Source organism: Yinghuangia seranimata (genome assembly GCF_029953285.1).
Taxonomy (GTDB): Bacteria; Actinomycetota; Actinomycetes; order Streptomycetales; family Streptomycetaceae; genus Yinghuangia; species Yinghuangia seranimata.
Map to the genome: position 1 here is coordinate 115,344 of NZ_JASAOI010000004.1, position 57,671 is coordinate 173,014.

45 protein-coding genes (2 of these 45 cut by a window edge) are annotated in these 57,671 nt (G+C 71.3%); 18 read left to right on the top strand and 27 right to left on the bottom strand.

Annotated features, from left to right (window positions below):
* Positions 1 to 1,035 carry the 5' portion of an MFS transporter gene (locus QI554_RS02715; RefSeq protein WP_281465354.1) on the bottom strand. Its footprint begins 246 nt before the window's first position, so the window shows 1,035 of its 1,281 coding nt (coding positions 1-1,035); the start codon lies at positions 1,033 to 1,035; its stop codon lies off the left edge, out of view.
* A gap of 173 nt (positions 1,036 to 1,208) precedes the next feature.
* Here QI554_RS02715 and QI554_RS02720 point away from each other — a divergent pair, with 173 nt between their 5' ends.
* On the top strand, positions 1,209 to 3,869 hold the full coding sequence (locus tag QI554_RS02720; RefSeq protein ID WP_281465356.1) for a helix-turn-helix transcriptional regulator: 2,661 nt from the start codon (positions 1,209 to 1,211) through the stop codon (positions 3,867 to 3,869).
* On the opposite strand, the gene QI554_RS02725 is transcribed toward QI554_RS02720, so the two are convergent.
* Positions 3,831 to 4,208 carry a DUF2255 family protein gene (locus tag QI554_RS02725; RefSeq protein ID WP_281465358.1) on the bottom strand — a complete coding sequence of 126 codons (378 nt, stop codon included), beginning with the start codon at positions 4,206 to 4,208 and terminating at the stop codon, positions 3,831 to 3,833. The genes QI554_RS02720 and QI554_RS02725 overlap by 39 nt on opposite strands.
* 106 nt (positions 4,209 to 4,314) lie before the next feature.
* On the opposite strand from QI554_RS02725, the gene QI554_RS02730 reads away from it, so the two are divergent.
* Entirely contained in the window at positions 4,315 to 4,527 is a 213-nt protein-coding gene (locus QI554_RS02730) for a hypothetical protein (RefSeq protein ID WP_281465360.1), read from the top strand.
* A gap of 26 nt (positions 4,528 to 4,553) precedes the next feature.
* Here the strand turns inward: QI554_RS02730 and QI554_RS02735 are convergent, their stop codons facing one another.
* The 5 genes from QI554_RS02735 to QI554_RS02755 form a co-directional block, all read right to left on the bottom strand.
* The gene (locus tag QI554_RS02735) at positions 4,554 to 8,636 is read right to left on the bottom strand and encodes a bifunctional nitrate reductase/sulfite reductase flavoprotein subunit alpha (protein ID WP_425527902.1); all 4,083 of its coding nucleotides are present in this window, start codon (positions 8,634 to 8,636) and stop codon (positions 4,554 to 4,556) included.
* Between the two features lie 229 nt (positions 8,637 to 8,865).
* The gene (locus tag QI554_RS02740) at positions 8,866 to 9,819 is read right to left on the bottom strand and encodes a DUF389 domain-containing protein (RefSeq protein ID WP_281465364.1); all 954 of its coding nucleotides are present in this window, start codon (positions 9,817 to 9,819) and stop codon (positions 8,866 to 8,868) included.
* A gap of 133 nt (positions 9,820 to 9,952) precedes the next feature.
* Positions 9,953 to 11,329: a glucose-6-phosphate dehydrogenase gene (gene zwf / locus QI554_RS02745; RefSeq protein WP_281465366.1), complete on the bottom strand. Its 1,377-nt coding sequence runs from the start codon at positions 11,327 to 11,329 to the stop codon at positions 9,953 to 9,955.
* A gap of 25 nt (positions 11,330 to 11,354) precedes the next feature.
* The gene (locus QI554_RS02750) at positions 11,355 to 12,935 is read right to left on the bottom strand and encodes a GMC oxidoreductase (RefSeq protein ID WP_281465368.1); all 1,581 of its coding nucleotides are present in this window, start codon (positions 12,933 to 12,935) and stop codon (positions 11,355 to 11,357) included.
* 225 nt (positions 12,936 to 13,160) lie between these two features.
* Entirely contained in the window at positions 13,161 to 13,688 is a 528-nt protein-coding gene (locus QI554_RS02755; RefSeq protein WP_281465370.1) for a gluconokinase, read from the bottom strand.
* A gap of 195 nt (positions 13,689 to 13,883) precedes the next feature.
* Between QI554_RS02755 and QI554_RS02760 the strand changes: the two genes are divergently transcribed.
* Positions 13,884 to 15,266 (top strand): cytochrome ubiquinol oxidase subunit I, encoded by a 1,383-nt coding sequence (locus QI554_RS02760; RefSeq protein ID WP_281465372.1) that lies wholly within the window; start codon positions 13,884 to 13,886, stop codon positions 15,264 to 15,266.
* A gap of 9 nt (positions 15,267 to 15,275) precedes the next feature.
* On the top strand, positions 15,276 to 16,286 hold the full coding sequence (gene cydB / locus QI554_RS02765; RefSeq protein ID WP_281465374.1) for a cytochrome d ubiquinol oxidase subunit II: 1,011 nt from the start codon (positions 15,276 to 15,278) through the stop codon (positions 16,284 to 16,286).
* Here the strand turns inward: cydB and QI554_RS02770 are convergent.
* Genes QI554_RS02770 through QI554_RS02780 form a run of 3 tightly spaced genes read right to left on the bottom strand, consistent with a single transcriptional unit; the run spans position 16,264 to position 20,363 of the window.
* Positions 16,264 to 17,184: a cyclase family protein gene (locus tag QI554_RS02770; RefSeq protein ID WP_425527901.1), complete on the bottom strand. Its 921-nt coding sequence runs from the start codon at positions 17,182 to 17,184 to the stop codon at positions 16,264 to 16,266. The genes cydB and QI554_RS02770 overlap by 23 nt on opposite strands.
* 1 nt (position 17,185) lies before the next feature.
* Complete coding sequence (locus QI554_RS02775) at positions 17,186 to 19,003, bottom strand: glycoside hydrolase family 15 protein (protein ID WP_281465375.1); 1,818 nt, start codon at positions 19,001 to 19,003, stop codon at positions 17,186 to 17,188.
* Between the two features lie 37 nt (positions 19,004 to 19,040).
* Complete coding sequence (locus QI554_RS02780) at positions 19,041 to 20,363, bottom strand: NAD(P)/FAD-dependent oxidoreductase (protein WP_281465377.1); 1,323 nt, start codon at positions 20,361 to 20,363, stop codon at positions 19,041 to 19,043.
* A gap of 285 nt (positions 20,364 to 20,648) precedes the next feature.
* On the opposite strand from QI554_RS02780, the gene QI554_RS02785 reads away from it, so the two are divergent.
* The 6 genes from QI554_RS02785 (at position 20,649) to QI554_RS02810 (ending at position 28,216) form a co-directional block, all read left to right on the top strand.
* Positions 20,649 to 22,355, top strand: a complete 1,707-nt coding sequence (locus QI554_RS02785; protein WP_281465379.1) for a serine/threonine protein kinase — start codon at positions 20,649 to 20,651, stop codon at positions 22,353 to 22,355.
* A gap of 121 nt (positions 22,356 to 22,476) precedes the next feature.
* Positions 22,477 to 23,763, top strand: a complete 1,287-nt coding sequence (locus QI554_RS02790; protein ID WP_281465381.1) for a hypothetical protein — start codon at positions 22,477 to 22,479, stop codon at positions 23,761 to 23,763.
* A 109-nt stretch (positions 23,764 to 23,872) separates the two neighbouring features.
* Positions 23,873 to 24,829 carry an FkbM family methyltransferase gene (locus QI554_RS02795; RefSeq protein ID WP_281465383.1) on the top strand — a complete coding sequence of 319 codons (957 nt, stop codon included), beginning with the start codon at positions 23,873 to 23,875 and terminating at the stop codon, positions 24,827 to 24,829.
* Positions 24,826 to 25,527, top strand: coding sequence for an HAD family hydrolase (locus tag QI554_RS02800; RefSeq protein ID WP_281465385.1), 702 nt, complete (start codon positions 24,826 to 24,828; stop codon positions 25,525 to 25,527). Before QI554_RS02795 ends, QI554_RS02800 begins: the two co-directional genes overlap by 4 nt.
* 74 nt (positions 25,528 to 25,601) lie before the next feature.
* A complete protein-coding gene (locus QI554_RS02805) occupies positions 25,602 to 26,603 on the top strand; it encodes a MerR family transcriptional regulator (RefSeq protein ID WP_281465387.1) in 1,002 nt (333 codons plus the stop codon).
* 41 nt (positions 26,604 to 26,644) lie between these two features.
* Positions 26,645 to 28,216, top strand: a complete 1,572-nt coding sequence (locus QI554_RS02810; RefSeq protein WP_281465389.1) for an SDR family oxidoreductase — start codon at positions 26,645 to 26,647, stop codon at positions 28,214 to 28,216.
* A 24-nt stretch (positions 28,217 to 28,240) separates the two neighbouring features.
* Here the strand turns inward: QI554_RS02810 and QI554_RS02815 are convergent, their stop codons facing one another.
* From QI554_RS02815 to QI554_RS02825, 3 genes are all read right to left on the bottom strand, one after another.
* The gene (locus QI554_RS02815; protein ID WP_281465391.1) at positions 28,241 to 28,750 is read right to left on the bottom strand and encodes a DUF4383 domain-containing protein; all 510 of its coding nucleotides are present in this window, start codon (positions 28,748 to 28,750) and stop codon (positions 28,241 to 28,243) included.
* A gap of 177 nt (positions 28,751 to 28,927) precedes the next feature.
* Entirely contained in the window at positions 28,928 to 30,394 is a 1,467-nt protein-coding gene (locus QI554_RS02820; RefSeq protein WP_281465393.1) for an aldehyde dehydrogenase, read from the bottom strand.
* 34 nt (positions 30,395 to 30,428) lie between these two features.
* On the bottom strand, positions 30,429 to 31,628 hold the full coding sequence (locus QI554_RS02825) for a CaiB/BaiF CoA transferase family protein (RefSeq protein WP_281465395.1): 1,200 nt from the start codon (positions 31,626 to 31,628) through the stop codon (positions 30,429 to 30,431).
* 128 nt (positions 31,629 to 31,756) lie between these two features.
* Between QI554_RS02825 and QI554_RS02830 the strand changes: the two genes are divergently transcribed.
* The 3 genes from QI554_RS02830 to QI554_RS02840 all read left to right on the top strand — a co-directional run bounded on the left by QI554_RS02830 (position 31,757) and on the right by QI554_RS02840 (position 34,624).
* Complete coding sequence (locus tag QI554_RS02830; RefSeq protein ID WP_281465397.1) at positions 31,757 to 32,710, top strand: LysR family transcriptional regulator; 954 nt, start codon at positions 31,757 to 31,759, stop codon at positions 32,708 to 32,710.
* A 190-nt stretch (positions 32,711 to 32,900) separates the two neighbouring features.
* The gene (locus QI554_RS02835; RefSeq protein ID WP_281465399.1) at positions 32,901 to 33,800 is read left to right on the top strand and encodes an HTD2 family dehydratase; all 900 of its coding nucleotides are present in this window, start codon (positions 32,901 to 32,903) and stop codon (positions 33,798 to 33,800) included.
* Entirely contained in the window at positions 33,797 to 34,624 is an 828-nt protein-coding gene (locus QI554_RS02840; RefSeq protein ID WP_281465401.1) for an HpcH/HpaI aldolase/citrate lyase family protein, read from the top strand. Before QI554_RS02835 ends, QI554_RS02840 begins: the two co-directional genes overlap by 4 nt.
* Before the next feature lie 82 nt (positions 34,625 to 34,706).
* Here the strand turns inward: QI554_RS02840 and QI554_RS02845 are convergent, their stop codons facing one another.
* Together QI554_RS02845 and QI554_RS02850 are read right to left on the bottom strand one after the other, a co-directional pair.
* Entirely contained in the window at positions 34,707 to 35,858 is a 1,152-nt protein-coding gene (locus QI554_RS02845) for an acyl-CoA dehydrogenase family protein (protein ID WP_281465403.1), read from the bottom strand.
* A 96-nt stretch (positions 35,859 to 35,954) separates the two neighbouring features.
* Complete coding sequence (locus QI554_RS02850; RefSeq protein WP_281465405.1) at positions 35,955 to 37,232, bottom strand: aspartate aminotransferase family protein; 1,278 nt, start codon at positions 37,230 to 37,232, stop codon at positions 35,955 to 35,957.
* Between the two features lie 159 nt (positions 37,233 to 37,391).
* On the opposite strand from QI554_RS02850, the gene QI554_RS02855 reads away from it, so the two are divergent.
* Complete coding sequence (locus tag QI554_RS02855) at positions 37,392 to 38,093, top strand: GntR family transcriptional regulator (protein ID WP_281465407.1); 702 nt, start codon at positions 37,392 to 37,394, stop codon at positions 38,091 to 38,093.
* Positions 38,094 to 38,172: 79 nt separating this feature from the next.
* Here the strand turns inward: QI554_RS02855 and QI554_RS02860 are convergent, their stop codons facing one another.
* From QI554_RS02860 to QI554_RS02875, 4 genes are read right to left on the bottom strand one after another with little or no spacing between them, the layout of a single operon-like run.
* Positions 38,173 to 39,444, bottom strand: a complete 1,272-nt coding sequence (locus tag QI554_RS02860; protein WP_281465409.1) for a cytochrome P450 — start codon at positions 39,442 to 39,444, stop codon at positions 38,173 to 38,175.
* Positions 39,431 to 40,186 carry a gamma-glutamyl-gamma-aminobutyrate hydrolase family protein gene (locus QI554_RS02865; RefSeq protein ID WP_281465411.1) on the bottom strand — a complete coding sequence of 252 codons (756 nt, stop codon included), beginning with the start codon at positions 40,184 to 40,186 and terminating at the stop codon, positions 39,431 to 39,433. Before QI554_RS02865 ends, QI554_RS02860 begins: the two co-directional genes overlap by 14 nt.
* Positions 40,183 to 40,929 (bottom strand): type 1 glutamine amidotransferase, encoded by a 747-nt coding sequence (locus QI554_RS02870; RefSeq protein ID WP_281465413.1) that lies wholly within the window; start codon positions 40,927 to 40,929, stop codon positions 40,183 to 40,185. The genes QI554_RS02865 and QI554_RS02870 overlap by 4 nt, the downstream gene beginning before the upstream one ends.
* Positions 40,913 to 42,250, bottom strand: a complete 1,338-nt coding sequence (locus tag QI554_RS02875; protein ID WP_281465416.1) for a glutamine synthetase family protein — start codon at positions 42,248 to 42,250, stop codon at positions 40,913 to 40,915. The genes QI554_RS02870 and QI554_RS02875 overlap by 17 nt, the downstream gene beginning before the upstream one ends.
* An 87-nt stretch (positions 42,251 to 42,337) precedes the next feature.
* On the opposite strand from QI554_RS02875, the gene QI554_RS02880 reads away from it, so the two are divergent.
* Complete coding sequence (locus QI554_RS02880) at positions 42,338 to 43,306, top strand: alcohol dehydrogenase catalytic domain-containing protein (RefSeq protein WP_281465418.1); 969 nt, start codon at positions 42,338 to 42,340, stop codon at positions 43,304 to 43,306.
* Positions 43,307 to 43,372: 66 nt separating this feature from the next.
* Positions 43,373 to 44,875, top strand: coding sequence for an APC family permease (locus QI554_RS02885; protein WP_281465420.1), 1,503 nt, complete (start codon positions 43,373 to 43,375; stop codon positions 44,873 to 44,875).
* A 143-nt stretch (positions 44,876 to 45,018) separates the two neighbouring features.
* Here the strand turns inward: QI554_RS02885 and QI554_RS02890 are convergent, their stop codons facing one another.
* Both QI554_RS02890 and QI554_RS02895 read right to left on the bottom strand, forming a co-directional pair.
* The gene (locus tag QI554_RS02890; protein ID WP_281465422.1) at positions 45,019 to 46,140 is read right to left on the bottom strand and encodes an LLM class flavin-dependent oxidoreductase; all 1,122 of its coding nucleotides are present in this window, start codon (positions 46,138 to 46,140) and stop codon (positions 45,019 to 45,021) included.
* A gap of 123 nt (positions 46,141 to 46,263) precedes the next feature.
* The gene (locus tag QI554_RS02895) at positions 46,264 to 47,055 is read right to left on the bottom strand and encodes an SDR family NAD(P)-dependent oxidoreductase (RefSeq protein ID WP_281465424.1); all 792 of its coding nucleotides are present in this window, start codon (positions 47,053 to 47,055) and stop codon (positions 46,264 to 46,266) included.
* Positions 47,056 to 47,393: 338 nt separating this feature from the next.
* On the opposite strand from QI554_RS02895, the gene QI554_RS02900 reads away from it, so the two are divergent.
* On the top strand, positions 47,394 to 47,852 hold the full coding sequence (locus QI554_RS02900; protein WP_281465426.1) for a nuclear transport factor 2 family protein: 459 nt from the start codon (positions 47,394 to 47,396) through the stop codon (positions 47,850 to 47,852).
* A gap of 43 nt (positions 47,853 to 47,895) precedes the next feature.
* Positions 47,896 to 48,603 (top strand): DUF4352 domain-containing protein, encoded by a 708-nt coding sequence (locus tag QI554_RS02905; RefSeq protein WP_281465428.1) that lies wholly within the window; start codon positions 47,896 to 47,898, stop codon positions 48,601 to 48,603.
* 64 nt (positions 48,604 to 48,667) lie between these two features.
* Here QI554_RS02905 and QI554_RS02910 read toward each other — a convergent pair whose 3' ends face one another.
* The 6 genes from QI554_RS02910 to QI554_RS02935 all read right to left on the bottom strand — a co-directional run.
* A complete protein-coding gene (locus QI554_RS02910; protein WP_281465430.1) occupies positions 48,668 to 49,531 on the bottom strand; it encodes an aldo/keto reductase in 864 nt (287 codons plus the stop codon).
* A gap of 89 nt (positions 49,532 to 49,620) precedes the next feature.
* Entirely contained in the window at positions 49,621 to 50,331 is a 711-nt protein-coding gene (locus QI554_RS02915; RefSeq protein ID WP_281465432.1) for a hypothetical protein, read from the bottom strand.
* A gap of 81 nt (positions 50,332 to 50,412) precedes the next feature.
* Positions 50,413 to 51,396, bottom strand: coding sequence for a hypothetical protein (locus QI554_RS02920; protein WP_281465434.1), 984 nt, complete (start codon positions 51,394 to 51,396; stop codon positions 50,413 to 50,415).
* 59 nt (positions 51,397 to 51,455) lie between these two features.
* Positions 51,456 to 53,597 carry a UvrD-helicase domain-containing protein gene (locus QI554_RS02925; RefSeq protein WP_281465436.1) on the bottom strand — a complete coding sequence of 714 codons (2,142 nt, stop codon included), beginning with the start codon at positions 53,595 to 53,597 and terminating at the stop codon, positions 51,456 to 51,458.
* Between the two features lie 4 nt (positions 53,598 to 53,601).
* Positions 53,602 to 55,206, bottom strand: a complete 1,605-nt coding sequence (locus tag QI554_RS02930; protein WP_281465438.1) for a serine/threonine-protein kinase — start codon at positions 55,204 to 55,206, stop codon at positions 53,602 to 53,604.
* Positions 55,207 to 55,395: 189 nt separating this feature from the next.
* Positions 55,396 to 57,671 carry the 3' portion of a type I restriction endonuclease subunit R gene (locus QI554_RS02935; RefSeq protein ID WP_281465440.1) on the bottom strand. 916 nt of this gene lie beyond the right edge of the window, so 2,276 of the gene's 3,192 nt are visible here — the last part of the coding sequence; the start codon falls outside the window, past its right edge; the stop codon is at positions 55,396 to 55,398.

The window sequence follows — 57,671 nt, forward strand, 5'->3', positions numbered from 1 at the left end:
CAGGTCCACCGCGAACGTGCCGTCGGACGGGGTCCGGGCCAGCCAGGCCAGTCCGGCCGCGAGGACCAGCAGGCCCACGGGGAGCACACGGCGCCACGCGACCTTGCCGGTGACCCACGACGAGAGCGTGATCATGACGGCGAGGGGGAGTTGGGTCAGCCCCGCCTCCAACGGCGAGTAGCCGAGGACTCGTTGCTGGTAGAGCGGCAGGAAGTAGAACAGGCCGAGCCAGACCGCTCCCAGCAGTGCCATCAGCACGTTGGGCACGGCCACCACGCTCATCCGGGCCGGCAGCAGCGGTTCGGCGGCGCGGCGCTGGAGCACCACGAACACGCCGAGCAGCACCGCACCGATCACCGCGAACGGCCACGGGCCCGACAGTCCGTAGGTGAGCGCGACCAGCCCCGCGGTCACCGTCACCGCGCCCGGCGCGTCGAGGCTTCCGCCGCGCGGCGTGTCGGCCGCGACCAGCCGCCAGGTCGCCACCAGGACGCCCACGGCGAGGGGCACCATCACGACGAACACCGCGCGCCAGCCGTACCAGCTGGTGAGCAGCCCGCTCAGCAGCACGCCCGCCGCGCCGCCGGCACCGGAGACCGCGCCCCACACGCCGAGCGCGGTGCCGCGCCGCTCCTTGTCGGGATACAGCGTCAGGACGAGGGCCAGCGCCGTGGGCGCCAGCATCGCCGCGCCGACGCCCTGGACCGCCCTGCACGCGATGAGCACGGCCGCCGTGGGCGCCAGTGCCGCGCCCAGCGAGGCGAGGGCGAACAAGCCGATGCCGAGCAGGAACACGCGCCGCAGGCCGTACACGTCACCCGCGCGCCCGCCCGGCAGCAGCAGCGCGCCGAAGACCAGGACGTAGGCGTTGACCGTCCATGTCTGGCCCGTGCCCGACAGGTCGAGCCCGGCCCGGATCTGCGGGAGGGCGACGTTCACGATCGACGTGCTCAGCACGACCAGGAACTGGGCCGTGGCCAGAACCGTCAGCGGTATCCAGCCTGTCGTGGTCCGGTGCGGTGCGGTGCGGGTCATGGCTCGACACTCGCAGCGGCCGTCCACCGCTCGCGTCGGTAGTCATTACCTAGGTGACTCCCCGTGGGAGTACCTAGCCGACCGGAAGCACCCCGATATCCCACCGAAGACCATCGTGTTGGTTGATCAAGTCCCCGTTTCCCCGCGGCTCGTGACCGCGTAGGTTCCCGGACATGCCCGAGAACAACACTGATGCGCTGATCGGCCGTCGGGACGAGATACGCCGGCTCGACGCCCTGCTGCAAGCGGCACGTCAGGGGCGGGGCGGCGCCCTGGTCCTGCGCGGTGAACCGGGCATCGGCAAGAGCGCGCTGCTGCGGCGTCTGGACGAGGCCGCCACCGGATTCCTCGTCATGCAGGCGTCCGGTGCGGAGTTCGAGATGGAGCTGCCGTTCGCCGCGCTGCACCAGTTGCTCGCGCCCGTGACCGGCCTGATGCCGGCGCTGTCGGCGCCGCACCGCAAGGCGCTGGAGGTCGCCTTCGGCCTCGACACCGGAACACCCGACCCGTTCCTGGTCGGCGTCGCCGCGCTGAGCCTGCTGGTGGAGACCGTCCAGGAACGCCCGCTCCTGTGCGTCGTGGACGACGCGCACTGGCTGGACCAGGCGTCGGCCAAGGCGCTGACCTTCCTGGCCCGCCGGGTCTCGGCCGAGCGGATCGCCCTCGTGTTCGCCGCGCGTGAGCCCAGCCGGCTGCCCGGGCTGGACGAACTGCCCGGCCTCCCGCTCCAGGGCCTCGGCGAGGCCGACGCCCGCGCGCTGCTGGCCGCGGCCGTCCGCGCCCCGCTGGACGAGCGGGTACGCGACCGCATCCTGGCGGAGGCGCGCGGCAACCCCCTCGCGCTGGTGGAGCTCCCCAGGACCGCCGGACTCGCCGGGATGGCGGGCGGGTTCGCCCAGCCCGACTCCGTCCCCAGCGTGATCGAGCAGAGCTTCAGGTCCCGCCTCGACCTCCTGCCGCCGCCGGCCCGGCTGCTCGTGACCGTCGCCGCCGCCGATCAGATCGGCGACCCCGACCTGCTGTGGCGTGCGGCCGGAGTCCTCGGTATCTGCAAGTCCGCCGTCGCGGAGTCCCTCCCGCTCGTCGAGTTCGGCACCCGGATCCGGTTCAGCCACCCCCTCGCGCGCTCGGCCGCCTACCACGCGGCGACCCCGGAGGACCGGCGCAGGGCGCACGAGGCGTTGGCCGCCGTGACCGACCCGGTCGCCGACCCCGACCGGCGGGCCTGGCACCGCGCCCAGGCCGGCGCGGGCCCGGACGAGCAGGTCGCCGCCGAGCTCGAAGCCTCCGCCACCCGCGCCCAGGAACGCGGCGGCGTCGCGGCGGCGGCGGCCTTCCTCGAACGCTCGGCCGCGCTCACGATCAACCCGGTCCGCCGCACCGAGCGGGTCCTCGCCGCCGTCCAGGCCAAGCTCTCGGTGGGCGACTTCGACACGGCGGCCGACCTGCTCGGCACCGTCCGGACCGACGATCCGGGCCAGGCCGCCAGGGCCGACCTGCTCCGCGGCAGGCTGTCGTTCGTCCGACGCCGCGGCGACGAAGGCCCCACCGAGCACGTCCTGCGCGCCGCCGCCCGGCTCGCGGCCACCGACCCCGCCCGGTCGCGGGAGTGCTATCTGGACGCCGTCGAGATGGGCCTCCTGCTCGGCGACCTCGACGAGGTGGTGCAGGCCGCCGTGAAGGCCTCGCTGCCGGACGAGCCGACCTCCGGCGTCGCGGCGGTCCTGGCCGGCCTGATCAGCCTGGTCGGCGACGGGCACGCGGCGGCGGGGGAGATCCTCAAGCCCGTCGTCGCCGACGCCGAAGCGGAGGTGTGGGCCAGGCGGCCGTCTCTCGGCTTCATGCTGGCCTCCGAGCTGTGGGACTTCGCCGCCCTGCGCGGCTTCGCCACCCGCGCCGTCGCGGCCGGCCGCGAGACGGGCTCCTTCCACGCGCTGCCCATCGGACTGGCCATGCAGGCCACCGCGTCCGTGCACGCGGGCGACTTCGGCACCGCGATGGAGCTGATCTCCGAGGAGGAGGCGATCGCCGGCGCCACCGGCGCGGCACCGCTGGTCTACCCGCGCCTCCACCTGGCCGCGATGCGCGGGCGGCGCGAAGAGGTCGCCGAACTCGCGTCCGTGGACCACAAGATGAGCCTGAGCGAGCAGTGGGCCGCGGCCGTGGTCGGCAACGGCCTGGCCGACTACCCGGCCGCGCTCGAAGCCGCGACACGGGCGGTCGAGTACGGCGCCAGCGTCACCGCGGGGCTCGCCCTGCCCGAACTGGTCGAGGCGGCCGTACGCTGCGGTGAGACCGAGGTCGCCGCGGCGGCCCTGGCGTCCCTCCAGGAGCGCACGCGGGCGGGCCGGCACGCGTGGGGTCTCGGCGTCGAGGCCTACGCACGGGCCCTGGTGACCGAGGACGAGTCCGCCTATCAGGAGGCGGTCGACCTGCTCGACGACGGCGCGATGGTCGTCTACCGCGCCCGGGCGCATCTGCTGTACGGGGAGTGGCTGCGCCGCCAGGGCCGACGGCGTGACGCCCGGACCGCGCTGCGGGCCGCGCACGAGGCGATGTCGGACCTCGGCCTCGAGGCGTTCGCCGAACGCGCCGCGGGCGAGCTGCGCGCCACGGGCGAGCAGGCCCGCAGCCGCACGTCGAAGGCGTCCGACCAACTGACCATGCAGGAAGTGCACATCGCCCGCCTGGTCGCCGACGGCGCCACCTCCAAGGAGGTCGCGGCGAAGCTGTTCCTCAGCCCGCGGACGGTCGACGCGCACCTGCGCAACATCTTCCGCAAGCTCGGCCTCACCTCACGCCGGCAGCTGCGGGACCTGCCCGACATCCGTTAGCAGCCGCATGGTGGTGGCCGCGGCCTCGTGCCCGTTCATCGACTCCACCGGTCCGGGCCAACCCAACCCGTACTTGGCCCGATACGCGCCGGACACGCGCTGGACGAGCTCGGGGTCGTCCACCGGCTGGACGGTCGCGGTCAGCCGTACCCCGGCCACCTCCACCTCCGCCTCCGCGTGCCGCAGGAGCCGGCGGTACCAGGCGCTGCGCCGCCCGAACGCCGAGCGGACGTAGGCCTCTTCGTCGACCACCACCACCCAGACCGTCCGGGCCGACCACCGGCCGTCCGCGTGCCGTACCCGAATGACGATCTCCGCGCGATCCATCGCCGTGTTCATGGAACGACCTTCGCCGCACGGGCACTACCTACGCGTCGGTGGTCATCACCTACATAGGCGGACATCGCCGACGCGAGCGGAGTGCCCCCGCGACGACGCTGAAGCCATGACGAACATCGACATGAACCTCGAAGCGGCGAACGACACCGACGCCAAGAAGAGCAAGAGCACGAAGAAGAACAAGAACAAGACCCGGCGCCGCGTCGCCAAGGCACTCGCGTACTTCGCCCTGGTCTTCACCGGCCTCCTGGTCCTGGCCGAGCCGTGGCTGCTGGTCGCGGTGGCCGCCCTGCTCCTGGCGATCTCCCTCTGGGACTGACCCGCGCCGCGGTGCGTGTCGCGTGCTCAGTACACGTCACGGACGTAGCGCTTGTCGGCGGCGAGGCGCTTGACGTACGCGCTCGCCGCCTCGTCGGTCAGGCCGCCGTGGGTGGCGACCAGTGTGCGGAGGGCGGCGTCCACGTCTTTGGCCATGCGGGAGGCATCGCCGCAGACGTAGAAGTGGGCGCCGTCCTCCAGCCATTCCCACAGCCGGCGGCCGTGTTCGTGCATGCGGTCCTGGACGTAGACCTTGCTGCGCTGGTCGCGGGAGAACGCGGTGTCGAGGCGGGCGAGGACGCCGTCGGAGCGCAGCTCGGCGAGCTCGTCCTGGTAGTAGAAGTCGGTCGCCCGGTGCTGTTCGCCGAAGAAGAGCCAGTTGGGGGCGGTGTGGCCCTGGGCGCGGCGGTCGTCGAGGAAGCCGAGGAACGGGGCGACGCCGGTGCCGGGCCCGACCATGATCATCGGGGTGCGGGGGTCGGCGGGCGGCCGGAAGTGCGGTGCGGGCTGGATGCGGACCGGTATCGGCGTGCCCGGCGCGGTGTCCGCGAGGAACGCGGAGCAGACCCCGTGCCGGGCGTGTCCCGCCGCGTTGTCGTAGCGGACGACGGAGACGGTGACGGAGACCTTGGCGGGGTCGGTGCGGGGGCTCGACGAGATGGAGTAGAGGCGGTTCCGGAGGGGCTTGAGGACGTCGGCCCATTCCTGGGCCGTCGCGCGCACGGGGTGTTCGGCGAGGGCGTCGGCGGCCTGGCGCCCCCAGGACCACTGGGCGAGTTCGCCGTGGTTGTCGGGGCGGAGCAGTTTGCGCAGGTGGCGGTCGCCGGTCCGGTCGGCGAGGAACCGCAGCAAATCGGGGGTGACCTTCGCGATGTCGAGGTGCCGGTGGAGCGCCTCGCCCAGGGCGACCCCTCCGGGGCCTTCGAGTTCGACCGGCGTGTGGGGGTCCAGGCCGGTGAGCGCGAGCCATTCGGCGACCAGCTCAGGGCTGTTGGTCGGGCGGACGCTGAGCGCGTCGCCCGCCTGGTAGGTCAGGCCGGCGCCGGCGAGGTCGAACGTGAACTGCCGGACCTCCTTGGCGGCTCCGGGCAGGCTGAGGAGCCGGTTGCCGACCAGCGGCGCCGGAACCGCCGTGGATGTACGGGAGTTCGGGGCGGGCGCCGGTGGGACGGTCGGACGCGGGCTTGCCGCGGGCGCCGCCGTAGCGGTGTCGCCGGCAAGCGACACGATGACCTGGTCGAGCCAGCTGTCGGCGGCGGTGGCGAAGTCCGGTTCGCAGTCGATGCGTTCGGCGAGGCGTGTGGCGCCGAGTTCCGCCAGGCGCCGGTCGAGGCGGCGGCCGTGTCCGCAGAAGTCGTCGTAGGAGGAGTCGCCGAGCGCGAGGACGGAGTAGCGCAGGTTCTCGAACGTCGCCGTGGTGGCGTTGAGGGTGTCCCAGAAGCCGCTGCCGTTGTCGGGGGCGTCGCCGTCGCCGAAGGTGCTGGTGATGAGCAGCGCGTCCGTGGCGGGGAGGGCCGCGGGGTCGGCGTCGTCCATGCCGAGCAGGGTGACGTCGTGCCCGGCGGCGGTGAGCCGCGCGGCGACGGTGGCGGCGAAGTCCTCGGCGTTGCCGGTCTGCGAGGCCCACAGCACCGCGACCGGGCGCCCGGCCGACGCGACCGGCGCGGGCTCGGCCGCGAGGCCGGTGCCCACGGCCACGCCGGGCAGCGGGGCGCGGGAGAAGGCGCCCGCGAGCATGCCGTCGACCCACAGCGCGTGGTCGGGGCGCAGCGGGGCGGTCGCCGGCAGGACGGGGATCCCCGGTGCTCCGGTGTGGACACCGGCGAGGAAGCCCGCGAGGTAGAGCTGTTCGCGTTCGTCGAAGGAGGGCCTGACCAGGTCGCGGATGCCCAGCAGGTCGGCGAGGGCCGCGACGGCGGCGTCCTGCGCCGCCGGGGCGTCCGCTGTCTCGGCGGCGGACGTCGGGCTGTCGGCAGAGCTGTCGGCAGAGCTGTCGGCAGTGCGGGTCGGCGCGACCACAACCGGCGCCGTGCTCTTCGCGAGGGCGACCGCGCAGACCTTCAACTCCGGTTGGAAGGACAGCGGGTCGACGGCGTCGTTCGTGACGGCGTTGACGCTCAGATACTCGCCGAACAGGTCGTTCCAGTGGAACGGGGCGAAGCAGCAGCCGGGCAGGACCCGGTCGGTGACGACAGCGGGCAGGACGGCCTTGCCCCGGCGGGAGGCGACCTCGACGGAGTCGCCGTCCGTCAGACCGAGGGTGCGGGCGTCGTCGGGGTGGATCTCGACGAACGGGCCCGGGTTGAGCTTGTTCAGCTTGTCGACCCGGCCGGTCTTGGTGAGGGTGTGCCACTGGTGTTGCAGGCGCCCGGTGTTGAGGACGAACGGGTAGTCGTCGTCCGGCATTTCCTTGGCGGGCATGTGCGGGCGGGGGAAGAACACCGCCCGCCCGGTGGCCGTGGGGAAGGTCGGCCCTGTGCCCGCTCCCAGCGCTTCGAGGTAGCGGATCGGGTTGCGGTCGGGGCCGCCCGGGGCGGCGGGCCACTGGACCGGCGTGGCGCGCAGCCGGTCGTAGGTGACGCCGCGCAGGTCGTACCCGGTCTTCGGATTGTGGGCGCGCTTGATCTCCTCGAAGACGTCCTCGGCCGTCTCGTACGCGAACGCCTCGGCGTAGCCCATGGCCTGGGCGACGCGGGCGATGATCTTCCAGTCCGCCGCGGCCTCGCCGGGCGGGTCGGCGGCGGGCCGGGCGAGCGTGAGGTTCCGCTCGCTGTTGATCAGGACGCCCTCGGTCTCGGTCCACAGCGCGCCGGGCAGCACGACGTCGGCGTAGCCGTTGGTCTCGGTGTCGGCGAACACGTCCTGCGTGACCACGAATTCGGCGGCTTCGAGGCCTTTGATGACCGTCTTGCGGTTGGCGACCGAGGCGACGGGGTTGGTGCAGATGATCCAGCAGGCCTTGATGCGGCCGTCCGCCATCTGCTCGAACATCTCGACGGTGCCCTTGCCGACGCCGTCCTCGCGGAGCGTCCCGGGCGGCAGGCCCCACAGGTCCTCGGTGAACGCGCGGTCCTCGGCGACCAGGACCGAGCGCTGGCCGGGCAGACCCGGGCCCATGTAGCCCATCTCGCGGCCGCCCATGGCGTTGGGCTGACCGGTGAGCGAGAACGGGCCGCTGCCGGGGCGGCAGATCGCGCCGGTGGCCAGGTGCAGGTTCACCAGCGCGTTGGTGTTCCACGTGCCGTGGGTGCTCTGGTTGAGTCCCATCGTCCAGCACGACATCCACTCCCCGGCCTCGCCGATCCAGCGTGCGGCGGTGCGGATGTCGGCCTCGGGTATGCCGGTCAGCGCTGCCACCGCGGCGGGCGGGTAGTCGGCGAGGAACTCCGGTATCGCCTCCCATCCTTCGGTGTGCGCGGCGATGAACTCCGGGTCGGTGTCGCCGTTCTCGACGAGCAGGTGCAGCAGGCCGTTGAGCAGCGCCAGGTCGGCACCGGGGCTGATCTGCAGGAACAGGTCGGCCTTCTCCGCCGTCGCGGTGCGCCGCGGGTCGACGACGATCAGCTTCGCCCCGGCCTTCACCCGCTCCATCATGCGCAGGAACAGGATCGGATGGCAGTCGGCCATGTTCGAGCCGATCACCAGGAAGACGTCGGCCTTCTCGAAGTCCTCGTACGAGCCGGGCGGGCCGTCCGCGCCGAGGGACAGCTTGTAGCCGGTGCCCGCGCCGGCCATGCACAGCCGCGAGTTGGACTCGATCCGGTTCGTGCGGACGAAGCCCTTGGCGAGCTTGTTGGCCAGGTACTGGGCCTCCAGGCTCATCTGGCCGGAGACGTAGAGCGCGAACGCGTCGGGCCCGTGCTCGTCGACGACGGCGCGGAAGCGGCGCGCGGTCTCGGCGATCGCGTCGTCCAGCGTGGTGGCGACCGGCTCGCTGCCCCGCTCGGCGCGCGTCAGCGCGGTCGCGAGGCGACCCGGGGCCGCGAGCATGTCCGCGGTCGTGGCGCCCTTGGTGCACAGCCGTCCGAAGTTCGCCGGGTGCGCCTTGTCGCCGGACGCCTTGCGGACGGTCCGCCGCCCGTCCGGTCCGACCGTGATGTCGAGGACCATGCCGCAGCCGACACCGCAGTACGAGCACACGGTACGGACCTTGGACTGTCCTGCCTGCCCCTCCTCGTCCGGCACGGCGCGCTCCCTCCCAGTGGCTCCCCGCCGAACGTACGAAACCGCGATGACGCGCAGGTCACGCCCGGCGGCGCGCGATGTTTCGTCTCGCCGCACGGGCGACGGGCGGCGCTGTGAGCACCGGTCCGCGTGGCGCGGCTCGCGCGGCCGCGCGCTAGTGACCGGCCGCGGCGCTCGCCCGGCGGGTCATGTAGCCCCAGATGCGCCGCTGCCCCCGCAGGGCGAGGAAGCCGACGACCACCAACACGACCACGTTGAGCAGGAGTTGCAGCAGGGATCCCCACGCCTCGTCCCACTGGCCGAAGGCGATGGAGACGGCGATGTCCGACGCCGCGGGGATCGTGGTCACCGAGATGAAGACGCCGAGGAGGGCGCTGCCGCGCGCCTCGGTGAGCGACACGATGCCGACGACACCGGCGAGGGTGGCGACGACGACGGAGAAGAAGTCGGGTGTGTCGATGAGGTTGGAGACGGGCCGCAGCCCGAGCTCGAAGGCCCGGGACTCCAGGTCCGCGGCGCGGGCGATCGCCGCGAAGGCCAGTGTGACGGCGATGGCGAGCAGGAAGCCGAACGTCAGCGCGGCCGCGCCCGCGCGGATCCGGCGGCGGTCGCGTCGGTCAAGGCCCAGGGCGATGCTGCTGATCGCGCCGTACTCGGGTCCGACCACCATGGCGGCGACGATGAGGATCTGGGAGTTGGTCATGATGCCGACCGAGCCGATCACGCCGGCGATGGCCAGAAGCAGGTAGAAACTCGGCAGGTAGGTGCCCGAGGCGCGGATGCCGGCCTCGACCGCGGCCCACAGCGGTACGTGGACGAGCGCCGGCGGCTGGGCGGCCTCGATCTCGGCGGCGCGCCGGGAGAACAGCACCTCGACGTCGTCGACCGCGATCGACCCCGCGTCGTCGACGCCCAGCGCGCGCAGCCCGTGCAGCAGATTGTTCGCGGCACCCTTGAGCACGTCGCACTCGAGCGCGTCGTCGCCCGGGCCGAGCGCCGACGCGCTCGTGACCACGAGGTTGAGGACCTGCGGGTCGCCGGTCAGCAGCTCCAGCGTCCGCTCGGTGAGCGCGGGCGGCAGCACGATCCGGATGTGGACCACGTCCATCCGAGTCTCCCGTCGTGCCCGCCCGGCGGTTCCGCGTCGACCAGGCTAACGAGCGGACGGGCAGAGGCGGTGCCGTCGGCGCCGCGGCGGCCGCGGCGTTCATCCGATCGGCGGCGCGGGGTCCGGGGAGCGCTCAGGCGACCGGGTCGTACCAGGTGTCGCCGTTCGACAGCAGCGCGTCGGCCTCCTTGGGGCCCCAGGTGGCCCGGGCGTAGGGGTGCACCGGGACGACGTTCCCGAGGATCGGATCGACGACGCGCCAGGCCGCCTCGACGGTGTCCTCGCGGGCGAAGAGCCAGTGGTCGCCGTCGAGCGCGGCGCCGATGAGCCGGTCGTACGGCCGCATGTCGGAGCCCGGGGGCTCGCTGAAGGACAGGTCCTGCTGCTGGGCCCGCCAGCCGCCGCCGGGCGCCTTGCCGGCGAGGGTGAGGCCCACCTGCGCCTCGGGCCAGATGCGGAAGCGCAGCGCGTTGGTCGCGGGCGTCGGGCGCAGCCCGAACACGTCGTGCGGGGCCGCGCGGAAGCGCAGCGTGATCTCGGTGGCGGTCACGGGGAGGCACTTCCCCGCGCGGATGAGGATCGGTACGTCGGCCCAGCGCCACGAGTCCGACGCGAGGCGGACCGCGGCGAACGTCTCGACGGTGGAGCCGGGGGCCACGCCGTCCACGTCGAGATAGCCCTCGTACTGGCCGCGCACGATGTGGTCGGGGGTGAGCGGGCGCAGCGAGGAGATGGCGGTGGACTTCGAGGACCGCCAGCTCTGCAACCCCTGTCCGGAGGGCGGGTCGGCGAGCACGGTGGCCAGGACCTGCAGCATGTGGTTCTGGACGACGTCGCGTACGGCTCCGGCGCGGTCGTAGAACCGGCCCCGGTCGGAGACGTCGAAGGCCTCCGCCATGGTGATCTGGATCGACTCGACGTAGGTGCGGTTCAGCAGCGGTTCGAGGATCGAGTTCGCGAAGCGCGCGAACAGGACGTTCTCGACCGGGTCGAGCCCGAGCCAGTGGTCGACGCGGTAGATGGCGTCCTCGTCGAAGTACGTGTGCATCGTGTCGTTGAGCTTGCGCGCGCTGTCCAGGTCGTCGCCGAAGGGCTTCTCGACCATGATGCGGGCGTTCTCCGCCCGGCCGGCGGTCGCGATGCCCTGCGCGATGCGGCCGAACAGCGGGGGAGGGACCTCCAGGTAGTACAGGGCGTGTGCGCCGCTGCCCATCGCGTCGGACATGGCCGTGTAGGTGGCGTCGTCGTCCAGGTCGCCGTCGACGTAGCGCAGCAGGCCCAGGAGCTTGACCGCCGCCGGGGATGCGGGGTCGAGCTTGTTGAGCGTCAGCGAGGCCTCGGCGTACGCGCGGAACTGCTCCAGACCCCAGCCGGTCTTGGCCACCCCGACCACCGGGACGTCGAGGACGCCGCGCTCGACGAGCCCCACCAGCGCGGGGAACGTCTCCAGCTTGGCCAGGTCGCCGGTGGCGCCGAAGATGACCAGCGCGTCGATCTGTGGTGTCGTCATGTCGGGCTCTCCTATGCGCGCCGGGTCAGCGCAGCCTCGCGACGAGGTGGTCGCCGACCCGCAGGGCGTTGGCGATGGCCGTCAGCGACGGGTTCACCGCGCCGATGCTCGGGAAGAAGCTGGTATCCACGACGTAGAGGTTGTCCAGGTCGTGGGCCTTGCAGTTGACGTCGAGTGCGGACGTCCGGGGGTCGGTGCCGAAGCGCACGGTGCCGGCCTGGTGGGCCGTGGCGCCGATCGGCATGCCCTTGTGCAGGTACAGGGTGTGCGGCAGCAGGTGGTGCTCGTGCATCCCCAACTTGCCGAGCATGCCCTGGAGTTTGTGGCGCAGCCGCTTGAGCCCGGCGATGTTGTTCTTCTCGTCGAGCGCGAGGTGGACGTTGCCGTCGCCGTCGAGCGTCACCCGGTTCTCGGGGGTCGGCAGGTCCTCGCCGCAGAGCCAGAAGTCGACCGCGTGGTGCGCGATGACCTCGAACGGCATGTCGGGGGACACGGCTCCGGCCCAGCGCGGCGCCTCGCCGTGGATCTGCGCGGCGTCGGACTTGCCGAGCATCTGGATGCCGCCGAGCGGGAAGTCCCAGTCGTCCGCGCCCAGGTACCAGTCGTGCAGCGCCAGGGTCTTCTGGAACGCGGTGGGGTTCGGCTCCTTCGACACGGCCATCAGGGCCAGGTTGTTGTGCCGCATGTAGTTGCGGCCCACGACGTCGGAGGCGTTGGCCAGCCCGTTCGGATGCCGGTCGTTCGCCGAACGCAGCAGCAGGAGCGCGGAGTTGACCGCGCCGCAGGCGACCACGACGATGTCGGCCGCCAGGGTCTCGGTGCTGCCGTCGGCGAGTTCGACGACCACGCCGGTGACGGTCCGGCCGCCCGGATCGGTCTCCAGTCGGCGCACGTTCGCGTGGGTGAGCATCGTGACGTTGTCGTGCTCAAGCGCCGGGTCGACGCAGATCACCTGCGCGTCGGACTTCGCGCCCAGCAGGCAGGGGAAACCGTCCACCCGGTCGCAGCGGATGCACGCGCTGCCGTGTGCGGCCCGGCCGTCCCCGTCCTGGGTGAGGTTCACCCCGATCGGCAGGTGGAACGGGTGCAGGCCGTGCTTCTCCAGGTCGTCGCTCAGCTGCTGGATGCGCGGCTCGTGCTCGACCGGCGGGAAGGGGTACGGGGCGCTCGCCGGGCCCGCGGTCGGGTCCTCGCCGTGGCGGCCGTGCACCAGGTACAGCTGCTCCGCCTGGGTGTAGTACGGCTCCAGGTCCTGGTAGTCGAGCGGCCAGGCGGGGGAGACCCCGTCGTGGTGGCGGAGTTCGCCGAAGTCCTCGGGGCGCAGCCGGAACAGCGCGGCGCCGTAGAACTTGGTGTTGCCGCCGACGTAGTAGTTCACCTCGGGCGGGAAGGCGTTGCCGTCCTTGTCGTACCAGTACTCCGGCGCACGGTACTTGGCCTTGACGAAGACGGCGGAGGAGTCCCAGTTGTCGCGTTCGCGCGGCAGGTAGCCGCCGCGCTCGAGCAGGAGGACGCGTGTTCCGGTCGACGCCAGCCGGTGGGCCAGCGTGCCGCCGCCCGCGCCGGTGCCGATGACGATGACGTCGTAGTGCTGATCGCCAGCCATGGGGCTTCCCATCGGAGTCGATGCATGCCCTGGGGTGTCTGTCCGCTCATCGGCCGCGGCGTGAAGCCGACCCGGCCATATGAGGCCCGCTGCTTCGGGGCCCGACACCCGGCGACGGGGGCGTCCGTCAGAACGTCGGCGCGCCCGTGCGCGGCATGTCCTGTCTCTTGCAAGCTATACCGGGGGCGGCGGGGCTGCACCTCAGGTCGGTGCCGCCGGGGGTGGCTACCGGGCCTGCTCCGGCAGCGAGCGGATCGCCGCCTCCACCGTGTCGGGCATGGTCCCGGACGCGTCGACGACGGCGCCGGGCTCGTCGTCCTGGAGGGGCTCGAGGTCCTCGAACTGCGAGTCGAGCAGTTGCGGCGGCATGAAGTGCCCGAGCCGGTGGGCGATGCGCCCGGCGGCCGTGGCGCGGTCGAGGTCGAGCTGGACGAACCACACGCCCGCCCCCGCCGTGCGGAACTGGTCCCGGTACCCGCGTTTGAGCGCGGAGCAGGCGATGACGCCGCCCCGGTGGCCGGCCGTGAGTGACCGGATCCGCTCGGTGACCGCCGCCAGCCAGGGGCGCCGGTCGGACTCGTCGAGGCGGTGCCCGGAAGCCATCTTGGCGCGGTTCTCGGGCGGGTGGAGGTCGTCCGCGTCCAGGTACGGCAGGCCGAGCCGTTCCGCGAGCCGTGAGGCGACGTGGGTCTTCCCGGCCCCGGACACGCCCATCACGATCACGACCGGGGGACCGCCGGCGGAGGAGGGCATCGCTGCGCGGCCCTTTCTGGGGAGCCCACGGGCAGGGCGTACATCTGCTGGTCCCCGGATTATCGCGCGATCCGGGGCGACCGGCCCGCGCTGCTCCGGACGGCCCGCGCTCGGCCGGGTTAAACCCCGCGCGCCGAACGGTTCCGCCCGGTGTCGGCGTGTTTGTCTGATCCCGGGCCTGCCGAGAGGAGCGACATGAGCCAGCTGGACCTCGCCAGGCTGCAGTTCGCCATGACGTCGGTGTACCACTTCCTCTTCGTGCCGGTGACCATCGGGCTGAGCCTGCTCACCGCGCTCCTGCAGACCGGCTGGCATCGCACGGGACGTCCCGAACTGCTGCGGCTGACCCGGTTCTTCGGCGTCCTGCTGGTGATCAACATCGCGGTCGGCGTGGTGACCGGCCTCGTGCAGGAGTTCCAGTTCGGCATGGACTGGTCGGCGTACTCGCGCACGGTCGGGGACGTGTTCGGCGCGCCGCTGGCCATGGAGGGCCTGGCCGCGTTCTTCCTGGAGTCGACGTTCCTGGGGCTGTGGCTGTTCGGCTGGGGCCGGCTTCCCAAGCGGGTCCACCTGGCCACGATCTGGCTGGTGGCCCTCGGGGGCATGCTGTCCGCGGCGTTCATCATGGCGGCGAACTCCTGGATGCAGCACCCGGTCGGCTACACGGTCGACCAGACCACGGGCAATCCGCAGCTCAACGACGTGTGGAAGCTGTTCACCAACCCGGTCTTCCTGCGCGCGTACCTGCACGTGATCCTGGCCTCGCTGGTCACCGGCTCGGTCATCATGCTGGCCGTGTCCGCCTGGCAGCTGCGCAAGGGCTCGAACCGGCTCGCCTTCCACGCCTCCGCCAGGCTGTCCCTGGTCGTCCTGGTGCCGACGCTCCTGCTCGCGATGCTCGTCGGCAGCGAACTCGGCGTCACCGAGGGCAAGTACCAGCCGATGAAGATCGCGGGCGCGGAGGCCCAGTGGACCACGTGCCAGCCCTGCTCGTTCTCGGTCTTCCAGATCGGCGGCGGCAAGGCCGACCACACGCCCACGAAGATCATCGAGATTCCGCACCTGCTGTCGCTGCTGGCCACGAACCACTGGAACGGCCAGGTGCTCGGGCTCGACACCGTCCAGGCCCAGTACCAGCAGCAGTTCGGGCCCGGCGGCTACGTGCCGAACATCTTCATCCAGTACTGGTCCATGCGGGTCATGGCCTACCTCGCCGTCGTGGTCCTGCTGGTCGGCCTCTGGGGCCTGTGGCTGCTGTGGCGCAAAAAACTCAGCACCTCGCGGTGGTTCCTACGCATCGCGGTCTGGACCGCCGTCCTGCCGTTCCTGATGAACACCGCGGGCTGGCTCCTGACCGAGAACGGGCGCCAGCCGTGGATCGTGCAGGGCATCCAGCTCACCCGCGAAGGCGTCTCGCCGTCGGTGACCACGGCGACCGTCGCCACCAGCATCATCGTCTTCTTCCTGCTCTACGCGGCCCTGGCGGTGGTGGATTTCGTTCTCATGTCCCGCTACGCCCGCCGTGAACTGGAACCACCGGCCGTCGCGGACGCGGCGCTCACGCCGACGAGTTACTGAGGATGCCCCATGGCGTTCGCCACGTTCTGGTTCATCGTCACGACCGTCCTGTGGACGGGCTTCTTCGTCCTGGAGGGCTTCGACCTCGGCGTCGGCATGCTGCACGCCGTGGTCGCCCGCGACGAGGCGGGGAGACGGGCGGCGATCAACACGATCGGGCCGCTGTGGGACGGCAACGAGGTCTGGCTGATCGTCGCCGCCGCGGCCATGTTCGCCGCGTTCCCGCCGTGGTACGCGACCACGTTCTCCGGCTTCTACGCGGTCATGGTCCTGCTGCTGGCCGGGCTGATCGTGCGCGGGGTCTCGTTCGAGTTCCGCAACAAGGTCGACAGCGTCCGCTGGCGGCGCACGTGGGACACCCTGCTCACCGTCGGCAGCCTGCTGGTGCCGCTCCTCGTCGGGTTCACCCTGGGCGGCCTGCTGCACGGGGTGCCGATCGACCAGCAGCACGAATACACCGGCAACGTCGGCGACCTGTTCTCCGGCTACGCCGTCTTCGCGGGCATCACGCTGGTCCTGCTCTGCCTCCTGCACGGCGCCACGTTCATGACGCTCAAGACCACCGGCACACTGGAGCGCCGGTCCGCCACCCTGGCCCGCCGGATCGCGCCGGTTACGGCCCTGGCCGTGCTCGCCTTCCTGCCGTGGACGCACGCGACGGCCGGCAAGGGCGTCCTGCCCAGCGTCGTCGAACTCATCGCCGTCATCGCCGTCATCGCCGCGGCGTGGCTGGTGGTCGGACGTTCGGAGGGCTGGGCCTTCTTCGCCACCACGATCGCGATCGCGACGACCATCGTGTCGATGTTCACCGACCTGTACCCGCGGCTCATGGTCTCCAGCACCAGCCATGCCTTCAACCTGACCGTGCAGAACAGCGCTTCCGGTGACTACGCGCTCAAGGTGATGACGGTCATCGCGGCGGTCTTCCTCCCGCTCGTGCTGCTGTACCAGGGCTGGACGTACCACGTCTTCCGGCGCCGGGTCTCGGCGGAGGAGTTCACAGGACCGCGATCGGATTGACGGGGGACCCCGTGGCGGCCGGGAATCGCAGCGGGGCGATCACGCAGAAGAACGACCAGCGGCCCTGCTCCTCGCAGACCGGGACCAGGTCCTCGAACCGCAGGTAGTCCAGGAGGTGGATCCCCATCGCGTGTATCGCCAGCACGTGCACGGGGAAGGCCACGCCCTCCGTGGTGCTGGGCGCCGCGTCGTTGTTGCCGTCGCTGCCGAGCACCGCCACCTGGCGTTCCGCCACGAACTCCATGGCGTACGGGTGCAGTCCGGCCCGCGCCTCCGCCGCGTTCCACGCACCCAGCCGCGTCCGGCGGGCGCGGTGGCCGACCCGGACGAACAGCAGGTCGCCCGCACCGACGCGGACGTCCTGAGCCTCCTCGGCCGCCGCCAGTTCGTCGGCGGTCACCTGGTCGCCCGGCTCCAACCAGGGGGAGTCGCGCAGCCGCGGGATGTCGAGGAGGACGCCGCGGCCGACGATGCCGTCCCGGGCCAGTGCGACCGACAGCGCCTGCGCGCCGGCGGCCGTCACGGTGGCCGCGTCCACGCCGCCGAACAGGGTGCCGTCGTAGATCACATGGCAGAGCGCGTCCAGGTGGCTGTACGCGTCGCCGTGCACGTTCATCCCGATGCGGTCCCTGGCGAAGTCCAGGCCCCCTCCGCCGGTGTCGCTCGCGACGCCTCCGGTCATGCGGTGGACGGCGGGCTCGGGGTTGTCGGGACCGGACGTCGTCTCCACCGGGGCCTCCAGGCTCACGTGGACCCCGGCGCGGACCTCGCGGGCCGCCGCGACCACGGTGTCCGGCGTGATGCGGTCCAGCGCGCCGCGGAGCGCCCCGTCGGCCGGGACCGTGCCGCGGCAGCGTTCGTACAGCGCGCGGAACTCCGCCGCGCTCACGCCGGCCATGTCAGCGGCGCTCCAACTCGTCCAGGGCCTCGTCCAGCGTGGTGGCCGCCATGATCAGGGACAGATGCGTGAACGCCTGGGGGAAGTTCCCCAGTTGCTCGCCCGTCGGGCCGATCTCCTCGGCGAACAGCCCGACATGGTTCGAGTAGGTGAGCATCTTCTCGAAGGCGTACCGCGCTTGGCGCAGCCGCCCGGCGCGGGCCAGAGCGTCGACGTACAGGAACGTGCAGAGGCTGAACGTTCCCTCGGAGCCGCGCAGGCCGTCGGGCGACGCGGCCGGGTCGTACCGGTAGACCAGGCTGTCGGACACGAGCTTGCGGTCCATCGCGTCGAGCGTGGACAGCCAGGCCGGATCCTGGGGCGCGAGCATGCCGACCCGCGGAATGACCAGCAGCGAGGCGTCGAGGACGTCACCGCCGTAGTGCTGGACCAGGGCCTGCTCCTTGTCGCTCCACCCCTGGCTCATGATCTGCTCCAGGACCGCGTCGCGGGTCTCGCGCCAGTACACGATGTCCCCCGGCCGGCTGTACTCCTGCGCCAGGGAGATGGCGCGGTCGAAGGCCACCCAGGTCATCACCCGGCTGAACGTGAAGTCCTTCCGCCCGCCGCGCGTCTCCCAGATGCCCTCGTCCGGCCGGTCCCAGTTCTCCGCCAGCCAGTCGAGGGTCGACGTCACGGTCTTCCAGCCGGCGTAGCCGCTGCGGAGCCCGATCTGCCGCCCCTCGTGCATCGCGTAGAGCGCCTCGCCGTAGATGTCGAGCTGGAGCTGGTCCATCGCCGCGTTGCCCGCGCGGACCGGGTAGGAGCCGCGATAGCCCTCGAAGTGCTCCAGGATCTCCTCGGACAAATGCGGGTCCCCGTCGACCCGGTACATGATCTGCAGCCGGTCGCCCGGCAGGTCCGCGCGTTCCTGAAGCCGCGCGCCGAGCCAGTGGGCGAACGCGCCGGCCTCCTCGGTGAAGCCCAGGTCGAGCAGGGCTCTCATGGACAGCGAGGCGTCCCGGACCCACGTGAAGCGGTAGTCCCAGTTGCGCTCGCCGCCGACCTGCTCCGGCAGGCCCATGGTCGCGGCCGCGATCGGCGCGCCGGTCGGCGCGTACGTCAGCAGCTTGATCGTGATCGCGGAGCGGCGCACCATGCTGGGCCAGCGGCCGCGGTAGTTCGAGGTGCGCACCCACGTCTGCCAGAAGTCCACCGTGGACCACAGCTCCTCCCAGAGCTGCTCCTTGGTCGGCCTCGCGGGCGCGGGTGAGTCCGCCGCGCACACCGTGAGCACCACCGCGGCCACCTCGCCCGCCTTGAGGGTCAGGTGGCCGCGCACGTCGTCGCCCGACCGCTCGATCGGGAAGCTGCTGTGCAGGTACAGCGCGGTGCCGGGGCCGCGGAAGACCGCGTGGTCCGTGTCGACCTCGAGGTCGTGCCGCCCGCGCCCGTAGTCGAAGCGCGGCTTGCACTCGAGGCTGAGGTCGATGGTGCCGCGCACCGCGCGCACCCCTCGGATGATCGTGTGGCGGTCGGTCGCCTGGCCGGTCAGCGGCGGCATCCAGTCCATCAGCTCGCCGACGCCGTCGGGGGACATGAACCGGGTGACCAGCACCGCGGTGTCCGGGTAGTACAGCTGCTGGTAGGTCACGTCGGTCGCGTCCGGCGCGATCCGGAAGTGGCCGCCGTGGTCGTGGTCGAGCAGGGCGGCGAAGACGCTCGGGGAGTCGAAGCGGGGCGTGGCGAACCAGTCCATCACGCCCTTGTTGGAGACGAGAGCCACGGTCTGCAGGTCTCCCACCAGGCCGTGGTCGGCGATCAGCGGATAGCGGTCCATCGACGAACTCCCAGCTGGCACGTGCCGGAACGGCACTTCACGGATCGATCGAGGCGTACGGGTCGCGGTGCACGTCGATTCCGGACGTGAGGAACGCCCTTTCGCGGCGCACGTCGCGGCTGAAGGCCGTGGCCCAGGTCAGAATCGCGCCCGCACGGTTGCGGTAACCGGTGAGGAAGGCGATGTGGATGAACAACCAGGTCAGCCAGCCCATCAGTCCGCCGAAGCGGAGGGGCCCCACGCTGACCACGGCGTTGCCGCGCGAGATGTACGCGGCCGAGCCCAGGTCGCGGTAGCGGAACGGCTTGGCCTTCGTGTCGCCGGCGATCTCGCGCTTGATGCGGTGTGCGGCGTACAGCCCGCCCTGCATGGCGACTTCCGCGACACCCGGCAGTTTGTCGAGGCTCATCAGGTCGCCGATGACCGTGATCTCGGGGTGCCCGGGAACGGTCAGGTCGGGTGCGACGCAGATACGCCCGGCCCGGTCGCTGGGGGCGCCGGTGGCCTCCGCCAAGGTCTTGGCGAGTGCGGGGGCCTGGACGCCGGCGGTCCACAGGACCGTACCGGCGTCGTGGCGGGTCTCCGTGCCCTCCTTGTCGCGGGCCACCAGGCCGTCGGCGTCGATCTGGGTGACCACCGTGTGCATGTACAGCTCGACCCCCAGCTTTGCCAGGGTGCGTGCCGCCGTGGCGCCCAGTTTGGGCCCGAAGGCCGCGAGCGGCGCCTCGCCTCCGTCGAACAGCAGGACGCGCGCGTCCTCGGGCTTGATCTCGCGGAACTCGGACCTGAGTGTGTGCGTCGCCAGTTCGCGTAGCTGGCCGGCGAGTTCGACGCCGGTCGGCCCCGCGCCGACCAGGGCGAACGTGAGCAGGCGCCGGCGTTCGTCCGGATCCCGTGCCGTCTCGGCCACTTCGAACGCCCCGTAGACGCGCCGACGGATGGCGAGCGCGTCGGACAGGCTCTTCATGCCGGGTGCGAAGCGGGCGAACTCGTCGTGGCCGAAATAGGATTGGTGCACCCCGGCGGCGACGATCAGGTGGTCGTAGGGCAGTTCGATGCGCTCACCGCCGGGGCGGCGGGCCGACACGGTGCGTCCCGCGACGTCGAAGTCGAAGACCTCGGCCAGGATCACCTCGGTGTTGCGGTGGTGCTTGAACAGCGCGCGCAGCGGCACCGCGATCTGTCCCTCGGACAGGATCCCGGTGGCGCACTGGTACAGCAAAGGCTGGAACAGATGGTGACCGGCACGGTCCACGACCGTCACGTCCACCGGGCTGTGACGCAGAGCGCGTGCGGCGAACAGGCCCCCGAAGCCTCCTCCGATGATCACGACCTTGGGCCGCGCGGACGTGCTGTCCATATCAGCGTTCCCATCGTGTGCTGCCATTGCGGGCGATCGCCGGGGGAGTCCTCAGCCGGCGGCGGGGGCCGTTCACAGCGCGTTCCACGCAAAGGCCGGCCACGGAAACCGTCACCAAGCGCCCAAATCGAGCCTACGGCGGCCCCGCCGGGTCGGCGACCCGGCCTTCGCGAGGCGCCCGGCGCGTGAGGCGAGGGGCCGGGCGTCCGCAGCCGGGGCCTTGCCGCGCCGCGGCCCGCGCGGCCTGGGAGACTCGTGTCTTTGCCGGATCACGGGAGCGGGAAAGTGCAGGGAGCGGTTCTCAACGGGCGGTACCGGCTGACCCGGCGGCTCGGCGGCGGGTCGATGGGCGACGTCTGGGCCGGTGAGGACGCCGTGCTCGGCCGCGCCGTCGCGGTCAAGGTCCTCAAGGCCCAGCTGCTCGGCGACCCCGCGTTCGCCGCCCGGTTCCGCACCGAGGCCCGCACACTGGCCCGGCTCAGCCACCGCGGCGTGGTCGCGGTGTTCGACTACGGCCAGGCCCCGTACGCGGGCGGCGACATCGCCTACCTCGTGATGGAACTGGTCGACGGCGAGGCCCTCGGCGCCGTGCTGGCCGAACGCCGTACGCTGCCCGCCCGCACCGTCCTGCACCTCGCCGCCCAGATCCTCGACGCGCTCGCCGCCGCGCACCGCGAGGGCATCGTGCACCGGGACCTCAAGCCCGCCAACCTCATCGTCCGCGGCGACACCGCCGGGCCCGGCGCGGCGCCCGAGGTCGTGCTGGCCGACTTCGGCATCGCGGCCCCGGGGTTCGACCCGCGCCTGACCGAGTCCGGCATCGTGCTCGGCACCGCGCACTACCAGGCCCCGGAGGCCGCCGCGCGCGGCGAGACGACGGCCGCCGTGGACCTCTACTCGCTGGGCGTCGTGCTGTACGAATGCCTGGCCGGGCAGGTCCCGTTCGACGGCGACACCGCCTTCGAGGTCGTCTACAAACACCTCAGCGAACCGCCGCCGCCCCTGCCCGGCGACGTGCCCGAAGGACTCCGGGCACTGGTCGCACGGGCCCTGGCCAAGTCCCCGGCGGCCCGGTGGCCGGACGCCGAGACGATGGCGGACGCCGTACGGGCGCTGCTCGCGGAAGGCGGCGTGCCGGGGGAGGCGAGCGGTCAGGGGCCGGCTGCGGCGGACCCCGCCGCCGCGGCCCCGACGGAATCCGCGTCGGCCGCCGCACCCGGCCCCGGCGACGGCAGGGCGGCGCGTTTCGTCCACCGACGTCGCAGGATCCTCATACCGGCCGCCACCGCGCTGCTGCTCACCGGCACGGCGGCCACCGTCGCGGTCACCCTGTCCGACCGAGGGCATCCGCAGCGCCCTCAGGCCGAGGGCCGGCAGCGCCCGGACCCGGTCGGCGCGACCGGATCCCCCGGCACCGCCCCGCCGGCGACGCCACCGCCCGCGTCCAAGGCGCCCACCGGCCCGCTGACGAACCCGCCGCCCGCCGCCCCCGGCGGTGCCACGGCCGTCGCGCCCGGCACCACGTCCCCGCCCTCCGGCACCACTGCGGACGACACCTACCGCGATGCTGTGCCCAACCAACTCCCGACCGGCACCTACACCTTGGTGACGCGCGACGGCGTGGCCCTCGACCTGTTCGGCGGCGGGACCTCCGACGGCACCCCTGTGGTCGGCGGCGTCCCCAGCGCCGCCGACGCGGAGCGCTGGTACATGTGGGCGCCGCCCGAACTGAACGAGCCCGGCTGGCTGTTGATGAACGTCGGCACGGACCGTAAGCGCTGGCTCGACCTCGACGTCCCCACCCGGGACGTCCAGGTCCGCGGCGACACCTGGGCGATCCAGCAGGTCTGGAAGTTCGAACCCGTTCCGGGCGGCTACCAGGTGGTCAACGTCAAGAACGCCTCGTGCCTCACCGCGGTCGGCCTCGGCAAGCGCGTGACCGCACAGACGTGCACGACCGGCCTCCACGCCCAGATCTGGATCCCCACCTGATCCGGCGCGGTCGACGACGACTCCGCCGACGGATCGCGGCCCCGGCACCCCGAACGCGTGACCGAGAGGCTCCATCGAGCGTTGATCCCGCAGAACCACCGCCCACCAGCGAAGGAACCGCGTGATCCCCGCCCTCAACGCCTGGACGCTGGACGCCCTGCCCCGACTGAACAACGCCGTGCTGGCAGGCGACAGCCCGTGCGAGTCGCTCACCGACGCCCTCAGCGACGGCGTCCTGCCCCGGCTCCCGGCGGACGTCGGCGCACTGCCCGCCGCCGACGCCCGGCGGCTCACGGTCCTGCTCGGCATGTGGGGCTCCGCCTGCGTGCGGCACTTCGTCCAGAGCGGCCGCGTGACGCAGACCGGTACCGGTGCCGTCTTCGCGCGGCTCGACGTCCACGGCCGCGGCTTCCGCGACTACCTCGGCGAAGTCGCCGCCCGCACCGGCGCGGGCCACCCCGACCGCGACACATACGTGTCGTACTTCCACTGGAACCCGCCGACCGTCCGGGTCGACTACGTCGGGCAACACTGGTGCGCGCCAGGTGTGTTCGAAGACGGCCTGCTGCGGACTCACACCGGCGACGACCGCGAACGCGAGCTGCTGCTGTTCGTCAAGTCCGCCGAGGCCGTCGAGCTTGCCGCCAACGACCTGATCGAGCCGCTGCTCACCGAGGACCTCCCGCCCGCGGACCGGATCGAACGTATGACCGCGGCCGCGGTGCTGCTCGGCGCCGTCCACCGGATCTTCGCCGCCTTCACCCGCCTGCCCGCCGAACGGCGCATGACCCCGGAGTTCTTCACGGACACCTGGCGCCAGTACACGAACCACTGGGAGCCCGGCGACTACCCGCCCTCGGGCGCCGCCGACGCCGAGTTCATCGCCCGCGACCTGATCCTCGGCGTGGACGTGCCCGACTACCTCTCCTATGTGCGGCGCCTGTTCCCGGCTCTGCTACCTGACGGCCGGGCACGCCTCACCCGCCTCATGGGCGCGACGCCGCTGCCCGCCCTCGTCCTCGCCCGCACCGGCGTGACCCCGGACGACCTGCACGGCGCGGCCCCCGACAAGCTCCTGGCGATCGCCGAACAGCACCCGGAACTCGCCGCCTGCTACCTCCTGCTCGCCGAGAACGTCCGCGTCGCCACCGCACACCTCAACTTCGCCCGCCGCTTCGTCTTCGACCTCCGCCGCACCCGCGACGCCGACGGAACGCCCGACACGGTCGTCATGAGCAGCCGTATCGGCTCGACCGGCATCCGCGAGAGCTTCATGGACGAGCTCAAGAACGGCCGCCGACGCCACCCGCTGACCGCCTTCGAACGAGTCCCACGCGCCCGACTCGCCACCCTCGTCGGCGCCGGGCGCCCGGCGGGGCCCGATCCGGTCGTCTCCGTCGGAGCCTGACGCTGCGTGCGCCGAACGGGTGGGGTCGGGTGGTGGCGTGGGCGCGTCCGGCCCGTCCATGAAGAGGTAACTGGTTGGTTTCATCTCGACCAGCTCTCCAGGGAAGGACATGTCGGTGCCGCTCGCCTACCTGCGCTCCGACGCGGACCGTGCGTACGGGGTCGGCTGGCCTGCCGTCCTGGTCCGCGAAACGGCCGGCGTGCTGCGCGACATGGGTGCCGCGGCGCGGCGCGGGTCCGGGAGTAGTCGAGTGCGCGCGCCGTACTGGATGGCCCGGCGGTTGCTGGGTGCCGCGGGGCGGCCGCTCGACGGGGACGAGCTCGTCACGCTGGACTTCGCGACGCCGACCCGGCCGGTGCGGGTCTGCGTCCGGAAGAACCAGAGCGACCTGCTGATCCTGTGGCAGATCTTCCTCGGGCGCTTCTACGAGCTGGGCGCCGTCTACCGGCTCGACCGCGACATCGACACCCTCGGCACCATCGTTGATTTGGGCGGCAACACGGGACTCGCCGCCGCCTACTTGACCGCCAGGTATCGGCCACACACCCTGCTGACCGTCGAACCGATCGCGGAGAGCCGCGCCGTCTTGGAGCGCAATGCCGGACTGTCCGGCCTGGAGTGGCGGATCGATTCGCGGGCGGTGTCCGGCGAGGAAGGCGAACTCGACTTCGTGGTCAGCGGGTTCTGGGACACCTGTACGGCGGTGCCGGCCGTCCACGAGCTGCGCCGGACCCGGCCGTACCGGCTCGAGAACGTGCTCGCCCGCCCGCCGCGCACGTTGCCGGCGACGACCGTGGACCGGCTGCTGCGGGACCACGGCATCGACCACGTGGACCTGCTCAAGGTCGACGTCGAAGGCACCGAAGCGGATGTCTTCGCCGAGCCTCGGCCGTGGATGGACCGGGTCGACCGGATCGTGCTGGAGGTCCACGACAAGTACATCGACGGCCACGCGGTCCGGACCACGCTGCGCAAGGCCGGCTTCCGGGAGGTTCCGCCGCGGCGGCCGCAGCCGCGGGGGTTCAATCCCGTCGAGCTGTACGTGCGTGCGGACGGTGTCGCGTGAACCGGACGAGCGGTTTCGCCGCGGTGGTGTTCGACTGCGACGGGACGCTCATGGACACCGACGCGTGCGTGGAGGCGGCCCTCGACGCCGTGTTCGCGCGGCGCGGTCTGGTGTGTGACGCCTCGACGCGTGCCGCCGTGGCCGGTCATGCCGTCGGCTGGCAGGCCGGGTTCCTGGGAGACCTCCTCGGCGAACCGGCCGCGGATCTTGCGAGGGAGTTCGCGTGCGCCCTCGTCGAGGCGGTTCCCCGCTCCGCGAAGCCCATGCCGGGCGCGGTCGACGTCGTGGCCGCGACGGCTGCCAGGGGCCCGGTCGCCGTCGCCAGCAATTCGTTCCGCGAGCTGCTCAGCGCCACGCTGGCCTACGGCAGGCTGGACCGGCTCGTCGACGTTTCCGTCGCGGCCGACGAGGTGGCGGCCCCCAAGCCCGCACCGGACCTGTACCTGGCGGCCTGCGCCCGGCTCGGCGTCGCGCCGGAGCGGGCCCTTGCGGTCGAGGACTCCCGGACGGGGATCGAGGCGGCCCGCGCCGCCGGGCTGACCGTCCTGGGGGTCGGTGCCCGCGCCCGGGAGGGGCGGGTGGACCAGTGGATGCCGTGTCTCGACGGGGCGTTCGTGCGGCTGGTGGAGGGGGAGCCGTCCGCCGCGTTGTCGCAGGCGTTTCGTTCCGGCCGTCCGGCGTCCGGCGGGGTAAGATAAGTACCAGTTGCATAGGAAATGCACTGATTCTCGGGTGGTGGTGCAGCTCCTTGCCGATCTGCCGGAAGGCCGCCATGGACGAGCGTTCGTCGCCGACGTCGCGGGTCGAAGCCTCTGTGTCGGGGCCCGCGCTCGGGATCGGGGCGGTTGCGCAGCGCCTCGGGATCGCGGTGGCGACGCTGAGGAGCTGGGAGCGCCGCTACGGCATCGGCGCCGACGGGCACAGCCCCGGAGGGCACCGCCGGTACACGTCCGAGGACATGGCGCGCCTGGAGTACATGTGCCGGCTCGCCGGTGAGGGGACGCCTCCCGCCGAGGCGGCCGCGCTCGCGTTGAGCGGTGGACGTGGATCTGATGCGGATGCGCCGCGGCCTGCTGCCCGCGCGGGCGGGGGCGGCACGCTCCCCGTGGGGCGGGGCGCCGCGCGGCGGAGCGGTCAGGGGCTGGCGAAGGCCGCGATGCGGCTGGACCCGGCGGCGGTCGCGGGCGTGCTGGACGACGCGTTCGCGACCGGGGGTGTCGTCGACACCTGGGACGAACTGGTCGTTCCGGTCCTGTTCGGCATGGGCCGCAAATGGGCCGAGTCCAGCGCGGCCCTGGGGCAGGGCGCCCACGGCAGCCGGTATGTGGAAGTCGAGCACCTGCTTACGTACGGCGTGTCCGCCGCGCTCCACCGGGCCGTCGCCCAGGCGGCGTCCGAGGTGGGAGAAGTCGCCGCGTCGGCACGGTCGCGCGGCGTCGTGCTCGCCTGCACGGAGGGCGAACTGCACACGCTCGCGCTGGAGGCGTTGGCCGCGGCGCTCGCCGAACGCGGCCTCCCCGTCCGGATGTTCGGGGCGGGGCTGCCGCGTGCGGCGCTGGTCCAGGCGGTGCGCCGCACCGGCCCGGCGGCCGTGGTCCTGTGGTCGCAGACCGCGCCGACCTGCGATCTGCAGGCGTTGGCCATGCTCCGCGACGCGCCGAGGACCACGGTGGTCCCCGCCGGACCGGGCTGGCGTGCCGGTGCGCGTGACGTCCCGCTGCCCACACCCGCGAACCTGCGCGACGCCGTCCGCATGCTCGCCGGCGAACCCTGACAACCGCAGGCTGTCCGATCACGTCATGGGATGAGGCCGACATGAACCGCAACAGCGATCACCGGGACGGCAACCGCCCGGCCCGGGAGACGGCGCCGAAACACGCGACGCCTCGGGCCGCGGACCCCGGCCCGCTGTGCCTGGTCACCGGCGCCACCGGCTACATCGGCGGCCGTCTGGTGCCCGAACTGCTGGCCGCCGGGTACCGGGTGCGATGCCTGGCCCGTGATCCGGGCCGGCTCAGGGACCTGCCCTGGCGCGAGCGTGTCGAGGTGGTCCCCGGCGACGTCACCCGTTCCGGGACGCTCGCGGCGGCCCTGGACGGCGTCGACGTCGCCTACTACCTCGTCCACGCGCTCGGCACCGGGGCGGACTTCGAGGCGACCGACCGGAGTTCGGCGGAAGGGTTCGCGGCGGCGGCCAGAACCGCCGGTGTGGGCCGGTTGGTGTACCTCGGCGGGCTGACCCCTCGTGGAGTCGACGCGAAGGACCTTTCTCCGCACCTGCGTTCGCGTGCCGAGGTGGGGGAGATCCTGCTGGCGAGCGGGGTCCCGACGGCGTATCTGCGCGCCGCGGTGATCATCGGATCGGGTTCCGCGTCCTTCGAGATGCTGCGCTACCTCACCGAACGGCTTCCCGTCATGGTGACGCCGACGTGGGTGCACACCCGGGTCCAGCCGATCGCCGTGCGGGACGTGCTGCGCTACCTCGTGGCCTCCGCGGCCCTTCCGGCGCACGTGAGCCGCGCGTTCGACATCGGCGGGCCGGACGTCCTGACCTACCGCGCGATGATGGAACGCTACGCCGAGGTCGCCCGCCTGCCGCGCCGCCTGGTGCTCCCGGTGCCGGTGCTCTCGCCGTCGCTGTCCAGCCTCTGGGTCGGCCTGGTGACCCCTGTCCCGGCCGGGATCGCCCGGCCGCTCGTGGAGTCCCTGCGCAACGAGGTGACGTGCTCCGACCGGGACATCGCGGCCTACGTCCCCGACCCCGTCCAGGGGCTCATCGGTTTCGACGACGCCGTGCGCCTCGCCCTGCGCCGCGTCCGCGACGCCGACGTGTCGACGCACTGGTCTTCCGCGACGTTGCCCGGCGCCCCCAGCGACCCGCTGCCGTCGGACCCGAACTGGTCCGGCGGGACCGTCTACCAGGACCGCCGGGCACGCCGCGTCGCGGCACCGGCGCAGGCGTTGTGGCAGGTCGTCGAAGGGGTCGGCGGTACGAACGGCTGGTACTCGTTCCGGCTCGGCTGGATCGTCCGAGGGGCGGTGGACCGGCTCTCCGGCGGGGTCGGGCTGCGCCGGGGCCGCCGTGACCCGCACCGGCTGAGGGTCGGCGACGCGCTCGACTTCTGGCGGGTCGAGGACGTCGCGCAGGGCGAGATGCTGCGACTGCGGGCCGAGATGCGGCTCCCCGGCGTCGCCTGGCTCGAACTGCGGTGCGACGCGGCGGGGGACGGGCGTTCGGTCTACCGGCAGCGGGCGATCTTCCGCCCGCACGGACTGCTCGGCCACCTGTACTGGTGGGGCGTCTCGCCGTTCCACAGCCTGGTGTTCGGCTCGATGGCCCGCAACATCGCGCGCCGCGCCGAGCAGTCCGCGGCCGGGCCCGGATGACCGGGCCCGGCCGAGTGAACCGCGTCAGTGCCGTTGCACGGCTCCCGCGATGCGGGTGGACTCCGCGGCGGCCTGCTCGGGGTGCCGGGCGCGCCAATAGGGGTTGTCGTGCGGGAGATTGCCGCTGACGCGGCCGTAGAGGCCGAAGGTGAGGACCATCAGGCCGACGAGGAAGCTGAAGATCACGTTCGGCATGCGGAACGCCAGGACGTTCGCGTCCTTGTCGAGCAGGAACAGGTTGACGAATCCGCTCGCGATGAAGAGGATCCCGACCGTCGCGTTCACCGTCGACGCGACGTTGCCGCCGACGACCGCTCCGGCGATCAGGACGGCACCGGTGACCACCGAGACCGTGCTGAGCGCGCCGTTGGTGCTCAGACCCGCGATGTTGCTGCCGTTGGTGTCGAAGTAGGCGAGCTGGTCGGCGAATCCGAGGCAGCCGAAGACGACGAGCAGCAGCCCGGTCAGTCCTCCGCCGAACCGGTACACCTGGCTGAGCCTGTGGTCCGCGGGGAGTTCGTCGGAGAGCTTCATGACCGTCCTCCACGTTGCGTGCGGCCCGCAGGGGCTGCCGGCCGGGGATTGGGATTTCGGACGGCGCCGCGACCGCGCCGCCCGTACTCCCAGCGTCCGCACTCCGCGGCCGATGTGCAAGTTGCACAGTAATTGCACAGGTTTGCCCCTACATCCCCTTGCCCCCGGGCGCCGCGCTCAGCGCAGCACGAAGGGGTTCCCGGTCGCCGCGCCCGTGTTGATCCAGACGCACTTGTCGTCGAGGTAGGCGTTGATCGCCGCGATGCCGTTCTCGCGGCCGACCCCGGAGTCCTTGAAGCCGCCGAAGGGCGCGAGGTAGCTGACCGCCCGGTACGTGTTGACCCAGACCGTGCCGGACCGGATGCGGTCGGCCATGCGGAAGGCGCGGCCGATGTCGGCGGTCCACACGCCCGCGCCGAGTCCGTAGCGGCTGTCGTTCGCGATCGCGACCGCCTCGTCCTCGTCCTCGAACGGGATGACCGCGAGAACCGGGCCGAACACCTCCTCCTGGGCGATACGCATGCTGTTGCGCACGCCCGTGAAGACCGTCGGTTCGACGAACCAGCCGCCCCGGTCCGCGGCCTTGCCGCCGAGGACGAGCCCCGCGCCCTCCTCCCGCGCGACGTCGATGTAGTCGAGGACCTTGGCGTACTGGGCGGGCGTGGTGATCGGCCCGACCTGGGTGTCCGCGTCCATCGGGTCGCCCATGCGGGCCGTCGACGCGAGGGCGACCAGCCGGTCGACGACGTCGTCGTGGACGCCGGCCTGCACGAGGAGGCGCGAACCCGCGATGCAGGTCTGGCCGGTGGCCGCGAAGATCCCGGACACCGCGCCGTTGACCGCGGCGTCGAGGTCGGCGTCGGCGAACACGATGTTGGGCGACTTGCCGCCGAGTTCGAGGCCGACGTGCTTGAAGTCGGCGGCCGCCGCCCGGTTGATGTGCCGGCCGGTGGCGTCCGACCCGGTGAAGCTGATCTTCCTGACGAGCGGATGCTCGACCAGCGCGGCGCCGACGTCCTGCCCGAACCCCGTGACGACGTTGAAGACACCGGGCGGCAGCCCCGCCTCGTGGAAGAGCCGGGCCAGTTCGAGGGTGGACGCGGAGGTGAACTCCGACGGCTTCACCACGACCGTGCACCCCGCGGCCAGCGCCGGCGCGATCTTCCAGGCGAGCAGCAGCAGCGGGGAGTTCCACGGCGTGATGACCGCGACGACCCCGACGGGCTCCTTCTTCGTGAACGCGAAGTAGCCCTTCTTGTCGAGCGGGGGAACCGTGCCCTCGATCTTGTCGGCGAGACCGCCGTAGTAGTGGAACCACTCGGGGATGTAGCTCACTTGGCCGTGCATCTCGGTGAACAGCTTGCCGTTGTCCCGGACTTCGAGCTCGGCGAGACGGCGCGCGTCGGCGGCGATGGCGTCGCCGAGCCGACGAACCAGGGCGCCGCGTGCGCTGGCGGTCAGTTCCGCCCAAGCGCCCGTGTGCAGCGCCCGGTCGGCGGCTCGGACGGCGTCGTCGACGTCCTGCTCCGTACCCTTGGCGATCTCCGCCCACGGGGTGCCGAGGTAGGGGTTGTCGGTGGGGAACCACTCGTTCCCGGCCGCCGCGCGGCACTCGCCGTCGATGAACAACTCGTAGCGCTGCATCAGGTATCCCGCCGTTTCAGGTGGTGTTCAGGGGTCAGATGACGTGCGAGGCGCGCAGGTCGGCGATCTCGGCCGGGGCGTATCCGAGCGAGGCCAGGACACGGTCGGTGTGCTCGCCCGCGGCGGGCACGGGGTCCATGCGGGGGGCGAGGCCGGCGAGGTCCGCCGGGGGCACCAGCGCGGGCACCACGGCTCCGCCGGGGATCGCGACGTCCCGCCACCGCCCGCGTGCCTCCAGCACCGGGTGCGCCAGGAAGTCCTCGACGTCGTTCACGCCCGCGTTGGCGATGCCGATACGGTTCAGCAGATCCATCGCCTCCGCACTGTCCACCTCGGCGAAGCGGGCGGCCAGGATGACGTTCAACGCTCCACGGTGCGCCACGCGGTCCGACGTGGTGGCGAAGCGCGCGTCGTCGACGAGTTCGGGACGCTTGAGGAACCGCTCGCACAGGGCGGCCCATTCGCGTTCGTTCTGGACGGTGAGCAGCACGTCCTTGCCGTCGGCCGCCGAGTAGGCGCCGTACGGGGCGATGGTGGCGTGCTGCGTGCCGATGCGCGGCGGCTGCGCGCCTCCGTACCGCGTGTAGTACGCGGGTTGGCTCATCCACTCGGCCAGCGCCTCGAACAACGACACCTCGACCGCCCGCGCGACGCCCGTGGTCGCCCGCGTGAGCAGGGCGGTGAGGACGCCCGAGTACGCGTACATCCCCGCCGCGATGTCGGCGATCGACACCCCGACGCGGGCCGGCCCGTGCTCGTTGCCGGTCAGCGACACCAGACCGGCCTGGCACTGCACGAGCAGGTCGTACGCCTTCCGGTCGGACCACGGGCCCCCGGAGCCGTACCCGGAGACGGAGCACGGGATCAGCGACGGAAAGCGCTCGGCCAGCGCCTCGGCGCCCAGGCCCATCCGGGCGGCGGCGCCCGGCGCCAGGTTCTGCACGAAGACGTCGGCGTCCGCGAGCAGGGCCTCCAGGACCGCGAGGCCGGCGTCCGCCTTGAGGTCGAGCGTCACCGACTCCTTGGAGCGGTTGAGCCAGACGAAGTAGCTCGACTCGCCGTGCACGGTGGTGTCGTAGCGGCGGGCGAAGTCGCCCCCGCCGGGACGCTCCACCTTGATCACCCGGGCCCCGAGGTCGGCGAGCTGCCGCGTGGCGAACGGGGCCGCCACCGCCTGCTCGATGCTGACCACGGTGACGCCCGCCAGCGGGAGGTCTCCTGCGCGGTCGTTCATGGGGCCTCCGTCGGGTCGGGGTCGCGCTCCGGCCCGTCCATCATGATGAAGAATGACCCTGTCGTTGAAATAGCATTTCGTGATGCCCCCATGCGGGCACCGGATAGCCGCTGAGGGGAGGGCGCACCTTGGACATCAGGCAGCTCAGGGCCGTCGTGACGGTGGCGGAGGCGGGCAGCGTGACCCGGGCCGCCGAACTGCTCCACCTCGTGCAGCCGGCGGTCACCCGGCAGATCCGCACGCTGGAGAAAGAGCTCGGCGTCCCGCTCTTCGAGCGCACCGGGCAGGGCATGCGGCCCACCAAGGCCGGAGCGGTCATGGTCGACCGCGCCCGGCGCGCGCTCAACGAACTGGAGCGCGCCCGCGCGGAAGTGCAGCCGCCCCCGGGCGCGGTGTCCGGCATCGTCACCGTCGGCCTGCTGGAGAGCACCAGCGACCTGCTGGCCGAACCGCTGGTGTCGGCGATCGGCCGCGACCACCCCGGCGTGGACCTGCAGCTCATGACCGCCTACTCGGGGCACCTCGAGCGGTGGCTCGCCGACGGGGACCTCGACCTGTCGCTGCTGTACAACCTGGACAGCACGCCCGCGCTCAACGCCAGGCCGCTGGTGCGCGAGCGCCTGTGGGCCGTCGCCCCACCCGACGCGGGCCTGCGCGCCGACGTCGCGGTGCCGTTCGCGGAGGCGGCCCGGCACCCGCTCGTCATGCCCGCGTCCGGACACGCGCTGCGCGGGCTGATCGACGCGGCGGCCGCGCGGGCGCACACCGAGCTGGACGTCGCCGTGCAGACGAACTCGATGCGCGTGCAGAAGCGGCTCGTCCTCGCGGGCCACGGCTGGACGATCCTGCCGGGGCTGGGCATCGCCGAGGACGTCGCCGAAGGCCGGGTGAGCGCCGCGCCCCTGAGCGAGCCGGAGGTGCTGCGCTCGATCGTCCTCGCGACGCCGAGGTTCGGCCGCACGCCGCCCGCCGTGGAGGTCGTCGCGCACGAACTGGTCCGCCAGGTGAACGCGGCGGTGGCGCGGGGACGCTGGCCGTCCGCCGAACCCCAGGGGGCCGACGGGCCGCTGGACGGGGACTGAGGCCCTTCCGCCCGTTCGCGCCGCGCGGGCGCGCCGGACGACGGAGCCCGGCCGCCCGCCATGCGCGGTCATCATGCAGACATCACGCCTTTCTATTGTTCAAACCGGCTCGTCGGCGCCCATGATCACGGGTGGGTGGTCCACCACCCCTCGCGCTGCACGAATCCGTACCTCGCCGCCGGAGGCGCCGATGCCCCCCGCTCCCGACGCCGGCTCCGACGCCGGGTCCGAAGCCGTTCCGCTCGGCTCGTACGTGGAGTCGTGGAACCCCGGACCGGTCACGGACCACGACCCGCTGCACGCCGAACCGGTGGCGGCGCTGTCGGCCGTCCTGGACCTGCCGGACACCGTCGCGGACGTCGGCGACCCGCTGCCGCCGCTGTGGCACTGGCTGCACTTCCTGAACTGGCCGGCGCAACGCGACCTCGGCGCCGACGGCCACCCGCGGAACGGGCACTTCCTGCCGCCCGTCCCGGACCGGCAGCGGATGTTCGCCGGCGGGCGCTGCGAGATCGCCGAACCGCTCCGCCTCGGCGAACCCGCCGAACGCACCAGCACCTTGGTGTCGGTGACCGCGAAGCACGGACGCACCGGCGAGCTGCTGTTCGTCACCGAGCGCCGTACGTTCCGGCAGCGCGGCCGCATCCGCCTCGTCGAGGAGCAGGACGTCGTCTACCGGTCGGGACGTGGCGCGGCACGGCACCCGAGCGGACTCGACGGGTCCGCCGCCCCCGAATCCGGCGACCCGTGGCGGCTGCCGCTGCGCCCGGACCCGGCGCTCCTGTTCCGCGTCAGCGCGCTGACCGCGAACGCGCACCGCATCCACTACGACGCCCCCTACTGCCGCGAGGAAGAGGGGTACCCGGGCCCGGTCGTCCACGGGCCGCTGCTCGCACTGCTCATGTACGAGCTGCCGCGCCGCCACGCCCCCGCGCGGCGGGTGCGCGGCCTGTCCTACCGGCTCCGGACGCCCGTGTTCGCCGGTGAGCGGCTGGTCGCCTGCGGCACACCGTCCGACGGGCGTGCCACGATGCGCGTCGCCACCCACCGTGACGGCGAACACGCCACGGCAGAGGCGACGTTCGCATGACCGCCGCCCGCGACCGTGTCGCCGCCGCCAGAAGCCTGCTCTTCGTGCCCGGCGACCGGCCCGACCGCTTCGACAAGGCGGCGTCCTCCGGCGCCGACCTGGTCGTCGTCGACCTCGAGGACGCCGTGGCCGCCGCCGACAAGGACGCGGCCCGCGACCACGCCGCAGCCTGGCTCGCCCACGGCAACCGGGCGATCGTACGGATCAACGCGCCCGGAACGCCGTGGTCCGATGCCGACCTGGCCATGGCGGCCGGGTACGGCTGCCCGGTGATGGTGCCCAAGGCCGAGGACCCCGCCGTGCTCGCGGACCTCGCCGCCCGTACGGCCGGCCGGTTCGACCTCGTCCCGCTCGTGGAAACGGCGCTCGGCGTCGAACGCGCCTACGAGGTGTGCTCCACGCCGGGCGCCGTCCGCGCGGCGTTCGGCAACGTCGACCTTTCGGCGCAGCTCGGCATCGCGCACGACGACCACACGGCGCTCGCGTATGCGCGCTCGCGCCTGGTCGCCGCGTCCGCCGCGGCCGGCATCGCCTCACCGGTCGACGGCGTCACCACCGCGGTACGCGACGCCGACGCGCTGCGCGCGGACGTCGCCCACGCCCGGCGGCTGGGCTTCACCGGCAAGTTGTGCATCCACCCGGCCCAACTGGCCGGCGTCGCGACGGGGTTCATACCGTCGGCGGAGGAAGTGCGGTGGGCGGAACGCGTCCTCGCGGCGGGGGAGTCCGTCACGGCCGTCGACGGCCAGATGGTCGACAAGCCCGTGCTGGAACGCGCCCGACGCGTCCTCGCGGCGGCGGGGGAGCGGCGCGCCGGGCGCTGACGGCGGGGAAACCCGTACCCGGGACACGACGAAGGGGCCTCCCGCGCGGGAGGCCCCTTCGTACGCCGTCAACCGTGCCGGTTCACCGCGAGACGCGGTTGCGCGCGACGAGCTGCTTGGCGATGACGTTGCGCTGGATCTCATTGGTGCCCTCGCCCACGATCATGAGCGGGGCGTCGCGGAAGTAGCGCTCGACGTCGAACTCCGACGAGTACCCGTAACCGCCGTGGATACGCACGGCGTTGAGCGCGATCTCCATGGCCGTCTCGGACGCGAACAGCTTGGCCATGCCGGCCTCCATGTCCACGCGGTCGCCTTCGTCGTACCGCTGGGCCGCGAACAGCGTGAGCTGCCGGGCGGCTTCGAGCTTGGTGGCCATGTCGGCGAGGTAGTTGCCGATCGACTGGTGCTTCCAGATCGGCTGCCCGAAGGACTCCCGTTCCTGGGCGTAGCGCAGCGAGTCCTCCAGCGCGGCCCGCCCGACGCCGAGCGCGCGGGCGGCCACCTGGAGCCGGCCGACCTCGAGCCCGCGCATCATCTGCGGGAAGCCCTCGCCCTCCTTGGTCCCGAGCAGGGCGTCCGCGGGGACGCGCATGTCCTCGAAGACGAGCTCCGACGTCTCGACGCCCTTGTAGCCGAGCTTGTGGAGGTCCCGGGAGACCGTCAGGCCCTCGCCCTTCTCGACGAGCAGGATGGACACGCCCTTGTGGGGCGGTTCCGCGGTCGGGTCCGTCTTGCAGAGCAGTGCGACGAGACCGGAACGCCGCGCGTTCGAGATCCACATCTTGGAGCCGTTGACGACGTAGGTGTCGCCCTCGGCCCGCGCGACCGTGCGCATGGCCTGGAGGTCCGATCCGCCGCCGGGTTCGGTCAGGGCCATCGTGGCGCGCAGTTCGCCCGTGGCGAGGCGCGGCAGGTACCGGTCCTTCTGCTCCTCGGTGCCGAAGTCGTGGATCAGCTTGCAGACCACGGTGTGGCCGCCCATCGCGCCGGCCAGGCTCATCCAGCCGCGCGCCAGCTCCTCGGTGACCAGCACGTAGCAGGCCGCGCTGACCCGCCCGAAGCCCCACGGCTCGGGGACGGCCAGTCCGTAGATCCCGAGTTCCTTCATGTCCTCGACGAGCTTCTCGGGGTAGACGTCGCCCGCCTCGAGGTCGTGGACCACCGGTTTGACCGCGGTGTCCACGAACCGCCGGACCACGCTGACGATTTCGCGCTCCTCTTTCGAAAGCACGGACCTTCGCTCCCCTCGACTGGCCACCCGAACTGCTCGATACTTTATCATTGATAAAATCAGGAGCCGCCTCTGGGGCTCCCCGCCAGGGCCGCCTCAGCCCGCGAGCACCGACGCGACGACCTCGCGGAAGACGGCGACGGCCTGGTCGAGCTCCGCGCGGGAGACGACGAGCGGCGGCATCCAGCGGACCGCGGCGCCCCGTGCGCCCGCCGTGGTCAGGATGAGGTTCCGTTCCAGGCAGCCCCCGACGATGCGCTGGGTGACCGCCGGGTCGGCGAACTCGATCGCCAGCATCAGGCCGAGGCCGCGCACGTCGACGACCGCGTCGGGGTGGGCTGAGCCGACCTCCAGGAGCGCTTCGCGCAGCGCCTCGGCCAGCGCGCGGACGTGTTCGAGCGCGCCCGGCCCGGTCAGCACGTCGATCGTGGCCAGCGCCGCCGCGCAGGCGACCGCGTTCCCGCCGTACGTGCCGCCGTGCGAGCCCGGCACCCACGACTCCATGACCGACGCCCGCGCGCCCACCGCGCTCAGCGGCATGCCGGAGGCGATGCCCTTGGCGAGCACCATGACGTCGGGCTCGACGCCGTAGTGCTCGATCGCGAACATCGCGCCCGTGCGGCCGAAGCCCGTCTGCACCTCGTCGACGACCAGCAGGATCCCGTGTTCGTCGCAGATCTCCCGGAGCCCGCGCAGGAACGCCGCCGGCACCGGCCGGTAGCCGCCCTCGCCCTGCACGGGCTCGATCACGAACGCCGCGACGTCGGACGGGTGGCACGTCGAGTCGAGCAGCTCGCGCACGCCGGCGAGGCACCGCTCGACCTCCGCGTCGGCGTCCCGGTCGCCGACCGGGGCGGGGAACGGCGCGACGAAGACGCCGGACGGCAGGGGCTGCGCGTGCAGCCGGTAGACGGCCTTCGACGTGGTCATCGCGGCGGTGAGGTGCGTGCGGCCGTGGAACGACCCCTGGAAGACCACGACTCCGGTGCGCCCGGTGGCCTGCTTCGCCAGCTTGACGGCGGCCTCGACCGCCTCGGCGCCGGAGTTGCTGAAGAAGAACCGCTCGATCGACCCGGGCGTCAGCTCGACCAGCCGGTCGGCCAGCGGCTCGAGCAGGTCGTGCTGGTAGCAGTTGACCTGCGCGTGCATGATCCGCCCGGCCTGCCGCCGCACCGCCTCGACGACGTGCGGGTGGGAGTGGCCCGTGGAGCAGACGGCTATGCCTGCCGTGAAGTCCAGGTAGCGCTGTCCGTCGGAGGTCTCCACCCAGGCGCCGGACCCGGAGACGACGTCGAGCCGCGTGATCCGGCTCCAGACCCCGGCGAGCGACGAAACGGGCGACACAGGCGGCACGAGGCTGGGCGTGGCGGACATTCGGCGGCTCCCGTCGGAAGGGGGAAAGATCGGCTGCACGTTTTATAAACGATAAACTATCAGAGTGATCGCGCGAGTAACATGTCAGCGACCGGAGCCGATCCGGTCTGGGGGCGCGGACGTCGCGGCCCTCAGTGCGGCCGACGAGATTGCGGAGTCATGAGCGGACATTTCTCTCCCAGGACACGAGTCCCGGCCCGCAGGGTGCTGCGCGAGGATGTCGCCGACGTGATCCGCAACAGCATCATGGTCGGCGAACTCCGCCGCGGCAGCCGCCTGGACGTGTCCGGCCTGGCCGCCGAGCTCGACGTCAGCCAACTCCCGGTCCGCGAGGCGCTCATCGCGCTCGCCGCGGAGGGTCTGGTGCGCGCCGAGCCGCGCCGCGGCTACTACGTCGAGGAACTCGCCCCCGTCGACGTCCTGGACCACTACGAGATCTACGGGAAGATCTCGGGCATCGCCGTCGCGCGCGCCTCCAAGCTGATGACCGACCAGGACATCGACGACCTGCAGGCACTCAACGACCGCATGCGCGCGGCCGAGGACCCGCAGGAGCAGGAGGCGCTGAACAACGAGATCCACGGCCGGATCAACCGGGTCGGCGCGTCCCGCCGGCTGCGCTCGGTGCTGCTGCCGCTGTCACACGGGATGGACGTGCGCTTCGGCGTGATCATCCCCGGATGGCAGCGCAACGCCGCGAACGAGCACGACGCGATCATCGCCGCCCTGCGCGTCCGCGACGAGGACACCGCGCGGGCGGCCATGGAGCACCACCTCGTGGTCAACGGCCAGCGGGCCGTCGACGCGCTCACCGAGGCGGGCTTCTTCCAGACCGGCGACGAGCCGGCCGCCACCCGCTGACCCGGGTACGGTTCCGGATTCGGATCCGCGTCGGGCCGACGCACGCGGCGGTCCGCGTACGTCGGCCCGCCGCGCGGGCTCAGCGCGCGCCGGCCGGCCGGTAGGCCGGGTCGAAGTGCACGCGCACCGGCATCTTCTTGATGCCGTGCACCAGGTTCGAGCGCACCATGCTGGGCTCGCCCAGCAGTTCGATGCGCTCCAAGCGCTCGAGCAGCGCGGTGATCACGATCTTGATCTCCAGGCGGGCCAGCGCGTTGCCGAGGCAGAAGTGCGGGCTGCCCTTGCCGAACGAGACGTGCTCGACGTTCTTGCGGTGCACGTCGAACACGTGCGGGTTCTCGAACTTGCGCTCGTCGAAGTTCGCGGAGCCGAACCACATCACCACCTTGTCGCCCTCGCGGATCGTCTGCCCGTGCAGCTCGACGTCGCGGGTCGCGGTGCGGCGGAAGTGCCCGATCGGGGTGGCCCAGCGGAGGAACTCCTCGACCGCGTTCTGCACCAGCGACGGGTCGGCCTTGAGGTCGGCCCACGCCTGCGGGTTCGAGGCGAGCGCCCGGACGGTGTGCGAAATGGTGTGCCGGGTGGTCTCGTTGCCCGCGATGATCAGCAGCGAGAAGTAGTTCTGGTAGTCCAGGTCGGACAGCGGGACGCCGTCCTCCGGGGTGGTGTTGACCAGTTTGGACACCAGGTCGGTCCCCGTCCCGCCCTTGCGCTGCGCGGCGAGCCGGAACCCGTACTCGAAGACCTCGAGGGCGGCGGGGGAGCGGAACGGCAGGTTGCGGTACTGCTCGGACTCCGGGCTGCCGGCCAGCACGTCCGTGTAGTCGGGGTCCGAGTTCGCGATCATCTGGTTGCCCCAGTCGATCAGCTTGTCGGTGTCCTCGACCGGTACGTCGAGCATCCGCGCCAGCAGGCGGATCGGGATGTCGGCGCTGATCTGCTCGACGAAGTCGAACTCGCCCAGCGCCAGGGCGCGGTCGAGCGTGACGCCGGTCAGCTCCGTGAGGAAGTCGCCGTACAGCGCCACCGCGCGGGGGCTGAACTCCCGTACGAGCAGCTTGCGCAGCGCCCAGTGCCGGGCTCCGTCGGTGTCGATCATCGACTTGCGGACGAGGAGCTGCTCCTCGTCGAGCTCCTCCAGCGTGACCTGCTGCTCGGACGAGAACGTCGCGGCGTCCTTGTCCACCGCGGCGACGTCGTCGTACCGGGTCACGGACCAGAAGCCCTTGTTCCCGTCGGACTCGTCGTTCCAGAACAGCGGCGCCCGGTCGCGCAGCGCGCGGAACGTCTCGTGCGGGGTTCCGCCGCCGAAGAGGTCGAGGTCGGTGAGGTCGATGTCAGCAAGGTCCATGACGTTCCTTCGTCGGCTGGGCTCGTGCGGCGCGGTCCCCCGCCGCGGCCACGAAGCGGGTGAACAGGAGCCGCTGGTGCGGGTCGGTGGCCGCGGTGTCCTCCGGGTGCCACTGCACGCCGAACACCCAGCCGGGGGCCGAGCGGTGGCGCACCGCCTCGACGGTGCCGTCGTCCGCGTAGGCGGACGGCTCGAGCGCGTCGGCCAGGACGTCGATGCGCTGGCGGTGGTAGCAGCTCACCGGAAAGGGGGCCGGTCCGAGGGGGTCCGGTCCGAGGAGGACCGGCTCGACAGGCGTGACCTTGTGGACCATGTGGACGTGCCCGGGGGACATGTCCTGCTCCAGGGTGCCGCCGAGGAGGACGTTGAGGAGCTGGGTCCCGCGGCAGACGGTGAGCACCGGCACCGCGTGGTCGACGGCGTGCCGGAGGACCGCCATGTCGAAAGCGTCCTGGAGGTCGTCGGGCGGGTCGGTGCCCGGAGACGCGACGGCCCCGTACAGTGCCGGGTTGACGTCCGCGCCGCCCGGGAGCAGGACGCCGTCGTAGCCGTCGAGCCGCGCCGCCGTCTTCTTGGGGGAGGTCGCGTCGGCGGGCAGCAGGGTGACGGGGTCGCCGCCCGCGGCCCACACCGCGTCGAGCAGCGCCTGCGCGTTCACGAGGGCGCGGAAGCGCAGCGCCGACGCCGAATGGCTGAACCGGCCGGGGATCGCGATGCGCGGCCGCCGTGTGCACGTGCTCATCCCCGGTCCCCGATCACCCGGTCGAGGAACGTGCCGAGGTTCGCCTGCGCGGTCTCGACGTCGGCCGCCACCTCGGCGCGCAGCCGGTCCGCTCCGTAGACCGCGTCGAGTCCGGCCTCGTCGGTGCGGATCCAGGACTCGACGAGCTCGCGGGTGACCTCGGGGTGGAACTGGACGCCGATCGCCCGGTCGCGGGCGAAGATCTGCGGCCCGAAGTCGCTGCGCGCCAGGAGCTCGGCGTCCGGCGGGAGCACCACGCGGTCGCTGTGCCAGGAGAACCAGGGCCCGCCCGGCACCGGGCAGCCCGGCACCGTGGGGAACGTCAGCATGCCGATCTCGGACCCGTCGCCCGGCTCGACCGTGCCGCCCCAGGCCGCGGCCAGGAGCTGGCCGCCGAAGCAGATGCCTATATAGGGGATGCCCAGGTCCAGGACGCCCCGGACCCAGGCGACCTCGGCCGCGACCCAGTCCTTGTGCCGGGGCTCCCAGGCGTGCGCGAACGAGCCGAAGACCACGACCAGGTCGGCGCCTTCGGGGTCGGGCAGCGGATGCCGCGGACGGTAGTCCCGGCCGTCCGGGAACACCGAGTGGTGGGTCACCTCGAAGCCGCGCTCCAGCAGAAACCGGCGGACCACACCGGTGTCGTCGGCACCGAAGGCCTCGTGCGTGACGAGGACCGCGCGCCGGGGCCTCCGGGTCGGTTCCGCGGGGGCCGGCGCGGAGGCGTCAGAAGACATCGGCATAACGGGCGAACTCCCAGTCGGTGATGTGCGCGCCGAAGGCGGCGAGTTCGTTGCGCTGGATGACGGTCAGGGTGTCGACGAACATGTCGCCGTAGACACGGCGCGCGAACTCGCTGCCGTGGAAGGCCTCGACGGCCTTGTCCAGGCTCGGTGCGACGCGCGCGAGCGTGGTGTCGGTGTGCGGGTCGCCGGTCGAGACCGGCTGCAACGGCGCGTTGTCGCGCATTCCTTCGAGGCCGGCCTGCAGGTAGCCGTGCGAGAGCAGGTACGGGTTGGCGTCCGCGGCCCCCCACCGGACCTCGACGCGGGTGCCCGGGGCGTCGGGGGTCAGGCAGCGAACCCCGACGAGCCGGTTGTCCATGCCCCAGCAGACCTGGGTCGGCGAGAACGAGTAGTCCTCGGCCCGCCGGTACGCGGTGACCGTCGGCATGGCCAGCACCTGGAGGTCCAGTTGCCGGCGCAGCAGCCCGGCGACGTACCCCTGCATGGCCTTGGACGGCAGCGGGTGGCCGGGGCTGTCGGCGACGGCGAAGACGTTGCGGCCGTCGGCGTCCACCAGGCTCTGGTGGATGTGCATGCCGGAGCCGGCGCCGCCGTTGATGGGCTTGACCATGAAGGTCGCGTTGTAGCCGTGGCGGCGCGCGACGGCGCGGGTGATGAGCCGGAACAGGATCGTCTCGTCGATGGCCGTCGTGCCCGGCGAGTAGCGCAGGTTGATCTCGACCTGGGACTGGCCGTACTCGACGTTGCCCGCCTCGCACTCGATGCCGGTCCGCAGCAGGGCCTCGCGGATGGCGCCGAGGACCGGCTCGAGTTCGTCGGCGCGGTCGATCGAGTAGCACAGCGTCTTGTCGGAGATCGGCCGCCAGTGCGCGTCGAAGAGGTGGAACTCCAGCTCCGGGGCCTGGTTGACGGTCAGTCCGAGGTCGGCGTACTCGCGCAGCGTGCGCTTGAGCATCGAGCGCGAGTCCAGCGCGGTCGGCAGGCCGGTCTCCAGGTCCACCGTGTCGCAGATGACGACCGCCGTGCCCTCGGTCCATCCGGCGATCCGGAAGGTGTCGAGGTCGGCGACGACCGCCATGTCCTTGAACTCGCTGTCCATCTGCGCCCAGGGCGTGGGCTTGATGTCGGAACGCGGGTCCCACGACAGGGCCACGGCCGCGGTGGTGAAGCGCCCGCCCCGCAGGAACTGGCGGATCGGGAGGTACTTCCCGCGCGGCACCCCCCATGTGTCGGTGAAGAGGCAGACGACGGAATGTACGCCGCCGGCCTCGGCTATGCGTGCGCACTCGTCAAGGTTTCTGCCCGGCTCGATCGCCACGGCCCCTCCAGTAGATAAATTATCGTCTATCAATTAGCGTACCGGCGATCCGCCAAGAGCGGCAAGGCACCGTAGAGAGGCCGGCCGATGCGCACGATGACCCTGCAAGCCCCTGGAGAACCGCTCGTGGAGCGCGAGGTCGCCGACCCGGTGGCCACCGGCCCGCACGAAGCGGTGATCGACGTCCTCGGCTGCGGGGTGTGCCATTCGGACCTCCACGTGGCCGACGGCCACATCGGGCGGACACCGATCGTTCTCGGCCACGAGGTGGTCGGCACGGACGCCCGGCTCGGGCCGGTGATGGTCTACGCCCCGTGGGGCTGTCGGCGCCCGGAGTGCCTGCAGTGCGCCGCGGGCGACGAGATGATCTGCGCCGACAGCCACGAGGCCGGGATCTGGGACGACGGCGGCTACGCCTCGAAGATGCTGGTGCCGAGGCGCGAGTACCTGATCCCGTTGGACGGCCTCGACCCCCTCGAGGTCGCCCCTCTCGCATGCGGCGGACTGACCGCGTTCCGCGCGGTGCGGCGGGCCACGTCCCGCTTCGAACCGGGCCGCCCCGCGCGGGTCCTCGTGATCGGCGCCGGCGGACTCGGGCAGTACGCCGTACAGTTCCTCGCCCGCACCCCCGGGGCGCACGTGACCGTCGTCGACACGCTCCCGGCCAGGCTCGCCGTCGCCCGCGAACTCGGCGCCGACGTCACGCTGTCGCCCGACGAACTCGACGGGCCGCCGTACGACGCGGTCGTCGACTTCGTCGGCGCCGAGCCGACGCTGCGGTCCGCCGTGGCGTTCGTGCGACGCGGCGGCGCGGTGGTCCTGGTGGGCATGTTCGGCGGCACGGTGCCCTTCGGCCTCGGCCGCCTGCCCAGTGAGGCGTGGCTGACCACCAGCATCTGGGGCAGTCCCGCCGACCTGAGGGCCGTGCTCGACCTGACCCGCCGCGAGCCGCTGCGCCATGTCGTCGAGTACCTCCCGCTCGAAGAGGCGAACCGCGCCCACGGGCTCCTGCGGTCGGGCGGATCGCGGGGACGCGTCGTCCTCACCGTCTCCTGACCTCGTGTGCGCCACGTCGGGTGCGCCGAGAAACGCACGTCCCGACCGACTCTTTGGGAGGAATCCGTGAAAACCGAGGCCGTAACGCCGGTATCCGCCGAGGGCGCCGCCGGCTCGCTCACCAAGGACGCCATCGGCGTCTTCGGCATCTGCTTCTTCGTCATCGCCGCCGCCGCGCCGATCGCGGGCATGACGGGGCTGGTGCCCAGCATCCTCGTCATCGGCAACGGAGCCGCCGCCCCCGGGACGTTCCTCGTCGCGGGACTGGTCTTCCTGCTGTTCTCCGTGGGCTACGCCGCGATGAGCCACCACGTGGTGCACACCGGCGCCTTCTTCGCCTACATAGGACGCGGCCTGGGCGTGCCCTGGGGAGTGGCGTCCGCCTTCGTGACGGTGATGTCGTACTGCCTCGTGCAGGCCGCCGTCTACGGCTACCTGGGCGCGACCGTGGTCGGGACGCTGCCGGACCTGGGCGTCCCGTGGTGGGTGTGGTCCCTGATCGCGGTGGCGCTGGTCCAGGTGCTCGGCCTGATGAACGTCGAGTTCGGCGCGAAGCTGCTCGGTCTGCTGCTCGTCCTCGAGGTCGGCTCCATGGTCCTGACCGCGATCGCGGTCTTCGCCGACGGCGGCGGCCCGGACGGCATCGGCTTCGGGGCGTCGTTCGGGCCGTCGGCCATCATGGACGGCGCGCCCGGCATCGCGTTCGCGTTCGCCTTCGCCGGGTTCATCGGGTTCGAGGCGACCGCCATCTACGGCGAGGAGTCGCGGAACCCGCGGCGCACCGTCCCGCTGGCGACGTACCTCTCCGTCGGGATCATCACCGCCGTCTTCGCGGTCGTCTCGTTCGGCGTCGTCAGCGGCGTGGGCCACGAGCACATCGCGGACGAGACCGTGCGGCTCACCACGGTCGGCGACGTCCCGCTCGCCGACCCCGCGCAGGTGCTGTTCCACGTCGCCGACCAGTACGTCGGCTCGTGGCTCGCGGAGATGATGAAGTGGCTGCTGATCAGCAGTGCCTTCGCGTGCGTCCTCGCGTTCCACAACTCGGCCACCCGCTACTTCTTCGCGATGGGCCGCTCCGGGCTGCTGCCACGGGCGTTCAACCGGACGAGTACGCGCGGCGTGCCGGCCAACGCGTCGTTCCTGCAGACCGCGATCGCCGGCCTCGTCGTGGCCGCGTTCGCGCTCTTCCACCGCGACCCGGTGGTGGACCTCTTCTACTGGTTCGCGATCACCGCGATCGTGGCGCTCACGTTCGTGCAGGCGCTCGTGAGCGTCTCCGTCATCGTCTACTTCAGACGGACCGGCGCGGACTCCCGGGCCTGGAACGTGCTCGTCGCCCCCGCGCTGAGCCTGGTCGCCATGGTCGGCATCCTCTACCTGCTCCTGGCCCGGTTCGGCCTCATCAGCGGCACGGCCGGGGCGAGCATGGAGGCATGGCACATGTCGACCACGGGATGGGTGCTGGCGCTGTGCCCGTTCGTGGTGTTCGGCTGCGCGATGGCGTTCGGCGTCGCCACCGCGCGGCGGCGGCAAGGGAACGCGGTGCTCCGCGACTTCGTGAGCTGACGCGCCGTCACGCCGAAACGCGGAAGGGGGGGGGGGGGGGGGCGGCCCCGCCGGGGGGTGGGGGGGGGGGGGGGGGGCGGGGGGGGGGGGGGCCGGCCCCCCCCCCCCCCCCCCCCCCCCCCCCCGCCGCAGGTCAGGCCAGGTCAGCCCGCCGCGTTCCGGAACCGCGTCGTGCTGTGCTCCGGGTCCGTGTCGATCTTCGGGATGATGTGCTCGCCGAACAGCCGGATCGTGCGCAGCGTGTTCTCCGGCGTGTCCGCGCCGAGCCCCAGCGTGAGCTGGTCGACGCCCGCCGCCTCGAACGCCTTGACGGCCTTCAGCGCGGTGTCCGGGTCGCCGACGATCATCCCGCCCGCCTCGGCCGCGAACTGGACCACCTCGTACGTCAGGTCCGGGATCGTCTCGGGCCAGAACGGGATGCCCTCGGGGTGCGGGAACGTGTCGTGGTAGCGGAAGACGTTGCTGGTCAGGTACATCAGCCGCGAGTCGACCGCCGCCTGGTACGCCTCCTCCTTCGTCTCCGCGACGAAGCCCGTCGAGCACACCATCACGTTGTTGTTGACGAACGCGCCGATCGGCTCCGCGTCGACGATCTGCCGCTTGTAGTCGGCCACCGCCTTCTCGGCCTGCTCCACGTCCCCGATCGAGAAGCCGAGCACGCCCAGGCCCATCTTGGCGGCCATGGCGTACGAGGACGGGGAGCCCGCGGCGTACCACATCGCGGGGTGGCCCTTGCCGTAAGGCTTGGGGAGGATCCGGCGCGGCGGGAGCGACCAGAAGCGGCCCTCGTAGCCCTCGTACTCGTCCTGGAGGAACATCTTCGGGAACTCGCGGATGACGTCTTCCCAGATGTCCTTCGTCTGGTTCATGTCCTCGATCCCCGGCAGGAAGCCGAGGATCTCGTGGCTGCCCGCGCCGCGCCCCGTCCCGAACTCGAAACGGCCGCCCGAGAGGTGGTCGAGCATCGCGACCCGCTCGGCGACCTTGGCCGGGTGGTTGACCTGGGGGAGCGGGTTGAAGATGCCCGAGCCGATGTGGATGCGCTCGGTGGCGTGCGCGAGGTAGCCCAGCATCACGTCGTTCGCGCTCAGGTGCGAGTACTCGTCGAGGAAGTGGTGCTCGCTGAGCCATACGTACTTGAAGCCGGCCTTGTCGGCGGCGATCGCGTACGACATGTCGTTCATCAGGGCCTCGTGCTCGGCGTTCGGATTGCCCTCGCGCCGGAACTTGGGGTTGTAGCCCTGAACGAAGATGCCGAATTCCATGAGGCTCCCTTGCACGTGTCGTGGGTGGGGCTGAGCGGTGGAACGGGCAGAACAGGCGAAGCAGTGAGGCCACCGGGACCGGGGCGGACGGCTGTGAACGGTGTTTTCAGGCGGCGGCCCGACTCACGGCGTCCAGGTGCCGTCCGCGCGCCGGGTCCAGCCGGACGCCGCGTGCGTCCCGCCGTCGACGTGCAGCGTCGTGCCGGTCATGTACCGGGACATCTCGCTCGCCAGGAACACGATCGGCGCGGCGCAGTCGTCCGGCACCCCGAGCCCGAACGGCACCTTGGCGCCGTAGTCGAGGCCGCCGACCGCCTCCGCCAGGCCGTCGTCGCCGGGGGTGGGGATGGCGTCCGGCGCGACGCAGTTGACCCGGATGCGCCGAGGCGACAGCTCCAGCGCGAGAGACTTCGTCAACTGCTCGACGGCGGCCTTCATCGCCGCATAGACGGCGAACCCGGGAGCCGCGCGGTGCGCCTCCACACTGGTCACGTTCACGATCGACCCGCCGTCGTTCATCAACGGCACGCCCGCGCGCACCACATGGGTCACACTCGTGAAGTTCTCGTCGACGAGCGCCGCCTGGCCCTTCCCCCGCACGTCCAGGAACGGCGACCAAAATCCGCCGCCGGCATTGTTGACCAGCACGTCGAACCGACCCAGCTCGGCGTGCGCGGCCTGCAGGAACGCGGCGACCTTGTCCCCGTCCCGCACGTCCAACGTCCCGACGTACACCTTCCGCCCGGCCGCCTCGACGGCCTTCGCCGTCTCGCCCTGGTCCTCCCGGTCGCAGATCGCGACATCGGCACCGAAGCGCGCGAGCGCCACTGCCGTCGCGGCCCCGATCCCACGCGCGGCACCGGTGACCACGGCGACCTTGCCGGACAACGAGACAGCAGAAGGATCGAGCACCACGGGCGTACCTCACACTCTCTTGCGTCTTCACCAGCGCGTTTCGGCATGGCGAAAGCGACCGTGCGACGTCGACGGCGCTCCGCTCACCATGCCATCTGACGCGACGTCACTAAAGAGCGATCCGGCGCGATTTCGCTCGCACTCACACTGGCCATGGGGCACGAGGCGCCCCTACTGTGACGCCGACCCGTACACACCTGCGCCCGCGCCGCACCGCCCGCACCGCACCGCCCGCCGCCCAGCCAGCCGCCCAAGCCGCCTGCAAGCCCCTCCCGGGCCCGCCGCGCAAACCGCCCCCTCACAACCCGCCGCCTCGTCCCCGTCCCGCGAGGAGTCCCGTGTCCCCTGAACGCCAGCCCGGCCACATCGCCGTCCCGAACCTCATCGCCCTCTACGCCGAGGCCATCGACGCCGGCGACTTCGAAGCCGTCGCCGACCTCCTCGCCGACTGCACGATCACCACCGAGGGCACCGACACCCAGGTCACCGGCCGCGACGCCGTCCTCGCCCTCTACGAAACCTGGACCCGCCGCTACGACGACGGCACCCCGCGCACCAAGCACGTCACCACGAACCTGATCCTCGACATCGACGACTACTCAGGCGAGGCCTCCGCCCGCTCCTACTTCACCGTCCTCCAGTCCACCCCGGACCTCCCCCTCCAACCGATCATCACCGGCCGCTACCGCGACACCTTCACCCGCAACCCAGACGGCGCCTGGCGCTTCACCACCCGCCACATGACCACCGAACACACCGGCGACCTAACCCACCACCTCAACCTCCCGCTGAGCTGACAATCAGGTAAAGGCCCTCCCTGCGTGCCCGTGGTTTGGCATCATGATCGCCCCAACCGATCTGTGGGGGGATCCAATGCGCACTCGCGCGTTCACGTGTGCCGCAACCGCCTTCGTCCTGGCCGGTACCTTGGCCGCCTGCAGCAGTGGCTCGGCGAACAAGATCAATGACCGTGCCGACACGCCCGATGTCGCCGCCATGAAGTGCGACGACCCGAAGATTCCTATGGGCGAGTGGCGCAAACGCTGCGACACCGCCGCGCCGAACGGCGGTGCGACGGGCGCGGGCAGGCCGTCGGTGTCCGGCGCCGCCTCGCCGTCGGCCTCCGCGTCGTCGGCCAGGGCCGGTGTGGGGGACACGATTTCGATGCGAGGCGACGAGAGCGAGAAATTCGACGCGACGCTGGTGAAGCTCGTCGACCCGGCGACGCCGAAGAACGAGTTCTCCAAGCCCGAGAGCGGCAGCCGGCTGATCGCCATCCAATGGAGGATCACCAACACCGGCACAACGCCGGTCAACTCCAATCCGCTCTTCAAGACGACCGTGGTCGACGACCAGGGCCAGCAGTTCAAGCTCTCGCTCTCGGGGGAGAGCGGCGCCGGAGTCGCGTTCGACAGCGATGTGACCATTCCACCGGGCGAAAGCCGCCTCGGCTTTGTCACGTATGAGCTGCCCGAGGGCGCCAAGGCCGCCACGGTTCAGTACCGAGGCGGCTACGACAAGCCCGTCGGCCAGTGGAAGCTCTCCTGAGCCGACCGAACGGCGCGTCACGGACGCGGTACCCGTGCCCGTGACGCGGGTTCGTCGTCGTGTGTCAGGCGGCGGCGTTCAGATCGGCGAGTTCCTCGGAAGTGAGTTCGAGGTCGGCGGCGGCTGCCGAGTTCGTGATGCTCTCGGGGCGGGAGGCGCCCGGGATCGGGATGACGGTGTCTGAGAGCGACAACTCCCAAGCCAGGCAGACTTGTTGGGGGCTGACGCCGCGGGATTCGGCGATGCGGGCGAAGGCGGTGTGGTGGTCGCCTAGGGTGCCGGCGCGGGACATGCCGCCTAGGGGGCTGTAGGGGAGGAAGGCCAGGCCGAGTTCGGCGCACAGGTGGAGTTGGGGCTCGCTGCCGCGGACGGCGGGGGAGAAGTTGTTCTGCACGGAGACGAGGCGGTGGCCCAGGATGGCGTGGGCTTCGCGGAGTTGGTCGGAGTTGACGTTGGAGATGCCCGCCGCGCGGATCTTGCCCTCGTCGTACAGGTCGCGGAGTACGCCCACGGAGTCGGCGTAGGGGATGTTCGGGTCGGGGACGTGGAGTTGGTACAGCCCGATGGCGTCCACGCCGAGGCGCTTGAGTGAACCCTCGGCGGCCGCGCGTAGCGTCGCCGGGTCGGCCTGGAAGAGCCAGGTGCCGTCCGCGTCGCGGGCCGCGCCGCCCTTGGTGGCGACGAGGACGTGCGAGGTGTCGCCGCCGTACGCCGCCAGGGCGCGGGCGATCAGAGCCTCGTTGTGTCCGGCCTCGGAGGCGTTCAGGCAGTAGGAGACGGCCGTGTCGATCAGCGACACGCCGGCGTCGAGTGCGGCGTGGATGGTCGCGAACGCCCGTGCCTCGTCCGGCCGTCCCTCGATCGACAGCGGCATCGCGCCGAGCCCGATCGCGCTTACGGTGACGTCGCCGATCTTGCGTGTCCGCATTGTTCCCCGTTTCGTCGCTGTGAGCGTGCGGCTTGATCGTAGTCGGGAGGAGTGCTGGGGAGACGATCACAAGTGCCGGGACCGCACGGTCAGTTGCGTTTGCGGGGGCGGCGTAGTGGCTTCGGTGGGCGGCGGCCGGGGTTGCGGGATTTCTTGGACGGACGGTTCGCGGGGATCGGCAACGGCTGGGCGGCGTAGCGGGCGGAGACGACGGCTGCGGCGGATAGCACGCTCGTTGCGGACAGCACCAACAGCGGCCCTGACCACGGGTCGAGGCCGCCTTTCGTGGTCAACGCGGGGCGGAAGACGCCGGACGGGTCGTACACCATACGGACGCTGGTGAAGTCCCGTCCGGGGCAGTGCCCGTGGGCGCGCGTGTCGCGCACCTCGCCGTCGGGCTGGGTGACCGTGCACTGGTAGACGTGGCCGCTGCGCGCCGATTCCGAGCGCTCCTCGTAGACCATGCCGACGCCTTCGCGGCCGAACGTGTAGAGGTACCAGTCGGAGGCGCGGGTGGCCGAGGCGACGAAGAGCGCTGCGGACAGCAGCACGAGGCCTTTGACGAGACGCTCGCGCGGGTCGCCGCGGTAGAGGAAGTACGTGTAGCCGAACCGGTAGGCGAGTGCGAGCGTCAGCGCGTACACGACGAGGCCGAGGCCGAGGTCTGCGAGCCACGCGAACCACGTCCAGGCGGCGAACAGCACGAGCATGGCGCAGCCGAACAGCACCCAGCGGGTGATGAACGCGCCGCGCGGCAGCGTCCGCACGCGGTCCGCGCGCAGCTCGCTCTTCCGGCTCATGCTCCGCCCGCCTCTCCCGGCCGATGGCGATGATAGGCGCGCGCTCGGCCGGGAAAGGGGACGGATTCGTTCAAAAGTAGGTCAGGCGGAGCCGTCGACCTGGTCCATGGAGGTCGTGCCGTCGCCAAGCGCCGCTGGCTCGGGGGCTGCGCCGTCGGACGCGCCGTCCAGCGGATCGCTCTGACGCTCCGACCAGGGAGCACCGCCGGAAAGGATCTCGAAGCTCGCTCGGAGTAGCCGTTGGACCGCGGGTTTGCCGAGATCGGGTTCACGCAGCCGCAGTGAAACCGGGTTGGCTCCGGCGTTGTAGCTCGGGGTCCAACTCGGCGCGAGGCCCACCCGGGTGAGTTCGTTCCGGAAGTAGTCGTAGGCGGGTGACTCTTCGTCCTTGGAACCGTCCGGGTCCGGCAGATGCAGAGTCGCTCCGTCCGCATTGGGCCATATCGGTGCCCACACGCGGCGGCCCCGGCGCACCCCGATATAGGACTTGACCGCGTAACTCACCTGTACGTCACCAAGGTTGGCCTTCACCCACGACAGAAAAGCCTCGTGGAACTGCCACGCCGAAGGGTGTTGTACGCGCCAGTCCTCCGGCGTCCGGTCTGCGGCGGTCAGTGCGCCTGCGGGAGCGTCCCCGAGATCAAGGCTCTCATTCTTGACGACCACCTCCGGGACGAGGACGACCTCATGCTGCGCCCGCCACGCACGCAGCTCAATGACGATGAGTGGTGTGTACTCGGCCAGCGCCTCCAGCGCTATGCGGAAGCGTCCCGAGGCGCTCTCCGCGACCAACACGGCGATATGCGTCTTGCCGGGCTGCCGCTTTCGATTGCGGGCCCAGTAGTCGTAGACGCGGAAGCCGTGCGACGCGTCAACCTCGCCGAGTTGGACTTCAATGCTGAAGTAGATATCGCCGCTCGTTGCCAGGATGTCCAGGCTTCCGCCGCCTGACTGGGTCTGCTCCTGTTCGACCAGCTTGACGTCGCCCAGCCCCAGTCGTCGCGGGTCGGCGGCAAGCCAGTCCTGGAGCCAGTGCTCGTTGAGGTCGAGGTCGCGCAGCCGCACGGGCGTGCCCGAGTGCACACGTCGGCCGGCTGTGGTCCCGGGTTGGCCGGCACCGTTGTTCATACAGCACCCGCTTCGGTGAGGAATCGACTGGGCTTCCCTGACCATGAGACGTAGAGCCCGTCCCGCGCCCGAGTGCATGCTACGAACAGTAGGCAGCGCTCCGCGGCGAGATCGGCCTCGTGCTGGAGTTGGTCGACCTCGACAGGGGTGACGGCACGCGGGAACGGAAGGGCACCGTCGTGCGCGCCGATGACCGCCACACACCGGAACTCCAAGCCCTTGAACGAGTGCATGGTCCCGACCTGGACGGCATCGGTGGCACCCGACCCGTCGGCGTTGAGCCGTACAGCGGGGATTCCGACCGACTTCAACTGGGCGACCGCCATGTCACCGGTGTTGTTGAACCTGCTGGTGACACCGATCTCGCCGGGCAGCACGCCAGCCTCCATCCACGCCCGAACTCTGGTGACCAAGGCCGCCAGCTCGACCGTGTCCGACACAGCATGGTGGAGCTCGGGGCCGTCCCCATGGAGGGCGGACCGGTACCCAAGCAGGGTCTCGCTGCGGTTTTCGTCCTCGAGCTGTGCGATCGGACGACCCACCAGCAGGGAGGTGGACCACCGCAGGATTTCGTGCGTACTGCGGTAGTTCTTCCTCATCTTCGCCGACCGCCCGGCCACCGAGATGCCCAACGCCTTGAGTGAGACGCGTGAGTCGTAGATGCGCTGGTGGGGATCCCCTGCGATGAACAGGTCGTCGGGACGTACCGCGGCCGCCGCTCGTAGGAGCCGCCACTGCGCGGGGTGCAGATCCTGCGCTTCGTCGACCACGATGTGCCGGTACATCGGCCCCCGGGACGCCAGGATGCGGGCGGCCTCGTCGCAGGTCTGCAAGTACGTCCGTTGCCCGCCCTCGCGCAGACGGCGGTGGAACTCGTGGACAGCAGCCCACACTTGGGGCCTGAGTGACTGGGGGATCTTGGTCCCGCGGCCTGCGCGGTCGGCTGCGGCATACGCCTCGAGGCTGGTGAGGTCCTGAGCCAGGATCACATGCTTGTACTCCTGCGCCAGGAACTGCGGCGTTCCGGGAAACCCAGTGGTCTTTGCGGCCTCGGCCCAGTGGGTGTCTTCATCCCTGCCGCTGACGGGTCGCCGACCCTCGCCGCGGGCGGCCGTCACCACCCGTCCCGCGAAGGCGTCGACGGTCGTGATGTCGACGCGGCCGCGCAGCATCTCATCGGGCACCAGCGCGGCAAGCCCGCTCTTGAGTGCATGGACGAGGGCCTTCGTGTACGTGGTCAGCAAAATGCGTTCGCCGTCGCGCAAGTGCCCCATCAAGTGCTTCACCCGGTGCAAGGCCACCACGGTCTTCCCCGTGCCCGGCCCGCCGCGGACCTGCGCCGGGCCCGAGTAGCTGGGGCGATAGGCGATCTTGTGCTGCGACGGGTGCAGGAAGATTCGCCAAGCGTCGAACGGCTTGCCGAGGATGTCCCGGAGTTCGTCCGGCGCAGAGACCAGTGCGATGCGCGTGTGGGAGTTGCGGACCGCGGTGTCGAAGTCGTGGTCGTGCGCGAGTTCCGCGGCGGACTGCTGACTCTGGACCACGACGTCCTGCCACACCTCCTCGACTGAGAACCCGGCGGCCAGGTATTCGAGGACCTCGCGCTGGTCCTGCGGAAAGTGCGGCGCGAAGACCTCCAGTTGCTCCTGGGTGGTCAGGACCCGGGCGGCTCGAAGAGTGTCCGCGTCGATGCCGAGTGCGGCCATCTCCGTGTCCGAGATCTTGGCAAACAGCCGCCGCTCGGCCGCAGGCGCGATCTGCTCGTAGGCGGGCGCCAGAACCTCCAGCTCTGCCGCGTTCCGGATCTCCACAGCCCGCGTGACCGTGTTGATGCTGACTCGCTGTTTGACAGCCCAGTCGATCGCCTTGTCGTGCGGAAGCACACGAAGCAGTGTGAAGGTGTCTCCGCGTTCAGGAGCCACCACGACACCCCGCCACATCTGGTCGATGCGGATGGTTCGAATGTGGGGGTCTCGTGCCCGGGTCAGTGTTTCGAGCTTCAGGCCGGGATGCTTGAACAAATCGTCAAGAGTCAGCGCGCCGAACTTCTCCCACGCCTCGAGTACCTCCTTCACCACCGGCTTCGGGAGCTTGCCCATCTCCTTGAGGAATTCGATGTGGAACGCGAGTTGTGGCATGCGGTCACTCTTCCGGCGAACGGCGGTGCTCTTCGTCGTGGGCGAGGCGGATCCGGGCGAGGGCGTCGGCGATCTCCAGGCTGTCCTCGTCATCGGAGCCATGGACGACACACAGGTCGGAGTACAGCGGCTCCAGTACATGCCGAGCCTCGGCGAAACGGCCCTCGGACAGCAGCAGGAACCCGATGGCACGCCGCAGTTCGATGGCCTCTTCGCTCACGTCACTGTCCACGGAGCGCACCTGGCGCAGCACCGCCTCGAACTGCTCCAGCGCGGCGGTCACCTGCCCCAGCTCGGCCCGGCAGTGCGCTGCCTGGACGCGGCACGAGCGGGCATACTCGCTTGCCGGGCCCTCGGTCCGCGAGAACGCCTGTGCCAGCGCATCGAACTCGGGTAGGGCACTGCGGAAGTCGCCGCCGAGGAACAGGACGGCGGCGCGCTGCTGACGCAGGTCGAGCACCTTGCGGTTGTCCGGACCGAGAGCCGCCGCGGCCGGCGGGATGACCTCGTAGAGCACCTCGGCCGCCTGGGCGAACCGCTCGTCGTCGAGGAGCGCGTCGGCGTGCGCCATCGCAGCCTTGATGTCCTCTTGGAGCTGCGCGGGGACCGGCACAGGCAGCGGGTGCGCGTTCGGGTTCACCGTGGTGGGCGCAGGAGCCGCGGTGGCGGTCGGGCGCGGCCGCGGTGCGTACGGCTGTCGGTACACCCGGGTCGGGTCAGGAACCCCCGGCTGCCCGGCCTCATGAGGCTCTGGTGTCGACCCGGCCGGCGGCACGAACGGAAACAGCCGCTCGTGCACCTCCTGCGTGTCGACGGGACGCCGCTCCGGCCGCTTGCGCAAAAGGTGGAGGACCAGCTCCTCCAGCTCTTCGGGGACGTCGGGGCGCAGCTCGCGGAGTGGAGTCGGTGCCGCTTGCACATGTTGCAACATGCGCGCGAAATCGCTGCTGCCATCGAACAGCGTTTTTCCAGAGAGGAGTTCGTGGAGCACGCACCCCAGCGCGTACAGGTCGCTTTGCGGAGTGATGCGCGCCGCCTGGACCTGCTCCGGCGACATGTAGTGGCTGGTGCCGACGGGGCTGCCGGTCGCGGTGAGCTTGGTGACGTCGGTCCGCATGATGGCGGCGATACCGAAGTCCAGCACCTTCACCGTGCCGTCGCGCGCCACCATGATGTTGCTCGGCTTCAGGTCACGGTGGATGACCGGGACCGCGTGGGCGTGCGACAGGACGGTGCACACCTGTGCGCCCACAGCGGCGGCCCACGAGATCGGGAGCGGGGCAGCGGGGTCGATGTAGTCGTGGAGTGGGACGCCGTCCACCAGCTCCATGACCAGGTAGAGGTTCTCGTGGGACGCGTCGAGCACCGCGTCGAAGACCTGGGGGACGCCAGGGTGTTGGATGCGGGCCGTGATGCGTGCCTCGCGGCGGAACCGCTTGGCGAACTCCTCCGCAAGCTCGGGGGACGAGCCGACCACGGCCTGGCGGATGAGCTTGACGGCGACCGGGCGGTCAAGCACGCGGTCGAAGCCGCGGTAGACGTCGCCCATGCCGCCGTGGCTCAGCGGTTGGACGAGCTCGTAGCGGTTCGAGATCACTTGCGGCGGCACGCAGCGTCCCCCGTTTCGACTACTACACGTGATGCGCACTCGGCACGCCAAGATCACCGAGTGTCCACTGCTGTGTTCCTAGTGTGACGCGTGGGGCGATCTTCGTCCAGATGGTTGGACGTCTGGTGAATCGGTTTTGGCGCGGCCGGGCACCCGTGTTGGGATGCCCGGCCGCGGCACGCGTGTCCATCAGTCCTCGACGCCTTCTTGGCGGCGGATCATCCGCCATGCGGCGCGCCGAGCGCTGCGGTTCAGCGAGTTCTTGAAACTGCGGTCGGGGCCGAAGTACTGGCGCCCCATATCGGCGATGGTGTCGATGTGGTCGGCCATCTTGTCCTCGAACACGTCGTCGAAGACCACACCGAAGTTGTCCGGGTCGTCGTTGGCGACGGCCGCGAGACGCACCTTCGGATCGGCCATAGCCTCCTCGAACGGCCGAATGACGTCCTGTTCGGTGAACTCGGTTCCGAACTTCTCGTTGAAGCGTTCGATCAGCTCCGACAGTGGTGATTTCTCCGGCTCGGCCGCGCCGCCCGTGCCGTCGCCGAAGCCGGGCATCACTGTCGGCCCTTCGGGGGAGAGGCTGAGGTCGTGCTCGCCGGTCTGCTCGACGCGCATGTGGCTCAGGTCGACTTCCCCTATGTCGACGCCGCCGTCGGCGCGGCGGGGGAGCCGGTTGAGGAGATGCCGGCCGTACAGGTAGAGGCGTTCCAGGTCGGCGTCACGGTACGGGACGATCTGCGCCAGGAACCCATACTTGCGGACATAGTCGTTGAGGTCGGCTCGGAAGTCCTCGGCGGTTTTCTGGTCGTCCTCGTCCTCGCTGTCCGCGAGCGCGGTGAAGCGCTCGACGGCCGGGTTGAGCAGCCGGTAAAGCTCGGCGTGCAGCCGCTCCCACTTGGCCGACGAGCCGGCGGCCTTCTGCTCGGCGGCGAGGTACGCGGCCGCGAACTCCTGCATCTCCCGCTCGGTGAGGATCGGCGCGGACATCACCCGGCTCTGCGCGGTGTAGAGCAGGTTCGGGTCGGACGGGAGCGTCATCGCCTCTTCGAAGTACGGGCGGAAAGACTCCCTGATGTCCTCGGCGTCGTTGACGAAGTCGATGACGGCCAGGTCGCCCTGCGCCTTGCGCGGGGCGGTGCGGTTGAGACGGGAAAGCGTCTGCACCGCAGAGATGCCGGCGAGCTTCTTGTTCACGTACATGGTGGTCAGCAGCGGCTGGTCGAAGCCCGTCTGGTACTTCTCCGCGACGACGAGAATGCGGAACTCCTGCTGGCCCCGGCCGCCGGAGCGAGTGGCCTTGTCGTCGGCGCGGGTGTACGCGAACGCCTTCGGCAGGGCGCTTTCGGGGATCCCGCCGTTCTCCTTGGACTCGGTGGTCTCGTCGCCCTCATAGGTGAGAGACCCCGAGAAGGCGACGAGGACGCCGAGGTCGGGGTACTTCTTGTCGTAGTCGCGGTCGCCGATGTACTGCTTGATCGCCCGCGCCATCTGCACGGCGCTCTGCCGGGATGCGGTGACGACCATCGCCTTCGCGCGGCCGCCGAGCCGCCCGCGGCTGTGCGCGATGAAGTGCTCGGTGATGATCTGCGCGTGCTGCGACACGGTCGACTCGTGGGTGAGCGCGAACCGGGCGAGCAGGCTGTTGGCCTTCTTCGGGTCCACCTCGCGCTCGTCGGGGTTCTCGTTGACCAGCTTCCAATACGTGCTGTAGGTGACGTAGTTGCGGAGCGGGTCGAGGATGAAGCCCTCTTCGATGGCTTGGCGCATCGAGTAGGTGTGGAACGGGCGGTACGTGAGCTTGCCGTCGACGGTGTCCGGCGTACCGAAGAGTTCGAGCGTCTTCGACTTCGGGGTAGCCGTGAACGCGAAGTAAGAGAGATTAGCGGCCCGGCCGCGCTGCTCGGCCTTCTGCTTGAGCTGCACGTCGACCGTGGTCTCCTCGACCCGGGCGGCGCCTTGTTCGTCATCATCGGCGTCGAGACCGAGGTTGCGGAGCGCCGCGCGGACCGCGGTGGCGGCGTCGCCCGACTGCGAGGAATGGGCCTCGTCGACAATTATCGCGAACTTGCTGCCCTGGATCTCGGTCGGATTGCGCTGGAGGTAGTCGAGGAGGGCGGGGAAGGTATGCAGCGTGACGGTGACGATCTTCCCGGTCTCACGGGAGAGCGCGTTCGCCAGTTGCTCAGACTTCGCGCCGTGCTTCTCGTCGATCTTGACGACGAGGCCGACTGTTTGCTCGAAGCTGCCGACGGTTTCCCGGAGCTGGGAGTCCAGGTTGCGGCGGTCGGTGATGATGATGACTTTGTCGAAGACCGGGACGCCAGGTTCGAGGCCGTTGGCGGCGGCCGTTGGGTCCAGCTCGGATGGGTTGGTCGGCGTGTGCAGGTCGCTGAGCCGGTGGCCGAGCCAACCGATGGTGTTCGACTTGCCGGACCCGGCTGAGGCCATGATCAGGTAGTTGT

Coding starts and splice junctions, on each gene's coding strand:
- QI554_RS02780 (WP_281465377.1), bottom strand. CDS start 20,363: ATGGACAGCACGTCCGCGCGGCCCAAGGTCGTGATCATCGGAGGAGGC.
- QI554_RS02910 (WP_281465430.1), bottom strand. CDS start 49,531: ATGCGGACACGCAAGATCGGCGACGTCACCGTAAGCGCGATCGGGCTC.
- QI554_RS02795 (WP_281465383.1), top strand. CDS start 23,873: ATGTCGGTGCCGCTCGCCTACCTGCGCTCCGACGCGGACCGTGCGTAC.
- QI554_RS02870 (WP_281465413.1), bottom strand. CDS start 40,929: ATGCCGATGTCTTCTGACGCCTCCGCGCCGGCCCCCGCGGAACCGACC.
- QI554_RS02835 (WP_281465399.1), top strand. CDS start 32,901: ATGCCCCCCGCTCCCGACGCCGGCTCCGACGCCGGGTCCGAAGCCGTT.
- QI554_RS02850 (WP_281465405.1), bottom strand. CDS start 37,232: ATGTCCGCCACGCCCAGCCTCGTGCCGCCTGTGTCGCCCGTTTCGTCG.
- QI554_RS02825 (WP_281465395.1), bottom strand. CDS start 31,628: ATGAACGACCGCGCAGGAGACCTCCCGCTGGCGGGCGTCACCGTGGTC.
- QI554_RS02815 (WP_281465391.1), bottom strand. CDS start 28,750: ATGAAGCTCTCCGACGAACTCCCCGCGGACCACAGGCTCAGCCAGGTG.
- cydB (WP_281465374.1), top strand. CDS start 15,276: ATGGCGTTCGCCACGTTCTGGTTCATCGTCACGACCGTCCTGTGGACG.
- QI554_RS02865 (WP_281465411.1), bottom strand. CDS start 40,186: ATGAGCACGTGCACACGGCGGCCGCGCATCGCGATCCCCGGCCGGTTC.
- QI554_RS02925 (WP_281465436.1), bottom strand. CDS start 53,597: ATGCCACAACTCGCGTTCCACATCGAATTCCTCAAGGAGATGGGCAAG.
- QI554_RS02855 (WP_281465407.1), top strand. CDS start 37,392: ATGAGCGGACATTTCTCTCCCAGGACACGAGTCCCGGCCCGCAGGGTG.
- QI554_RS02890 (WP_281465422.1), bottom strand. CDS start 46,140: ATGGAATTCGGCATCTTCGTTCAGGGCTACAACCCCAAGTTCCGGCGC.
- QI554_RS02720 (WP_281465356.1), top strand. CDS start 1,209: ATGCCCGAGAACAACACTGATGCGCTGATCGGCCGTCGGGACGAGATA.
- QI554_RS02760 (WP_281465372.1), top strand. CDS start 13,884: ATGAGCCAGCTGGACCTCGCCAGGCTGCAGTTCGCCATGACGTCGGTG.
- QI554_RS02725 (WP_281465358.1), bottom strand. CDS start 4,208: ATGAACACGGCGATGGATCGCGCGGAGATCGTCATTCGGGTACGGCAC.
- QI554_RS02740 (WP_281465364.1), bottom strand. CDS start 9,819: ATGGACGTGGTCCACATCCGGATCGTGCTGCCGCCCGCGCTCACCGAG.
- QI554_RS02770 (WP_425527901.1), bottom strand. CDS start 17,184: ATGGCCGGCGTGAGCGCGGCGGAGTTCCGCGCGCTGTACGAACGCTGC.
- QI554_RS02905 (WP_281465428.1), top strand. CDS start 47,896: ATGATCGCCCCAACCGATCTGTGGGGGGATCCAATGCGCACTCGCGCG.
- QI554_RS02810 (WP_281465389.1), top strand. CDS start 26,645: ATGAACCGCAACAGCGATCACCGGGACGGCAACCGCCCGGCCCGGGAG.
- QI554_RS02805 (WP_281465387.1), top strand. CDS start 25,602: ATGGACGAGCGTTCGTCGCCGACGTCGCGGGTCGAAGCCTCTGTGTCG.
- QI554_RS02860 (WP_281465409.1), bottom strand. CDS start 39,444: ATGGACCTTGCTGACATCGACCTCACCGACCTCGACCTCTTCGGCGGC.
- QI554_RS02880 (WP_281465418.1), top strand. CDS start 42,338: ATGCGCACGATGACCCTGCAAGCCCCTGGAGAACCGCTCGTGGAGCGC.
- QI554_RS02820 (WP_281465393.1), bottom strand. CDS start 30,394: ATGCAGCGCTACGAGTTGTTCATCGACGGCGAGTGCCGCGCGGCGGCC.
- QI554_RS02755 (WP_281465370.1), bottom strand. CDS start 13,688: ATGCCCTCCTCCGCCGGCGGTCCCCCGGTCGTGATCGTGATGGGCGTG.
- QI554_RS02735 (WP_425527902.1), bottom strand. CDS start 8,636: ATGGTCCTCGACATCACGGTCGGACCGGACGGGCGGCGGACCGTCCGC.
- QI554_RS02730 (WP_281465360.1), top strand. CDS start 4,315: ATGACGAACATCGACATGAACCTCGAAGCGGCGAACGACACCGACGCC.
- QI554_RS02775 (WP_281465375.1), bottom strand. CDS start 19,003: ATGGACCGCTATCCGCTGATCGCCGACCACGGCCTGGTGGGAGACCTG.
- QI554_RS02840 (WP_281465401.1), top strand. CDS start 33,797: ATGACCGCCGCCCGCGACCGTGTCGCCGCCGCCAGAAGCCTGCTCTTC.
- zwf (WP_281465366.1), bottom strand. CDS start 11,329: ATGACGACACCACAGATCGACGCGCTGGTCATCTTCGGCGCCACCGGC.
- QI554_RS02915 (WP_281465432.1), bottom strand. CDS start 50,331: ATGAGCCGGAAGAGCGAGCTGCGCGCGGACCGCGTGCGGACGCTGCCG.
- QI554_RS02750 (WP_281465368.1), bottom strand. CDS start 12,935: ATGGCTGGCGATCAGCACTACGACGTCATCGTCATCGGCACCGGCGCG.